General features: G+C 44.3%; 56 protein-coding genes and 2 tRNA genes (2 of these 58 only partly in view). 31 read left to right on the forward strand and 27 right to left on the reverse strand.

Features of this window, described 5'->3' with window-relative positions; genetic code table 11:
- From VNE01S_RS02280 to VNE01S_RS02305, 6 genes are all read left to right on the forward strand, one after another.
- Positions 1-282, forward strand: partial view of a 3-hydroxyacyl-CoA dehydrogenase gene (locus tag VNE01S_RS02280; protein ID WP_053395467.1) — the 3' portion only. The gene continues 1,224 nt to the left of window position 1, outside the view; only the last 282 of its 1,506 coding nucleotides appear in the window; its start codon lies off the left edge, out of view; the stop codon is at positions 280-282.
- Complete coding sequence (gene paaI, locus VNE01S_RS02285) at positions 279-758, forward strand: hydroxyphenylacetyl-CoA thioesterase PaaI (RefSeq protein WP_082331678.1); 480 nt, start codon at positions 279-281, stop codon at positions 756-758. The genes VNE01S_RS02280 and paaI overlap by 4 nt, the downstream gene beginning before the upstream one ends.
- Complete coding sequence (gene pcaF, locus VNE01S_RS02290) at positions 759-1,964, forward strand: 3-oxoadipyl-CoA thiolase (RefSeq protein WP_053395466.1); 1,206 nt, start codon at positions 759-761, stop codon at positions 1,962-1,964.
- 62 nt (positions 1,965-2,026) lie between these two features.
- Positions 2,027-3,328, forward strand: coding sequence for a phenylacetate--CoA ligase PaaK (gene paaK, locus VNE01S_RS02295; RefSeq protein ID WP_053395465.1), 1,302 nt, complete (start codon positions 2,027-2,029; stop codon positions 3,326-3,328).
- A gap of 128 nt (positions 3,329-3,456) precedes the next feature.
- Entirely contained in the window at positions 3,457-4,380 is a 924-nt protein-coding gene (locus VNE01S_RS02300) for a PaaX family transcriptional regulator (RefSeq protein WP_053395464.1), read from the forward strand.
- A gap of 26 nt (positions 4,381-4,406) precedes the next feature.
- A complete protein-coding gene (locus VNE01S_RS02305; protein ID WP_053395463.1) occupies positions 4,407-5,006 on the forward strand; it encodes a DapH/DapD/GlmU-related protein in 600 nt (199 codons plus the stop codon).
- A gap of 48 nt (positions 5,007-5,054) precedes the next feature.
- Here VNE01S_RS02305 and VNE01S_RS02310 read toward each other — a convergent pair whose 3' ends face one another.
- The 3 genes from VNE01S_RS02310 to VNE01S_RS02320 form a co-directional block, all read right to left on the reverse strand.
- The gene (locus tag VNE01S_RS02310) at positions 5,055-5,420 is read right to left on the reverse strand and encodes a hypothetical protein (protein ID WP_053395462.1); all 366 of its coding nucleotides are present in this window, start codon (positions 5,418-5,420) and stop codon (positions 5,055-5,057) included.
- Positions 5,421-5,463: 43 nt separating this feature from the next.
- The gene (locus VNE01S_RS02315; protein ID WP_156309847.1) at positions 5,464-6,084 is read right to left on the reverse strand and encodes a hypothetical protein; all 621 of its coding nucleotides are present in this window, start codon (positions 6,082-6,084) and stop codon (positions 5,464-5,466) included.
- A gap of 162 nt (positions 6,085-6,246) precedes the next feature.
- Positions 6,247-6,996, reverse strand: a complete 750-nt coding sequence (locus tag VNE01S_RS02320) for a hypothetical protein (protein ID WP_053395460.1) — start codon at positions 6,994-6,996, stop codon at positions 6,247-6,249.
- Between the two features lie 403 nt (positions 6,997-7,399).
- On the opposite strand from VNE01S_RS02320, the gene VNE01S_RS02325 reads away from it, so the two are divergent.
- Complete coding sequence (locus tag VNE01S_RS02325; protein ID WP_053395459.1) at positions 7,400-8,845, forward strand: coniferyl aldehyde dehydrogenase; 1,446 nt, start codon at positions 7,400-7,402, stop codon at positions 8,843-8,845.
- Between the two features lie 36 nt (positions 8,846-8,881).
- Here VNE01S_RS02325 and VNE01S_RS02330 read toward each other — a convergent pair whose 3' ends face one another.
- Together VNE01S_RS02330 and VNE01S_RS02335 are read right to left on the reverse strand one after the other, a co-directional pair.
- Positions 8,882-9,319 (reverse strand): MerR family transcriptional regulator, encoded by a 438-nt coding sequence (locus tag VNE01S_RS02330; protein WP_053395458.1) that lies wholly within the window; start codon positions 9,317-9,319, stop codon positions 8,882-8,884.
- 160 nt (positions 9,320-9,479) lie between these two features.
- Positions 9,480-10,481: a hypothetical protein gene (locus VNE01S_RS02335; protein ID WP_211263093.1), complete on the reverse strand. Its 1,002-nt coding sequence runs from the start codon at positions 10,479-10,481 to the stop codon at positions 9,480-9,482.
- Positions 10,482-10,832: 351 nt separating this feature from the next.
- Between VNE01S_RS02335 and VNE01S_RS02340 the strand changes: the two genes are divergently transcribed.
- The gene (locus VNE01S_RS02340) at positions 10,833-11,762 is read left to right on the forward strand and encodes an NAD-dependent epimerase/dehydratase family protein (protein ID WP_053395457.1); all 930 of its coding nucleotides are present in this window, start codon (positions 10,833-10,835) and stop codon (positions 11,760-11,762) included.
- Positions 11,763-11,839: 77 nt separating this feature from the next.
- On the opposite strand, the gene VNE01S_RS02345 is transcribed toward VNE01S_RS02340, so the two are convergent.
- Positions 11,840-11,916 (reverse strand) — tRNA-Val (locus VNE01S_RS02345).
- Positions 11,917-11,942: 26 nt separating this feature from the next.
- Positions 11,943-12,019: transfer RNA gene (locus VNE01S_RS02350), tRNA-Val, on the reverse strand.
- A gap of 334 nt (positions 12,020-12,353) precedes the next feature.
- On the opposite strand from VNE01S_RS02350, the gene VNE01S_RS02355 reads away from it, so the two are divergent.
- A complete protein-coding gene (locus tag VNE01S_RS02355; RefSeq protein ID WP_053395456.1) occupies positions 12,354-13,205 on the forward strand; it encodes a DNA ligase in 852 nt (283 codons plus the stop codon).
- 4 nt (positions 13,206-13,209) lie between these two features.
- Here VNE01S_RS02355 and VNE01S_RS02360 read toward each other — a convergent pair whose 3' ends face one another.
- Both VNE01S_RS02360 and VNE01S_RS02365 read right to left on the reverse strand, forming a co-directional pair.
- Positions 13,210-14,205 (reverse strand): DUF3080 domain-containing protein, encoded by a 996-nt coding sequence (locus tag VNE01S_RS02360; protein ID WP_082331676.1) that lies wholly within the window; start codon positions 14,203-14,205, stop codon positions 13,210-13,212.
- Between the two features lie 94 nt (positions 14,206-14,299).
- Positions 14,300-15,721, reverse strand: coding sequence for an MATE family efflux transporter (locus VNE01S_RS02365; RefSeq protein ID WP_082331675.1), 1,422 nt, complete (start codon positions 15,719-15,721; stop codon positions 14,300-14,302).
- A gap of 113 nt (positions 15,722-15,834) precedes the next feature.
- Between VNE01S_RS02365 and VNE01S_RS02370 the strand changes: the two genes are divergently transcribed.
- Positions 15,835-16,446 (forward strand): riboflavin synthase, encoded by a 612-nt coding sequence (locus VNE01S_RS02370; RefSeq protein ID WP_053395454.1) that lies wholly within the window; start codon positions 15,835-15,837, stop codon positions 16,444-16,446.
- Positions 16,447-16,531: 85 nt separating this feature from the next.
- Here the strand turns inward: VNE01S_RS02370 and VNE01S_RS02375 are convergent, their stop codons facing one another.
- Both VNE01S_RS02375 and VNE01S_RS02380 read right to left on the reverse strand, forming a co-directional pair.
- Positions 16,532-16,735, reverse strand: coding sequence for a CPXCG motif-containing cysteine-rich protein (locus tag VNE01S_RS02375; protein ID WP_053395453.1), 204 nt, complete (start codon positions 16,733-16,735; stop codon positions 16,532-16,534).
- 121 nt (positions 16,736-16,856) lie between these two features.
- Complete coding sequence (locus VNE01S_RS02380; protein ID WP_053395452.1) at positions 16,857-17,723, reverse strand: fructosamine kinase family protein; 867 nt, start codon at positions 17,721-17,723, stop codon at positions 16,857-16,859.
- Between the two features lie 366 nt (positions 17,724-18,089).
- On the opposite strand from VNE01S_RS02380, the gene VNE01S_RS02385 reads away from it, so the two are divergent.
- Positions 18,090-18,434, forward strand: a complete 345-nt coding sequence (locus tag VNE01S_RS02385) for a DUF3802 family protein (protein WP_053395451.1) — start codon at positions 18,090-18,092, stop codon at positions 18,432-18,434.
- Positions 18,435-18,436: 2 nt separating this feature from the next.
- Here the strand turns inward: VNE01S_RS02385 and VNE01S_RS02390 are convergent, their stop codons facing one another.
- Positions 18,437-18,976, reverse strand: a complete 540-nt coding sequence (locus VNE01S_RS02390) for an NlpC/P60 family protein (protein ID WP_053395450.1) — start codon at positions 18,974-18,976, stop codon at positions 18,437-18,439.
- A 67-nt stretch (positions 18,977-19,043) separates the two neighbouring features.
- Between VNE01S_RS02390 and VNE01S_RS02395 the strand changes: the two genes are divergently transcribed.
- Positions 19,044-21,077, forward strand: a complete 2,034-nt coding sequence (locus VNE01S_RS02395) for a methyl-accepting chemotaxis protein (RefSeq protein ID WP_053395449.1) — start codon at positions 19,044-19,046, stop codon at positions 21,075-21,077.
- Between the two features lie 29 nt (positions 21,078-21,106).
- Here VNE01S_RS02395 and VNE01S_RS02400 read toward each other — a convergent pair whose 3' ends face one another.
- Positions 21,107-21,895, reverse strand: a complete 789-nt coding sequence (locus tag VNE01S_RS02400; protein WP_053395448.1) for a sterol desaturase family protein — start codon at positions 21,893-21,895, stop codon at positions 21,107-21,109.
- Positions 21,896-22,041: 146 nt separating this feature from the next.
- Between VNE01S_RS02400 and VNE01S_RS02405 the strand changes: the two genes are divergently transcribed.
- Positions 22,042-22,779 carry a tRNA-uridine aminocarboxypropyltransferase gene (locus VNE01S_RS02405; RefSeq protein ID WP_053395447.1) on the forward strand — a complete coding sequence of 246 codons (738 nt, stop codon included), beginning with the start codon at positions 22,042-22,044 and terminating at the stop codon, positions 22,777-22,779.
- 152 nt (positions 22,780-22,931) lie between these two features.
- On the forward strand, positions 22,932-23,840 hold the full coding sequence (gene nagK, locus VNE01S_RS02410) for an N-acetylglucosamine kinase (protein ID WP_053395446.1): 909 nt from the start codon (positions 22,932-22,934) through the stop codon (positions 23,838-23,840).
- Between the two features lie 74 nt (positions 23,841-23,914).
- On the opposite strand, the gene VNE01S_RS02415 is transcribed toward nagK, so the two are convergent.
- From VNE01S_RS02415 to VNE01S_RS02445, 7 genes are all read right to left on the reverse strand, one after another.
- The gene (locus VNE01S_RS02415) at positions 23,915-26,389 is read right to left on the reverse strand and encodes a bifunctional diguanylate cyclase/phosphodiesterase (protein WP_053395445.1); all 2,475 of its coding nucleotides are present in this window, start codon (positions 26,387-26,389) and stop codon (positions 23,915-23,917) included.
- Between the two features lie 254 nt (positions 26,390-26,643).
- Positions 26,644-26,910, reverse strand: coding sequence for a DUF2960 domain-containing protein (locus tag VNE01S_RS02420; RefSeq protein WP_053395444.1), 267 nt, complete (start codon positions 26,908-26,910; stop codon positions 26,644-26,646).
- Between the two features lie 61 nt (positions 26,911-26,971).
- Positions 26,972-28,750 (reverse strand): bifunctional molybdopterin-guanine dinucleotide biosynthesis adaptor protein MobB/molybdopterin molybdotransferase MoeA, encoded by a 1,779-nt coding sequence (locus VNE01S_RS02425; RefSeq protein WP_053395443.1) that lies wholly within the window; start codon positions 28,748-28,750, stop codon positions 26,972-26,974.
- Positions 28,747-29,334 (reverse strand): molybdenum cofactor guanylyltransferase MobA, encoded by a 588-nt coding sequence (mobA, locus tag VNE01S_RS02430; protein ID WP_053395442.1) that lies wholly within the window; start codon positions 29,332-29,334, stop codon positions 28,747-28,749. The genes VNE01S_RS02425 and mobA overlap by 4 nt, the downstream gene beginning before the upstream one ends.
- On the reverse strand, positions 29,312-30,028 hold the full coding sequence (locus VNE01S_RS02435; RefSeq protein ID WP_053395441.1) for an energy-coupling factor ABC transporter ATP-binding protein: 717 nt from the start codon (positions 30,026-30,028) through the stop codon (positions 29,312-29,314). Before VNE01S_RS02435 ends, mobA begins: the two co-directional genes overlap by 23 nt.
- Before the next feature lie 7 nt (positions 30,029-30,035).
- Positions 30,036-30,734: an ABC transporter permease gene (locus VNE01S_RS02440; RefSeq protein WP_053395440.1), complete on the reverse strand. Its 699-nt coding sequence runs from the start codon at positions 30,732-30,734 to the stop codon at positions 30,036-30,038.
- 6 nt (positions 30,735-30,740) lie between these two features.
- On the reverse strand, positions 30,741-31,559 hold the full coding sequence (locus VNE01S_RS02445; RefSeq protein ID WP_053395439.1) for an ABC transporter substrate-binding protein: 819 nt from the start codon (positions 31,557-31,559) through the stop codon (positions 30,741-30,743).
- Positions 31,560-31,816: 257 nt separating this feature from the next.
- Between VNE01S_RS02445 and VNE01S_RS02450 the strand changes: the two genes are divergently transcribed.
- The 3 genes from VNE01S_RS02450 (at position 31,817) to VNE01S_RS02460 (ending at position 36,988) form a co-directional block, all read left to right on the forward strand.
- Positions 31,817-33,265 carry a sigma-54-dependent transcriptional regulator gene (locus tag VNE01S_RS02450; RefSeq protein ID WP_053395438.1) on the forward strand — a complete coding sequence of 483 codons (1,449 nt, stop codon included), beginning with the start codon at positions 31,817-31,819 and terminating at the stop codon, positions 33,263-33,265.
- Positions 33,255-35,282, forward strand: a complete 2,028-nt coding sequence (locus VNE01S_RS02455; RefSeq protein WP_053395437.1) for a sensor histidine kinase — start codon at positions 33,255-33,257, stop codon at positions 35,280-35,282. Before VNE01S_RS02450 ends, VNE01S_RS02455 begins: the two co-directional genes overlap by 11 nt.
- Before the next feature lie 113 nt (positions 35,283-35,395).
- Positions 35,396-36,988 carry an ABC-F family ATPase gene (locus VNE01S_RS02460; protein ID WP_053395436.1) on the forward strand — a complete coding sequence of 531 codons (1,593 nt, stop codon included), beginning with the start codon at positions 35,396-35,398 and terminating at the stop codon, positions 36,986-36,988.
- A 74-nt stretch (positions 36,989-37,062) separates the two neighbouring features.
- On the opposite strand, the gene VNE01S_RS02465 is transcribed toward VNE01S_RS02460, so the two are convergent.
- Positions 37,063-37,893 (reverse strand): formate dehydrogenase accessory sulfurtransferase FdhD, encoded by an 831-nt coding sequence (locus tag VNE01S_RS02465; RefSeq protein WP_053395435.1) that lies wholly within the window; start codon positions 37,891-37,893, stop codon positions 37,063-37,065.
- A gap of 193 nt (positions 37,894-38,086) precedes the next feature.
- Here VNE01S_RS02465 and VNE01S_RS02470 point away from each other — a divergent pair, with 193 nt between their 5' ends.
- From VNE01S_RS02470 to cobB, 11 genes are all read left to right on the forward strand, one after another.
- Positions 38,087-38,551, forward strand: a complete 465-nt coding sequence (locus VNE01S_RS02470; RefSeq protein WP_053395434.1) for a DUF3305 domain-containing protein — start codon at positions 38,087-38,089, stop codon at positions 38,549-38,551.
- The gene (locus VNE01S_RS02475) at positions 38,541-39,065 is read left to right on the forward strand and encodes a DUF3306 domain-containing protein (protein WP_053395433.1); all 525 of its coding nucleotides are present in this window, start codon (positions 38,541-38,543) and stop codon (positions 39,063-39,065) included. The genes VNE01S_RS02470 and VNE01S_RS02475 overlap by 11 nt, the downstream gene beginning before the upstream one ends.
- A 178-nt stretch (positions 39,066-39,243) precedes the next feature.
- On the forward strand, positions 39,244-40,905 hold the full coding sequence (locus VNE01S_RS02480) for a 4Fe-4S dicluster domain-containing protein (protein WP_053395432.1): 1,662 nt from the start codon (positions 39,244-39,246) through the stop codon (positions 40,903-40,905).
- 8 nt (positions 40,906-40,913) lie between these two features.
- On the forward strand, positions 40,914-41,549 hold the full coding sequence (locus VNE01S_RS02485) for a TorD/DmsD family molecular chaperone (RefSeq protein WP_053395431.1): 636 nt from the start codon (positions 40,914-40,916) through the stop codon (positions 41,547-41,549).
- Positions 41,550-41,609: 60 nt separating this feature from the next.
- Positions 41,610-41,810 carry a transcriptional initiation protein Tat gene (locus VNE01S_RS02490; protein WP_053395430.1) on the forward strand — a complete coding sequence of 67 codons (201 nt, stop codon included), beginning with the start codon at positions 41,610-41,612 and terminating at the stop codon, positions 41,808-41,810.
- Between the two features lie 10 nt (positions 41,811-41,820).
- Positions 41,821-44,676 (forward strand): formate dehydrogenase subunit alpha, encoded by a 2,856-nt coding sequence (locus tag VNE01S_RS02495; RefSeq protein WP_053395429.1) that lies wholly within the window; start codon positions 41,821-41,823, stop codon positions 44,674-44,676.
- Positions 44,677-44,687: 11 nt separating this feature from the next.
- Entirely contained in the window at positions 44,688-45,296 is a 609-nt protein-coding gene (gene fdh3B / locus VNE01S_RS02500; protein WP_053395428.1) for a formate dehydrogenase FDH3 subunit beta, read from the forward strand.
- 14 nt (positions 45,297-45,310) lie between these two features.
- A complete protein-coding gene (locus VNE01S_RS02505) occupies positions 45,311-46,351 on the forward strand; it encodes a formate dehydrogenase subunit gamma (RefSeq protein WP_053395427.1) in 1,041 nt (346 codons plus the stop codon).
- Positions 46,335-46,751, forward strand: a complete 417-nt coding sequence (locus tag VNE01S_RS02510; protein ID WP_053395426.1) for a hypothetical protein — start codon at positions 46,335-46,337, stop codon at positions 46,749-46,751. The genes VNE01S_RS02505 and VNE01S_RS02510 overlap by 17 nt, the downstream gene beginning before the upstream one ends.
- A 291-nt stretch (positions 46,752-47,042) precedes the next feature.
- A complete protein-coding gene (locus tag VNE01S_RS02515) occupies positions 47,043-48,263 on the forward strand; it encodes an ammonium transporter (protein WP_053395425.1) in 1,221 nt (406 codons plus the stop codon).
- A 167-nt stretch (positions 48,264-48,430) separates the two neighbouring features.
- Complete coding sequence (cobB, locus tag VNE01S_RS02520) at positions 48,431-49,168, forward strand: Sir2 family NAD+-dependent deacetylase (protein ID WP_053395424.1); 738 nt, start codon at positions 48,431-48,433, stop codon at positions 49,166-49,168.
- A gap of 75 nt (positions 49,169-49,243) precedes the next feature.
- On the opposite strand, the gene VNE01S_RS02525 is transcribed toward cobB, so the two are convergent.
- The 5 genes from VNE01S_RS02525 to potA all read right to left on the reverse strand — a co-directional run bounded on the left by VNE01S_RS02525 (position 49,244) and on the right by potA (position 54,328).
- Complete coding sequence (locus VNE01S_RS02525; RefSeq protein WP_053395423.1) at positions 49,244-50,281, reverse strand: extracellular solute-binding protein; 1,038 nt, start codon at positions 50,279-50,281, stop codon at positions 49,244-49,246.
- 173 nt (positions 50,282-50,454) lie between these two features.
- Positions 50,455-51,489, reverse strand: coding sequence for an extracellular solute-binding protein (locus VNE01S_RS02530; RefSeq protein ID WP_053395422.1), 1,035 nt, complete (start codon positions 51,487-51,489; stop codon positions 50,455-50,457).
- 94 nt (positions 51,490-51,583) lie between these two features.
- Positions 51,584-52,354 carry a spermidine/putrescine ABC transporter permease PotC gene (gene potC / locus VNE01S_RS02535; RefSeq protein WP_053395421.1) on the reverse strand — a complete coding sequence of 257 codons (771 nt, stop codon included), beginning with the start codon at positions 52,352-52,354 and terminating at the stop codon, positions 51,584-51,586.
- Positions 52,354-53,214: a spermidine/putrescine ABC transporter permease PotB gene (gene potB / locus VNE01S_RS02540; protein WP_053395420.1), complete on the reverse strand. Its 861-nt coding sequence runs from the start codon at positions 53,212-53,214 to the stop codon at positions 52,354-52,356. The genes potC and potB overlap by 1 nt, the downstream gene beginning before the upstream one ends.
- Complete coding sequence (gene potA / locus VNE01S_RS02545) at positions 53,195-54,328, reverse strand: spermidine/putrescine ABC transporter ATP-binding protein PotA (RefSeq protein WP_053395783.1); 1,134 nt, start codon at positions 54,326-54,328, stop codon at positions 53,195-53,197. The genes potB and potA overlap by 20 nt, the downstream gene beginning before the upstream one ends.
- 376 nt (positions 54,329-54,704) lie before the next feature.
- Between potA and VNE01S_RS02550 the strand changes: the two genes are divergently transcribed.
- From VNE01S_RS02550 to VNE01S_RS02560, 3 genes are read left to right on the forward strand one after another with little or no spacing between them, the layout of a single operon-like run.
- Positions 54,705-55,508, forward strand: coding sequence for a DUF2189 domain-containing protein (locus VNE01S_RS02550; RefSeq protein WP_053395419.1), 804 nt, complete (start codon positions 54,705-54,707; stop codon positions 55,506-55,508).
- Positions 55,477-56,331: a glucosaminidase domain-containing protein gene (locus VNE01S_RS02555; RefSeq protein ID WP_245649861.1), complete on the forward strand. Its 855-nt coding sequence runs from the start codon at positions 55,477-55,479 to the stop codon at positions 56,329-56,331. The genes VNE01S_RS02550 and VNE01S_RS02555 overlap by 32 nt, the downstream gene beginning before the upstream one ends.
- Before the next feature lie 13 nt (positions 56,332-56,344).
- A complete protein-coding gene (locus VNE01S_RS02560) occupies positions 56,345-57,004 on the forward strand; it encodes a DUF2987 domain-containing protein (protein WP_053395417.1) in 660 nt (219 codons plus the stop codon).
- A gap of 57 nt (positions 57,005-57,061) precedes the next feature.
- On the opposite strand, the gene ttcA is transcribed toward VNE01S_RS02560, so the two are convergent.
- Positions 57,062-57,671, reverse strand: the 3' portion of a protein-coding gene (gene ttcA, locus VNE01S_RS02565) for a tRNA 2-thiocytidine(32) synthetase TtcA (protein ID WP_053395416.1). Its footprint extends 323 nt past the window's final position; only the last 610 of its 933 coding nucleotides appear in the window; its start codon lies off the right edge, out of view — the gene reads right to left on this strand; its stop codon occupies positions 57,062-57,064.

Consider the following 57,671-nt stretch of genomic DNA (forward strand, 5'->3'; position numbering starts at 1 on the left):
GATGATTACCCAGGGCTGATTGTTTGGCGTACGTGGATGATGCTGATTAATGAAGCACTGGATCTAGTTAATCAAAATGGTGCTTCTATGGCTGATGTCGATGTGGCAATGAAAAGTGGCGTTAACTATCCAATTGGCCCTATTGAACAGGGCGGACGCTTAGGTTGGCAGCACGTACTAAACACTTTAACGAATCTGCAATCGTTCTACTGTGAAGAAAGGTATCGACCTTCACCGCTACTTCGCCGTTTAGTGATTCAAGCGAAAGGAGCGGTTGTATGACCGTATCAAATCCTGCGCATGTTTCAGACAATTGGAGTGAAGCCGAGCGCGAAAAAGCGACAGCAGAGAAGGCGGTCGCAGCCATGTTAGAAAATGACCTCTGCACTAAGTCTATGGGAATGGAAGTCTTGGGTGTGGGCAAAGGCATCGCAAAAGTCTCTATGCCGATCACTCAGTCGATGCTAAACGGCCATAGCACTTGTCACGGAGGCATGTTGTTTACGCTTGCAGATACGGCATTCGCGTTTGCATGCAACAGTGAAAACCTCGCGGCAGTGGCTTCTGGCTGCAGCATTGAATATATCCGCCCAGCCTTTGAACACGATGTGTTAACCGCGATCGCGAGTGTGAAATGTCAAGGAAAATTGACCGGTACTTACGACGTAGAAATCGTCAATCAGAACCAAAAGTTAGTCGCGCTGTTTCGGGGGAAATCTCACCGAATCGGCTCAAAGCTTGTTAAGGAGGACAGTTAAGTGACTAGTGCATATATTTGTGATGGTGTCAGAACCCCAATCGGAAGATTTGGTGGTGCACTTTCAAGCGTTCGAGCAGATGACTTAGGAGCAATTCCTCTTAAAGCACTTATGGAACGTCACCCGGACTTAGACTGGTCGGCAATTGATGACGTGATCTTAGGTTGTGCAAACCAAGCTGGTGAAGACAACCGTGACGTTGCGCGCATGTCGCTACTTTTAGCGGGTATGCCAATTGAGGTTTCAGGCACAACAATAAACCGACTTTGTGGCTCGGGTATGGATGCCATTAGCCATGCAGCGCGAACTATCAAAGCTGGAGAAGCTAAGTTGATGGTCGCAGGAGGCGTGGAATCCATGTCGCGCGCACCTTATGTCGTGAGCAAGCCGACATCCGCGTTCGACAGAAATGGCCAAATGTTTGATACCACCATCGGTTGGAGATTCATTAATCCAGCTATGCAAAGCCAATATGGCTCAGACTCAATGCCAGAAACCGCTGAAAACGTGGCTGAGCGTTTTCAGATCAGCCGCGAAGATCAGGATGCATTTGCCCTGAGAAGCCAACAAAAAACGCAGCGAGCAAAAGAGAACGGTGTGTTGGCGCAGGAGATTGTTCCTGTCACCATTCCTCAACGAAAAGGCGAGCCTGTCATTGTTTCTGAAGACGAGCACCCGCGTCCTCAAACGACCATCGAACAGTTGGCCGCCCTCAAAACGCCGTTTGCAAAAAATGGCTCCGTGACCGCAGGTAACTCTTCTGGTGTTAATGATGGCGCAGCAGCATTGCTTGTCGCGAGCGAGGAAGCCGTTAAACAGTATGGATTAACACCAAAAGCGAAAGTAATCGCTACCGCAACCGTGGGTGTCGAACCTGCCATTATGGGTATTGGACCAGCACCTGCCGCCAAAAAAGTTCTGGAAATGACCGGACTATCAATTAATGATATGGATGTTATCGAGCTCAACGAAGCATTCGCATCACAAGCTTTAGCGGTACTGCGTGATTTGGGTGTTGCTGACGATGCGGAACATGTTAACCCAAATGGCGGCGCTATTGCTTTAGGTCACCCGCTAGGAATGAGTGGCTCAAGGTTAGTCATGGCAGCGAGCAACGAGCTGAAACGTAGAAAAGGGAAATATGCTTTGTGCTGCATGTGTGTCGGCGTAGGGCAAGGGATCGCGATGATTATCGAAAACGTCTGAACATAAAAAAAACACAACAGACGTGAATAACAGCCTAATCAGAAACAAAAGGATTTATCACCATGAATAAGTTTTCAAATACGCTTGAGGCAATTGAAACCGCTTCTGTAGAGGAGCTAAGAGAACTTCAGTTCAGACGAATGAAGTGGACTCTGGAACACGCATACAAAAATTCACCGATGTACACCAAAAAGTTTGATGAAGCGGGAGTGCATCCATCAGATTTTAAATGTCTCGAAGACATTAATAAATTTCCATATACGACGAAACAAGACTTAAGAGATCACTACCCATTTGATTCATTCGCCGTACCGATGGAAGACGTTGCGCGAGTTCATGCGTCGTCAGGTACAACAGGCAAACCAACGGTGGTCGGCTATACGCAAAACGACATCGACACTTGGGCAAACATTGTCGCACGCTCGATTCGTGCAGCAGGCGGTAGTGCCAAAGACATTATTCACATTTCTTACGGGTACGGACTATTTACCGGCGGCTTGGGTGCACACTATGGTGCTGAGCGACTTGGCGCAACGGTAATTCCGATGTCGGGCGGCCAGACAGAGAAGCAAGTTCAACTGATCGAGCATTTCAAGCCATCCATCATTATGGTTACGCCATCATACTGCTTAAATTTGCTAGACAAACTAGAAGAGCACTATGGCGGTGACGCGTCTGGGTGTTCACTCAAAGTCGGTATTTTTGGAGCAGAGCCGTGGTCTAACGAAATGCGCAAAGAGATCGAAGAGCGTCTAGGCATCGTTGCTCTTGATATCTACGGACTATCCGAAGTGATGGGCCCCGGCGTTGCGATGGAATGTGCTGAAACTAAAGATGGCCCAACTATCTGGGAAGACCATTTCTACCCTGAAATCATTGACCCAACAACAGGTGACGTCATGCCTGACGGTGAACACGGTGAGCTGGTCTTTACCTCTTTGACTAAAGAAGCGTTACCTATCATTCGTTACCGCACCCGCGATTTAACCCGCCTGCTACCAGGAACAGCGCGTACTATGCGTCGTATGGATAAGATTACAGGTCGAAGCGATGACATGCTGATCATCCGTGGTGTTAATGTCTTCCCTTCACAAATCGAAGAGCAGATTCTACAAATCGATCAGTTGAGTCCGCATTATCAGCTTGAAGTGATTCGTAAAGGCAACCTTGATCATCTTGTCGTTCTTCTGGAAACCAAAGACAACGTCTATCTGGACCAGAGTGAAGCGATTACCAAGCGTTTGCAGCATCAAATCAAATCGATGATCGGTATCTCAACCACCATCGAACTTTTGCCAGTGAATGGTATTCCTCGCTCGGAAGGTAAAGCCGTGCGTGTTAGGGATTTACGTCCCAAAGCATAGCGAGTAAATATACCACTCTCGAGAAAGGTTGGATCGGGAGTGGTATAACAGTCCCAATTATGAATAATACAAATATAAGTTGGGAAAAGAGTGGCTTTGTTATACACAAAGCCAAACATGGAGCTATTTTGAACCAAGAATTACATTCCTTTTTCGAAGAAATTTCAGGCCATCAGTCTGTCAGTGGTACATCATTAATCGTCTCTTATTTTGGTGATTATTTGTGGACTTGTGGTGGTGGTATTTGGCTAGGAAACTTAATTCAAGCCATGGAAACACTAGGCTTGAACCAACGCGTAGTACGTTCGTCGGTGTTTCGGTTACATAAAGATGAATGGCTGACGATCAATAAAGTAGGGCGTAAGAGTTACTATTACCTAGAGCCGGGTAGATACAATGAAATGCTTAATGCGAACAAGAAGATCTACCACTCTGAAAAGCCAGCTTGGAACCAGCGCTGGAATATCATCCACACGTCACTTGGGCCAACAAATAGCAGTAAAGACAAAGTCAGATACCTGCAACATAAAGGGTTTGGTTTGTTCGACAAAGATTTTTTCGTTCAGCCTGATCTTCAGCAGTTAACGCCAGAACTGAAACAAGAAATCACGAAAGTTATCCCTAGCGCTAAGATTTTCCAGCAAGCAGAGCTGTATTCGGAAAATTCTGAAGCACTGAGAAATATGGTCAGCCAGTCTTGGGATATCGATCGTATCGCGGAAGAGTACCAGCAGTTTGCCGACTTGTTTGCGCCCGCGTGGGAAATTTTACAAACCATGGAAGAAGATGCCATCACGTTGGAAGACGCGTTTAAGATACGACTGATGGTGATTCACTTTTATCGCCGAATCATCGTCAAAGATCCGGATTTACCGACAGAGCTGCTGCCAAAAGATTGGCCAAGAAAAGACGCTGAGCAGCTGACTATCAACATTTACAAAAAAGTACACGCTAAAGCGATGCAATATGTAATGGAAAACAGTGAAACACCAAACGGTAAGCTGCCATTACCGTCACCTAATTACTACATTCGATTTGGTGGCCTAAACTAGCGTGGACTTGTGACAAGGAAAGCACAATGCCCATCTATCAATTTGCGCAGGTTATTCCCGTAATCCACCCATCCGCGTTCATTCACCCAAGCGCGGAAATCATCGGTGATGTGATCATTGAAGAGAATGTCTACATCGGCCCATTAGCGGTTCTGAGAGGTGACTTCGGTCGCCTCATCGTTAAGAAAGGTTCTAACGTTCAAGATAACTGTGTGATGCACGGCTTCCCGGGTAAAGAAACAGTGCTGGAACAAAACGTTCATGTAGGGCATGGTGCGATCATTCATGGCTGCCATATTGGCGAAAACACGCTGATTGGGATGAACGCGGTAGTGATGGACCTGTGTCAGATAGGAAAGGAGTCCATCATCGGTGCCAACAGTTTTGTCAAAGCTAAGAGCGTCTATCAGTCAAGAGGTATGATCTTAGGCAGCTCTGCCAAAAGGGTTAGGGATGTCACGGATGATGAGTTGCGCTGGAAAGAGCACGGAACCGAGATGTACCAACAACTCGCCGCACGCTGCCATACAGAACTCAAACAAGTTGAGCCGTTAACCGAAATAGAACCTAACAGGCCGCAAGTATGTTGGACAAAGAACCATGCTCCGAAAGCGGAAACGGTTTAAGATTGCGATTCTATAGTATGGTTATTCATTCCCCAATTTCATTGTACTTTAGGTTAGCTGATCGATTTCCGATAAAAGGAAGTGAACAGTGTCATACAAGTTTTGGGTAATATCACTGACAAGTTGAGCATTATTCCATTTATTTATCTTGTGTATGTCATTAATACGGCGAATCAAAAGTAAGAATCGACGTTTCAATTGTTCTAACTTAGTTTTATCCGCAGGGGATAGTGGGTTGGTATATATACTGCGAGCCAAATGACTTAGCTTGAGTAAGTCATTTTGAAACCAAAGAATTAGATGTACTTCACTTTCGGAGCTAGATTCCAATATGCCCTGTTCTAATTGCCCGTAGAGTTTGGTTATTGATGCAGATAGTGGAGGTGGAATGTCTGTTAACCAATTGTATTGCATTGGAAGATCCTAAAAAAGCCCCTATAGGTAGGGGCCTAGCGAGTTATAGAATTAAAGGCGCCTTTCTATTTAGCGCTTTTTTGGCCAAGTAATAATCAATGTACTGCCAAAATGTAAAGGTATAGACAGGGAGTTGATCGCCTTCTTGTATACCTAAAATAGATTCATCCTCAGTTTCGTCAAACTCTTCTATAACGTTTTCAGGTGCACTGTGGTAGGCGTTCTCAACTAATTCATCTCGAATATCATCCTCACTGTAGCCGAAGAATTTTGCTACTTCATTTGGCGTTAAATTCAGCTGCCCTGCTAAAGGTAGTGGTTCCGGCTCAGGATTGTCTTGTAATTCTTCAACCAGTGAATGGGGAATAAACGTACCAGCATCGTGCCAATTTTGCAGTCCATCATGAGTAAACACTAACCAGTATTCAGAGTTAATTGCCACGTCCCAACCCAGTAGATTTAACTCTCGAACAATGGCTTTACGTTCACTGTCTGCCAGAGGCATGCCAATGATTTGTTGTACAACCGTTTCGCGTATTTTGAATTTTGGTTGAATTTGCTCTTTGTACCCAGGAGATGTGCCGTTGATCATCAAGATGATTTTCGCAACTTGCTTCATAGTAAGCCTGTCCGGTTTTGGAGCTCTTCTATTTATAGTAGCCATACTATTTCCTTGTTCGGTAAAAATGGTAGAAGGTGAAATATCTCTCCCGGAGAGTTGGGAGGAGGTTAATTAGTAAGGGGTAGATTAGTTGCTAAGCTACAATCGCGGTTATACAGGATTGTGATTTATTTTTCGCACGATTTTTGACGAAAACTCAGGTCATTATGAGGTTTCGTTATCCAGGTAATAGTCAAACCCCTCAAGCAATTCTTCTGTGACATCTGTTGCGTAAGTAGCGCCTTGAGCTCTAACCCAGATACGCAGAGTTTCTCCAAGTTGCTTATGTTGGCCGTTTTCACAGGTTGCAAAATCTTGGTATAAACTGAACGGGACTAAAGCTCTTTTAAGGCACTCCAAAATACTGCTTTTTGAGTTTATCCTACCTTCTGTGCGGTAACTTTCGGTAAACTCTTTGATGATCGCGGTCTCCAAAAGGGCAGATTGAAACCAATCAACTGAATATTTATATGAAATCACCCAATTTGGACCATTGACCCACATCACTGACAAACTGTTGTCATCGAACCCCCACTCAGTTGCGGAAGCCAGATCATCTTTAAGACCTGCCATACAAGAACTTACGATAAGTCCTTTCAGCTTTTTACCTCGACTTCGGATAAATCGAGAAGCATTCTTAATCTTAGCGTCAGCGACATGTTTTCCGTCACCGTGTCCACCAATGTAAAGAATCTGTATCTCTTCTCGGGTATTCACAAGGTGGTCAAGTGCAGACTCGAGTGATTTATCATCATAATAATTGCAGTGATAAATATTGAGCTGAGGCTTGTTGGTACCATCATTTACCAGTTTTTTGACACCTTCAAAAAAAGGAAGGCAACTTGCCTGATCGTGATTGTTCTTGAAAGAGAACCACGGAGCTTCAGCAACTAAGAGTGCTACATGTTTGCTCATTATGTTTACTCATTTATATGGCTGGAAAATCTAACAAAAATAAATTTATGATTTAACTCCGTTTATACTACATATGAAACTTTGAGTATATATTCTAGTAATTGAATTGTTATCTGATTTAATTTTGAATGCAATAAGAAGTATTTGAACGATTCGTAGCGGGCAAGGAGGCGAGTGCTATCAAGACGATTTATAGAAAAGTATATTAAGTGGGCTAAGTTACTGTGAACATCACTCGACCAAAACGCCACTCTTGACATTAAAGTTAACTTTAATCTTAGAGTGTGAATTCGTGTTTAGGTGATAGGCATGAAGCACGTAATTTGCCTTGCGAAGAATGATTGACGCTGCGCCTTTGTTCACCTATTCGAGTATTCACAATGGTATCTACTAATGGTGACATATGTTCAATGCGGCCACTTCAGTATCTGATTCATTACCAGCAAATCACTTAGGCGAAATTTTGATGAGGCAACGTGAAGCCTTTATTAAAAGTCAGCCTTCAAATATTCAGCAGAGAAAAGCTAACCTTAAAAAATTGAAAGCAGCAATTTTGTCGAATAGGGAGCGTTTAAAGTTTGCGGTGAATGAAGATTTTGGTCATCGCTCTCTCCATGAAACGGACATTTTAGAGCTTTTCGGTATTATTCAATCCATCGATTATATGATCAAGAATTTGTCGACATTCATGAAGCGCGAGCGCAGGCATGTTGGGTTGTTCTTCCAAAGTGGCCGAGCTTATGTGGATTATCAACCCAAAGGCGTTATTGGTATTATGGCCCCTTGGAACTATCCATTGTCTTTGACGTTAATTCCTTTGGCGACGGCCTTAGCAGCGGGTAACAGAGCGATGGTTAAACCCTCTGAGCTAACCCCTAGGACAAGCGATGCCATTAAACGGTTAGTTGAACAGTGCTTTGAAGAAAGTGAAGTTGCAGTGACGCTCGGTGGCCCGGAGTTAGGAGCTGCATTTAGCGGCTTGCCATTCGACCACTTATTGTTTACAGGCAGTACGCAAGTTGGCCATAAAGTTATGAGAGCGGCCAGTGAAAATCTCGTCCCCCTGACTCTAGAGTTGGGCGGGAAAAGCCCTGTCATTATGGCTAAAGGGCATGTCAATGATCGGGCTGTATCTAGACTCGTGTTCGGAAAGTTATCTAATGGTGGCCAAACGTGTGTAGCCCCAGATTATGCTTTCATCCATGAACAGGATCTGGAGGTGTTCATATCCCGATATTCAGAATCCGTAAAACGGTTTTACCCTGAAGGTCCAACTAGTGATGACTATACCTCGATAGTGAATAGTAACCACTACAAGCGATTGAATGGAATGCTTGAAGATGCTCGTAATATGGGCGCGAAAACTATTGAAGTCGGAGTTAAACCGAAACGTTCAGAACAACGGGCAAGAACGATCGCACCGACATTGGTAATTAATCCTGGCGAAGATACTTCTATTATGCGAGAAGAAATATTCGGTCCGCTTTTACCAGTGAAAACCTATCGCACTATTCAAGAAGCTATTGACTATATTAATGCCCGCCCACGGCCGTTGGCTCTGTATTATTTTGGCAACAAAGACTCAGACTGCGACAAGCTGTTAAGTAACACGACTTCAGGCAATGTTGGCATCAACAATACATTAATGCATGTTGCTCAAGATGATTTGCCGTTTGGTGGTATTGGACCAAGTGGTATGGGGGCATATCATGGTATTGAAGGTTTTAGGTCAATGAGTCACGCCAAGGGGGTATTCGAACAAAGGCACTGGAATTTCACTGACCTGCTTCGTGCCCCATTTGGCAGGTTTGCTGATATCGCGTTGAGGCTTACGCTAGGTAAAAAGTAGGTTTATATTGTGCGATAATCGTCAGCTCGACATGCATTACTTGGCTGTTTTTGTGTCGGAGCTGACGTTTTTTGCGAGACCTATTTGCGATATCACTCGTCTGGCGTTATCTGCGCAGTCTATATCGTTCGGTTTTGACTCAATCTCATCAAGAATACTTTTCAATTGCTGTTTACTCTCAGCCAGCTTTCTTTCCAGATCTTCAATATCGGCCAGCTTTTTCCGAAGTGCTGCCAACAACTCGTCATGTTGCCAATTGTCTAAACTGGTGGGAAGCAACTGGCGCAATTCATCCAAACTAAAGCCCGCTTTTTGGCCATTTGAGATGAGATTTAGGATGACTTCGGCTTCTGGCGGATAGGTGCGGTAACCATTTGCGCTGCGACTCACCAACTTTAAAAGGCCAACCTCTTCATAAAAGCGAATTTTAGACGTCGCTAAGCCTGTCTTTTTGGAAAGTTCACCAATTTTCATAATTCTAACTTACTGCAATCCGTTTTGTTAACTGTAACTTTAGCTCAAACCCATGCAAAAACACATCGCCGTTTGCGCTGCGGTGATGACCTTAATGCCATTCAGCAATGGGCTAAATGGCGTTAAGCTTATGTATCGAGACTATTTCAAAGAATGGGAATCAATTGGCAGTGTGCTGTAATATTTTAGGAGTGTATAAAGCACTTTGAAAATTAGGTACGTACTCATACTTAACCATCTCGCCCAATTTTAGTGAACGGATGTATTCAGATAAGCTTCCATCCGTTAGTGTGAGTTGGATGGCGTCATCGTCCATGGTTGATGCATGGGCAAGTTGACGGGAAACCGCGTAGCCGGAGATAAGTTCACCTTGCGAGTCAATGTTTGTAAAGCTGTTTGTCACAAACTCTTCGGAGGTTGAAAGATCGGCCAATTTTTCGCCTTTGATGACGAGGTCTGTTTTCCCCGTCTTACTATCCATAATGTCAAACTGGATTGTCTTCTTATTTTGACTGTAGTTAATGTCGGTTAACCACTTAGGCAGATTGTAGCCAACAACACCGCGTACTCTTGCAAGTTCAGTATCTACAGGGAGTTTTAGCACGTAGCCCCAATAGTCTTTTGATAACGATTGTCCCATTAACGTAAAAGGTCCCCAACTCGTGTTTCCGGGTTTGTTCGTAATGATTGAAAGTGCAATTTCGTTATAACTATCATTGTCACAATAGTGATAGGCGTACGCGGTCAAAGCGACTAAGCCTCGATTGGGCCAAACTTGTAATGGCTGCACCTGTTCCTGTACTTTTGCTGGAATCAGTTCTCGTAAGCGCGTTAAATCTGCAGTAAACACGCCAGTGATACGGCTGGTCTTGTAGTAAAAATTGGGGGAGTAGGTAACGAATCCGGAATCGACCTTGGTTTTTTTTAAGCTTTTAAACCAGCTTAAATCTATGTCAGGTGCTTCTTTTTTGATGACGGACAAAGGTGGGTTCGAACGAAAGCGATCATATAATCCATCTTTAACCACGGGTACTTGATGGCCTGCAATATCGACAACAGACATCTCCTGTTTATCGATATCGGACGCGCCTAGAGCGCTCATTGAACTGATGAGTAAACTGGCAGTTACCCCTGCATTTTTTGCAATTTTGCTCATTTCCATGATGTTTACCTTAAGTGAAAGTGTGTCAAATAGGTCATTGAGGCTGAGCCAGAATGATTAAGCTCAATAACTTGTTAAAGCAGGTTCTTACGCGACTCTTACTTTTGATGGTCAAGGTGAAGCAGGTGAACACGGCTTGCGACACAGAGCCTAACTTTAAACTTAGCTTTAAGGTCAATAGGTACATTAACGAGTTTGTGTGGATGTTGTGAAGGCGGGTGATTGTGGGAAGCGAGTTTGAAATAGCTGACTTTTAAAAGATCAAATAATACCGATAACGTTGCTGTTGACATTAAAGTTAGCTTTAACCTTATGATTGGCTCTACACGGTATGAACGAAGGTACATTTTTATGCAGACAGTATTAGGAGCCAATGGCCAAATTGGCAATGAACTTGCTCTCGCCCTACGTCACTACACCGACGATATTCGTCTGGTAAGTCGAAAACCGAAACAAGTAAATGGTACAGATCAATTAGTGAGTGCCAACCTTTTGGATGCGGACGAAACACTCAAAGCCATCGAAGGCTCAAAGATTGTGTATTTTACAGCAGGCCTTCCAATAGATACTGCGATGTGGGTTGAGCAGTGGCCTATCATGATGCGTAATGTCATCAATGCTTGTGCTGTTCATAACGCAAAGCTGGTCTATTTCGATAATACCTACATGTATCCTCAAACGAATGCATTACAGACAGAAGAGTCTCGTTTTGAACCACATGGTGAAAAAGGCAAGGTTCGTGGGCTGATAGCAAAACAGCTATTGGATGCAATATCTGAGGGTAGGGTACAAGCAATGATTTGCCGTGCGCCAGAGTTCTATGGTCCAGGTAAAACCCAAAGCATTACCAATACCACTGTGCTTGATAAATTGCGTGCGGGGGAGTCGGCAAAAGTGTTTATCAGTGATAAAACGTTGCGTACCTTAATTTATACCCCTGACGCCAGTAGAGCGATGGCATTATTGGGCAACACTGCTGACGCCTACAACCAAACGTGGCACTTGCCATGTGACGACAATAGACTTACCTACCAACAGCTGATCGAAACAGCAAGCGACATATTGGGAACAACTCGTGGCTATGCCGTATTAAAGAAATGGCAGTTAAAGCTTTTAAGCTTAGTAAGCAAGCCTGTGAGAGAGACGTTAGAGTTGCTACCTCGCTATGAAGTCGATAACTTATTTGTGTCTGACAAGTTTAAGCAGCGTTTTCCGGAATTTAAGATCACGACATATCGCGAAGGACTGGAAAGTGTTTTTTCTGAAGAGACGAAACGATAACAAATTGTGCTCTAAGCATTTGTGTTCGAGAGACAAAAACAACAAAGCCCGCATTAAGCGGGCTTTATTTTAAAATTTGGTGGGTCCGGGCGAACTCGAATCGCCGACCCCTACCATGTCAAGGTAGTACTCTAACCAACTGAGCTACGGACCCAAATTTTATATTCTCATTTCAATGAATGGTGCGTCTGAGTGGACTCGAACCACCGACCCCCGCCATGTCAAGGCGATACTCTAACCAGCTGAGCTACAGACGCATTCCTTGAGAACGGGGAGGATATTACCGAGAGTTATTTGCTCGTGCAAGAGCAAATTTCATGATTTTTATCCGTTTGGTTTATATCTAGTCGAAATGGTGTGAATTTATGCATGGTAACGCAAAAAATGTGCTTTTAATCACATAGATAAGTGAGTGAGGCGTAGCAATATTCTGCATGTTGAAAGGTGAGTAACCTCGAAAAATGTTATCGCAGACTAACAGGCAATCAACTAAACAACTCGATCTAGCTCGTATAGCTTTATTGGCCTAGTTGTATATGCGATTAGAAAACCATCAGGATGGCTAGGAAACCGATAAAAATTAGGTCACCTATGCGTATTCATCTTTCCAAATTATCTGTATTTGTTCTCTCTACTTTGTTTCCTGTAGCGAATATTGCTCAGGCGGGCACGCAGGCCATGCCCGTGGTACTGGCTAAAAACTATAGTGATACCATTGACATTGCAGACTACTGGGTCAGTGAAAAGCTTGATGGAATTAGAGCCATTTGGGATGGCAGTAAGCTAATGACTCGCAATGGTGTAGAGATTCATGCACCTTCGTGGTTTGTTGAGCCATTGCCTGAGCAACCGTTAGAAGGTGAACTCTGGGCTGGTAGGGGGAACTTTCACATAGTGCAGCAAACGGTGTTAGATCATCTGCCGAAAGATGAAGCGTGGCAAAAGATTGATTTTATGTTGTTTGATATGCCCAAAGCCGGGGGCGATTATAAAAAGCGTTATTTCGATATTAGGGGTTTTGTCAAAGAAGCTCAGGCTAACCATATCAAATACATAGAACATTTCCCCATCGCTACGGAAAGCCATCTATATAAATACCTTGATCAAGTCGACCACAAGAAAGGTGAGGGGTTAATGCTGCGCAAAATCACTAGCCTTTATCAAGCTGGACGCAGTAACGATCTGATGAAGTTGAAAAAGCACCAAGATGCTGAAGCTTTGGTCATTGGCTACAAAGGTGGTAAAGGCAAATACCTAGGCAAGATGGGGGCGCTGCTGGTTCAACTGGAATCTGGTCAGCAGTTTTATATTGGTACCGGATTTAGTGATGAACAAAGGCGTGAGCCTCCGAAGCTCGGCACAACTATTACTTTCCGATACAACGGTTATACGCAAAATGGTGTTCCTAAGTTTGCGCGATTTATTCGAGAGCGAGTTGATTAAACGTTTATAGGTTTGGCAAAGCGCCACAGCGTTGAAATAGCGTTTTCCAATAGCCCACATGATCCTTAATCGCTTGGCGAAATTGCGAATGATGTTGTTGTATCGGATAGGTGAAATCCGGATGTGTGGCTTGAGTAAAACTGAGCATGGGCTCTAAACGCATATAAGCACTATCGATCTTAGCTAAGTAGGGTTGAATGTCATCAATAAACTGCTGCTGAAAAACGTTCCTTAGATATTTAAATTTTGTTGTGTCTCGATATTGGCCGCAGAGAATTGCCCCATCATGCAATTGCAGCTGTTGGCTAATCACATTGAGTTTTATACTTGCGTTCAACATCGAGTAACTTAGCTCACCAATCTTGGGGTCTTTTTCTAAAACTTCTTGGTGCGGCACGACACTATTTAATCTATCCGTGGATGATACTTGCTCTCGAATTTGAAAAGCCGCATCAATTTGGTTGAACGCTTGTAGTAGTTCAGAGCTGATGGAAGCATTGTCATTCGTCACCCATTGATACGCGGTCAGTTGAGAACGCATCGCTTCACTGGTGTAGATTAAGTTACTAAAATGCAGCGGCAATTGGTTTATCTTTGTCTCCAGCAATTGTGTGAGCTGATCTTTTAGAGCTGAGGAAATATTCTTGTTGAGAAGGCAGTTGTCTATTCCGTAAATAAGCTGGACTTGATAATCAAAATTTCGAAATTGATCTTGGACTTTTCCCAATACGGAATTTCTTTCTGCGATAAGATTAAACAAATCACATTTACGCAATTCATAGCTGTCGAGTAAGCCTATTGTGACCGTAGGTATATTGAAGGTTAACTCGCGTTTTGTAGGCAAGGTGATATTGATATTGTCTTTGAATGCCAGTGCATCTGAACCTTGCACATTGGCGATACGGCTTAAGTAAGTAGAGAATTTGTCGTCTACTTCGCTCTTTGACCAGTCACAGCCGAATATAAACAGACTGGATAAAATAATGAAAGTTCTGCGCATCTTAATTATCTTTTTATAGCCAATACAATAATCTTAAACACGGAAAAGAAAAAGGCCAGATAACTGGCCTTTTACGATATGGAATTTGAGAGGTTTACTTAGCAGCGAGCATCAGTTGGATCCCATCATCTTGCTTGTGCATCCAATGAAGGCGCACACCTAACAGTAATGCCGCGGATGACAAGCCAATAATAAAGCCGACCCAGAAACCATGCGCGCCCATCGGTTCTACAATCCAGTCCGTCATACCTAAGATATACCCACTAGGAAGCCCTAAAATCCAGTAGGCAACGAAGGTACGATTGAATATTGCCGACATATCTTTGTAGCCACGCAGAGCACCTGCCGCCACCACTTGAATTGCATCGGTTAACTGGTAGACAGCCGCCAAGAACAACAATTGCAGTGCAATTTCAATCACAGCACGGTTGTCTGTGTATAAGAGTGCCACTTGTTCACGCAGCAGTATGGTAAAGAGCGCCGTAAACACAGCAAGACCAACCGCGACCAATAGCCCTACATGAGAAGCGATTCTGGCACCTTCGACTTTTTCTTCACCCAAACAGTGGCCAACGCGGATACTCACCGCAGCACCGATGCTCATTGGCAACATGAACACGAGTGATGAGAAGTTAATCGCAACCTGGTGGGCAGCAACAATAAGCGGCCCTAGCGGTGCAACCATAAGGGCTACCACAGCAAACAGTGTCACTTCAAAAAACAGCGCCGCTGCTACGGGGAAGCCCAATTTAAACAAGCGAATTAAAGGCTTAATTTGTGGTTTATGGAATTGGCCAAACAGATTGATGTGTGACACACGGTCTGAAGTAAGAATGTAGACCAGCAACATCACGAACATAATCCAGTACACGATCGTTGTTGCCACACCACAGCCGACACCACCTAATTCTGGTGCACCAAATTTACCGTAAACGAAAATCCAGTTAAGCGGAATGTTTAGGATAAGCCCAAAGAAACCGATCACCATCGCTGGTTTGGTCAAAGACATGCCGTCCGTGAAGCTTCTTAGGGCTTGGAACAGCAGAAATGCTGGAACGGCCAGCATCACAGCGTGCATATAGCCATTAGTTTTTTCCGCCATGAGTTCTTCGACGTCCATCAACTCCAATATGTATTGGGTTTGAAAGAGAACAGCGATGATGGGGATAGAAATAAGCAATGCCATGGCAATGCCTTGCTGGATCTCAAATGAGATCTTTTCTTTACGGCCAGAACCATTCAACTGAGCAACTACTGGGACAAGCGCCATCAGTAGACCTATGCCAAACAAAATAGAGGGTAGCCATATGCTTGATGCGATCGATACCGCAGCCATATCAACCGCACTGACACCACCAGCCATAACTGTGTCGACAAATCCCATACCAGTTTGGGCAACAGATGCAATGAGCACTGGTGTCGCTAACTTGATGAGTTTACTAGTTTCTTGTTTATAACGATGCACGCATGAACTCCAAACGACGTGAAGGGCTCTCACAAGCCTAGATCTGAACAGAAAAAGAAATATGTAAGAGAGAGGAATATAACATTCAATGTAAGCGTTTGCTTTTGTGTGGCATGATAAAGAAATCTTGATTTAAGCACCAACAAAAACTGACGGATTTTTCTATGTTTACCGGAATTGTTCAAGGCATGGCCGAGGTCGTTGCTATTGATAAAAAAGACGCGTTTCAGACACATACCATTAAGCTCTTAGGCTCAATGAATGAAAGGTTAGAGATAGGCGCTTCTGTTGCTCACAATGGTTGCTGTTTGACCGTGACAAAGATTGAAGGCGAAAACATCTCATTTGATTTGATGCAAGCGACCCTGAGGCTCACAAACTTAGGCGAACTTGGCGTCGGTGATTTGGTCAATATTGAGCGCGCAGCAAAATTCGGCGACGAGATCGGGGGCCATAGTATGTCTGGTCATGTGAGCTTAGTGGCGACCGTTTCACAAGTGATAGACACCCCAAACAACCGAACGGTTTGGTTTGAATTGCCAACTGAGAGTATGAAATACGTGTTAGCGAAAGGCTATATTGGGTTAGACGGTTGTTCTCTAACGATCGGTGAAGTTGAAGGAAATCGATTCTCGGTCCACTTGATACCCGAAACCTTGCAGCGAACGTTATTTGGTACACGTAAAGCAGGTGACAAAATCAACGTAGAGTTTGATCCACAAACACAAGCGATTGTGGATACCGTTGAAAGGGTGCTTGCAGCAAAAAACGTTTGATCACGCTGGCATTAACCTTATACCGGATACCGCTATTAAGTGGATCCGGTATTATTTTCCATTGCAGGTCCAAAGACTTGGCCTGTCAAAAGATCTGCTCGTCGTCTGCATCCACAACCAACTCTATGGTGTCTAACTGTTCATTAACCATCATATTAAAGTGAATGGCGTTACAACATGCTGGACAATCATCATAAAACTCTTGGTCACCATTCGATGCGTCTAAAGTGACTGATATGGAGTGACCACAGTGAGGGCAGGGGACGAATTTTTCAGTATAGTTTCGCATAACTCTCTTCCTTCCATCCTGATGAACTACTCGTTAGAGCAAATCAAACTAACTTCCGTTACGTTAATCATAAGTCTGAAAGTGCGGATTGAACATAAAGCCTGCTTAAATTCCAACTTTCTTAGTACGAGAGTATTTTATTAATGAGTTTTTGCGATTGCTCTAGGTAATGACCACCAAATTGATTGTAGTGGTTCAGTAAATGGTAAAGATTATAAATATCTTTTCGCTCCGAGTATTTGTAATCCAGCGGCAAGATACTTTCATAACCTTGGTAGAATTCTGGCTGGAAACCACCAAATAGCTCCGTCATGGCAATATCGCACTCTCGGTCTCCCCAGTAACAGGCTGGGTCATAGCAGATGGGGCCAAAAACAGAATTCGCGACATTGCCATGCCATAAATCACCATGCAGCAGAGAGGGTCTAGGCTGGTGTCCGATTAGGTGCTCGTGAACAAGTTCCGTGAACTCATTGATATCGACAAGGTTTACGCCTTTTTCTTTTACCAATTGAAGCTGCCAGCCAATACGTTGCTCGGCGAAGAAACGCGCCCATTTACGTTCCCATTTATTAGGCTGTAGGGTTGATCCGATGTAGTTGTCCTGATCAAAACCAAACTCTTTTTGCTCTCCCCATTGATGCAACTGAGCTAATTGTTGGCCAAATAAATAGCTATTTTTATCGTCATCAAGAGGTTTGGTCGGCAAATAGTTCAAAACGATAAAAGCATTGTTTTTTGAGTTACCGGTAAAAATTAACTCTGGCACAAATACGGAGTTACTCTCTCGCATCATGCGAATGTTTTCAGCTTCAACTTCAAACTTAGGCAGAAACTCTCGGCTGTTGACCTTAACGAAATAACGCTGTTCGCCATCAGATATCATGTAACACTCATTGATGTCACCACCCGATACCTTCGTTTTTTCAACAATTTCGAAAGTAAACATAAGGGTCTCAGAAAGTTGTTGTGAAATGGCTTGCCACATACTTTTCCCCTAAACAATGTGCTTTATAAGTCTATTGTAGAAGAAGCACCGAGACGAAACCGAACCAGAGTGCAAAAAATTCAACGATTTAACCTAACGCAAAGAGATAGTTAGCAAAATGTGAGATAAGTCGCTTCTAAGTTGTTCTAATTACATAAGAATTTCTTTTTGTGAAGCATTTCGGTGTCACACAACACAATTGTTCCGTAGAATGGTTGGGTAGGAGATAGGCCTAACGGTTTATCAATTTATTTATCTATGTTGTGGTTTTTGTCAGCAACTGGCCATACGTGAGTTGTTTAAACCCTCTGATTTGTCATAGTATTGCACTGTACTGTAACGACAAAACAAGAATGGAGAGAAGCTGTGGTAGTTGACACCGATGGGTATTTAGCTTTAATCGAACACTTAGCTTTTAATCTGGATGTTTTTACATCTGACAATAGTGATACTGGGGCAGAAAGTGTCGAAGATGTCGTTACCGATATGGTGGCCAGCAACATCATGGCCATTTTTGAGCAGAACCCAGAGATGCACGCAAGTGTGCGATTCAAACTACTGAAGGAAGCGGATTCGGTCGTAGAAGATTTAGGAGAAGTGCTTGCTGGTGTTTGGAGCAAACCGGCGACCAACAAACAGATCACCTTTCTTGATGAATACATTGCGTTAGTGAAAAACTTGTTTGACACTGCTGTAGCAAAATACGATTAGTTTTACTGGGTAAGCATTCCAGGTGAGGACGTCACTCGCCTGAAATGCCAGAACTTAGATGCCCAATATGGGTTGTCTAGCCTCGAAATAATCACACCTTTCGACGTAGAAGCATGCATAAACTGCTTCTTGCCAATATATACTCCCACATGCCTTACTGTTCTTGCTGTTTTAAAAAACGCTAAATCACCGATTTGTACGTCTTGGTAGTCGATCTCTTCCCCTACCGCTGATTGCATTTTTGTTGTTCTTGGAACATCCAGTTTTACCGCATCGCGATAGGCGATTTGAACAAATGCAGAACAATCAATACCGTTAAAACTGTTTCCGCCTAATCGGTAAGGAACCCCTTTCCAGACCTTATATACATCCATCAGAGAAGCCTTCATTGCCAATTGCGCAGCAGAGGGTGGGGTCGTTACATCTATTTGGCTAATTTGAGACTCAGGAGAAGAGCAACCAATGAGTGTTGCCAATAACAGAGAGGCAGGAATGATGCGTGAGAATGCATTCGCGCGAATTTTCCGTTTAATAACTGACATCTAACTGTAATATTCCCTAAATAGAATCGCCGCTGTATAAACTTTAGTATGAAGTCGGCTGTTTAGAATGAATAATAAAAAGAAAAAATCTTCTCTATCTCTTATCCAAACAATTAGCACCGTTTTTATTACCATCACTCTACTGGTGATTACTTTGTCTGTCACTAGCATTAATGGACTAGAGAGAGTAGATAATCAATTTAGTAGTTTGTCAGATAAAGCGTTACCACTGGCGATGACAAATGCGAAGCTCACCCAAACAATATTAGAACAAGTTAAGCAACTGGGGTATGGAACCCAAGTTGAATCGACAGAAGAGCTGGAATCTATTCGCTCTCAAATAACACAATTGATGGCGCAAACGGATCAATCATTACACCGTGTTTTTGACATTGCCACTGACTTTGATAACTCACTCTCCAAACAACAGCAACAAGAGCTGAAAGACAATATCTCCACACTGTTTTCACTAACCAATAGTATTTTGGATGTGCAATCGCAGCTACTGGCGATGCAAACCGACATTGACAATGATGTGACGAGTTTTCGTTATGGGTTAAGTTCTATTGGACCAGAAATGAGCCGTATCAGTTCATTCCTTTCAATCGATAACCCTGAGTCATCCGACGCTGCAAACCGCTTTATTGCCAGTGCATCTTCGATGGAAAGTACCTTCCTCGTTCTTATGATGGAATCGGATCTCCAGAAAGCACAAAACGAATACAAAGAAATGCGTAATCGAATTGCGGGCATCAATCTGGCATTTGATGACTTTGAAGAGTGGCATCCGGATATCAATGAATTTGCCAGTTTGACGGCTCCATATGACATGGTCAAAGAAGGATTCGAAGATAACGGCGTTCTACAGCAACTACTGCAAAAATTGGAGTTGACTCAAAAGCAGAAAGAGCAGGTTGCGCAGGCAGCGATTGTCGCTAAGCAGACGAATGATTTACTAGGACGAGTTTCATTAACAGCGGAAGGGTTAATTGAAGAGAGTAAAGCGGTTGTCACTGACACCATGAACGGCATCCTTCTCACCACGCTTATCAGTGGTGTGGCACTGGTCGGGGTCATTGTTGCAAGTTGGCTGGCACTGCGTGCTTGGATTAATCGCGGCTTAAGTAATATTTTAACCAATCTAGATTTGCTGACCGAGCATAATTTCACACAGTTTATTGAACTTAGAGGTCCGTTTGAGCTGAAAGAAGTGGCGCGTAAGCTAAACCAAGTTATTGAGTCAACGCGAGACTCTATCTCAACCGTGACGAGAAACTGTGAAACACTGTATCAAACCGCTGAAATTAGCCACGGTGCCGCTGAAAAGTCCCGTTCTAGCTTGACTCAACAGAATGAATCGCTGGCGAGCATGGTGACGACAATCACCCAGCTAGAAGCATCAATCAGAGAAATTGCGACCGTTACCAACGAGTCTTACAGTGAGTCCCAACGAGCTAGCGAGCACTCAAGTAACGGTGTAAAAGCTATTGAGCAGAATCAAACCAGGCTGCAATCGTTAGAAAATACACTGAACATTAATGAAGAGTCCATGCTGGAGCTGGATAGCCGAGTTAAGCAGATTCGTGAAATGGTGGATATGATCGCGGGTATTGCTGACAATACAAACTTGTTGGCACTCAATGCCGCAATTGAAGCAGCACGTGCTGGGGAACAAGGAAGAGGCTTTGCCGTTGTCGCTGATGAAGTGCGTAAATTGGCCAGCGACACATCAGAGCAAACGGGCAATATTCGTGATCGCATGAATGAACTGGTCGCCGCGGCAGAAAAGTCTCGCTCAGCGGTAACCGATACAAGAACAGAAATGACGTTTGCATTGGAGTCTAGCGAGCAGGTGAAACATACCTTTGAAGATATCGCTAACGCCGTGACTCAGATTCGTGAGCGAGTAGAGCAGATTACAGTCGCAACGGAAGAACAAGAGCGAGCAACAGCAGAAGTGAGCCGTTCAATAACGCATGTCTCTGAGCAAGGTGAACAGACCAATCTACAGTTGGAATCGATGGTTGAAAGTTCAGAGCAGGTCGCGGATATTGCCGGGCATCAGCAAGCAATGCTACATAAATATGAATTACATCATTGATAACACAAAGGAGCGGCAACGCTCCTTTTTTAATGATTGCGGAATGGCTGGGTGAGCATTTTATCTAACCTTTGTTCTTGAGCTGTTCGAAACAGAGGAATGCCAATGATCACGTTTTCATGCCCTCTCTGAGGCTGTGCGATGTACGTACCAAACCATCTATCCCAGATGGATAAGAAAAAGCCGAAATTGGAGTGGGTTTCTTTAGCAATAATCGAATGATGCACACGGTGCATGTCGGGCGTCACGATGACTTTTCTTAAGGACGCATCAAGCTTTAATGGTAACTTTGCGTTGCTATGGTTAAACATTGCGCTGGCGTTCAAAATAATCTCGAACACGATGATTGCGATAGGTGAAATACCCAATGCATAAACCAGAGCAATTTTAATCGCCATAGAGAGTAGAATTTCGATAGGGTGAAAGCGAGTGCCAGTGGTGACATCAATATCTTGATCGGCATGATGCATGCGGTGCAAACGCCATAGCCAAGGAACACGATGAAACAGCACATGTTGTAGGTAGATGGCGCAATCCAATAACAAAATCGAAATGACTATTTCTAGCGCAAAGGGAAACTCTACAACGTTAAAGAAACCTAGTGCATTGGCTTGTGCTCGCAGTGCCGCCTCAAATGCCAAGATCGGCATCAAAAGACTTAAGCACAAAGAGTTAAACGCAATTAAGCCAAGATTGTTCAACCAACGGTACGCTTTATTTTGGGTTAAGGTTTTCCTTGGCGTAACCCATTCCCAAATGCCGCATAAGATCAGCACAGACAAAAAGAAACTGAATCGAACCAACTCTGGGTTTTGCATATGTGGCTATCCTGTATTGCTAACAACGTCACCCAATCAAAACTGGGCGTGCTCAAGATCAAATCATTCCGTTAGATGGGTAATCGGCTTGCAACTATTGAGCGGGAGAGTAAACTTTGCCTCCTTTCCATTATCAATGAATCACCATGAGAGTCCACGCTTTTCACCGCCTTTACCAGCAGAGACTGGAAAAGTCGACCAAGCCCTTCAATGCACGTGGCTGTAAGGTTCAGCGCTGCCAATTTTGCCAAGTATCAGAAAAACATTGTATTTGCGAACATCAGCCGAATATCCAAAGTGACATCGCTGTCATGCTGCTAGTGTCAGACAATGAAGTATTCAAGCCAAGCAATACTGGACGATTGATCTTAGATACAGTCCAAGAAGGGTACGTGTTTCAGTGGAGCCGTACGGAGCCTGATCAAGAGATGCTCAAGTTGCTGAGTAATGAAGACTATCAACCCATCGTGATTTTTCCTGATGAGTATGTTGATAACAAAAGCCGTTTGATCGCGGGTAATGCACGCGAATTCTGTTCGGATAAGAAACCGCTATTGATCTTCTTAGATGGCAGCTGGCGTGAAGCAAGACGCATCTTCCGTAAATCGCTGTATTTGGATTCATTGCCCGTATTGTCGATTCAACCCGATACGATTTCTCAATATATGATGCGCCGTTCTGATAACGAGCAGCACCTTGCGACCGCGGAAGTTGCTTCATTAGTGTTTGCTGAGCTCAAAGAGCAGGATGCGGCGGATACGCTAACGCATTGGTTTGAAGCCTTTAAAGAGAGTTACTTGCTTAGTAAAAGCCGCGGTAAAGTGGATGAGCAACGCCCCGCACTCGAAACCTATATTCGTTCACAAAAAGAGAAGCCGCTCTAAACTTCAACAGGTTGATGATGAAGGAGTGTGCAGTTAGATAATTCTCGAGATTAAATATGTCCTTGGTCACGGATTGTAGGCGTAGCTCTATGGATAATGAATCAGTTTTTATTTTTTACTTTTTTGATTTTTAGCTTTATGGGAGAGAGCTGATGTATTACGGCTTTGATGTGGGTGGCACTAAGATTGAATTTGGTGCATTCAATGAAAAATTAGAACGTGTGGCAACAGAGCGTGTGCCAACACCCACTGACGATTATCAATTACTGGTCGATACGATCGCAGGCTTAGTGGCTAAGTATGACAACGAGCTAGCGTGCGAAGGGAAAATTGGCCTTGGTCTACCAGGAATGGAAGACGCAGATGATGGAACTGTACTCACGGTTAACGTTCCGGCTGCAAAAGGTAAGCCTTTACGTAAGGATCTTGAAGCAAAGATTGGCCGTAGCGTTAAAATTGAAAACGATGCGAACTGTTTTGCCTTGTCAGAAGCCTGGGATGAAGAGTTAAAAGATGAGCCATCTGTCATGGGCCTGATCTTAGGTACTGGTTTCGGCGGCGGTTTGGTTTACGAGGGTAAGGTATTCTCAGGCCGTAACCACGTTGCAGGTGAACTTGGCCATATGCGTTTGCCTATCGATGCTTGGTTCCACCTTGGCGACAACGCTCCACTATTAGGTTGTGGTTGTGGTAAAAAAGGTTGCCTAGATAGCTACTTATCTGGTCGTGGTTTCGAATTGATTTACGAGCACTACTACGGTGAGCACAAGAAAGCGATCGATATCATTAACGCGCATGCAGACGGAGAACCGAAAGCGGTTGAGCATGTTGAACGTTTCATGGAATTGCTCGCGATCTGTTTTGCCAACATTTTTACCGCGAATGATCCGCATGTGGTTGCTTTAGGTGGTGGTTTGTCTAACTTCGAACTGATTTACGAAGAAATGCCAAAGCGTGTACCAAAGTACCTGCTGTCGGTCGCTAAGTGTCCGAAGATCATTAAAGCAAAGCACGGTGATTCAGGTGGCGTACGCGGTGCTGCTTTCTTGAATATCAAATAGTGAAAAATTTAAGAGCTTGCCTAGGCAAGCTCTTTTTATATCTGCGTTATCGCATGCATGTGATAAGCAAAGGACTACTGAAGCAGTGTGATTGCCGAGTCAAAAGGGGCAGGTTTATTAATGTAATAGCCCTGAATATAACGGCATCCCATCTCTTTTAGCTGATTCAGTTGTTTCTCTGTCTCAACACCTTCAGCAATTACATCCAACCCCAATTGATTGGCGAGTAGATTGACCGATTCAATCAACACAGCATTATTGCGGTCTGTATCGATATTTCTGATCAAAGAGCGATCGACTTTAAGAATATCAACGGTATTTTTCATTAAGTTAGAGAAAGACGCATAACCCGTCCCAAAGTCATCAAGCGCAAGCTGCAAACCTTGTTGCCTTAGGCATTCCAATAAATGCTGAACGTCCGGTTTATCTTCCAGTGGGATTGACTCTGTTACCTCGACAATAAAATCGTCCGTACTGAGTCCGGCATTTTTAATGGTATTCAATATCGATGAGTTTTGAGGATCTTCATGATTAAGCTCTTCAATAGACCGGTTGATGGAGATCCTAATATCAGTATGACCAAGCTGCTTGAGCTTGTTCATGTCATCGCAGGCGATTTCTAATATTAGTTGGCCGAGGTCGCGTATATACCCAAGTTCCTCTGCAATAGGGATGAACTCGAACGGAGATATCACTTCGCCGTTTTCAGTCCAGCGGGCTAGGGCCTCAAACTTAACCACGCGATTTTGCACAACGTCGTAAATGGGCTGATATTCAACATGCAGTCTTTGCTCGGCAATCGCCATTTTCAGCAGTACACCCAATCGATGCTTGCGGCTAATACTTGCTTCCATCAAAGCAGTGTACTTGACCGTACTTGGAATGGGGCGCGTTTTCGCTTCATCGAGCGCGTAATAGGCTTGCGTCAATGGATGGCATTCATCCGCAAGGTGCTCATGGTTTGAGTGACCGATGTTAACCGACAATTTCATTTTATGGTGGTCTATCTCGAACTCTGCTTCTAAGACTTCCCTGATTTGTTCAGTTAATGCTTCTAGCTGTTTGTAATACGACTCATCAAGAGTAAGCGCAAACTGGTCAGCCCCATAGCGGCATATGTCTGAAGAATATGAAGAAAATTGCTCTTGAAGAATTTGTCCCACATGGCGCAGCACTTTATTGCCAAACGCTTCACCATAAAGTGTATTGATGGAGGAAAAGCGACAAATATCAATCAGAACGACAATTTGCTCTACATTGGCATCAAGATTACGAATGAATTTGGAACGAGTCATTAACCCAGTAAAGTCGCGTTTATTTTTATAACGGTCGAGCTGACTTTCAATCATCTTGTGCGTGGTGATGTCTTCAAAGATGGCGATATAATTGATCACTTCACCGTCAAAGTCTTCCACCACGGATATTTGCAATTTTTCAGGATAAATGGCGCCCGCTTTGGTTTTATTCCATACCTCACCAGACCAACGGCCAGTACTCTGAATGCATTTCCACATATCTTGATAGAACTTTGCATCATGGATATCAGAACTAAAAATGCGAGGGGATTGGCCTTGTAACTCCTCGGCTTTGAAGCCTGTAATCTCTTCAACCCGGGAATTCACTCTCACAATTCTGTTGTTGCGATCGGTTAACATAATGCCGCGCTCTGAAAGCTGGATTATCTGCTCAGCCACCGAGCTGTTACGCTGTAACCTTGACAGGTCTGTGATGTTCTTTAGGTTGCCTTCGATTTTTTCTAGTTCACCAGCATCGTTGAATCGCTTGGAGTAACGGATATCGAGCTGCATGTTAGAGGCGCATTGTTCACGACGAACGACTAAGCGAGAGACTTCCGCTTGAAGTATCGTTTGAGAAATAAATTCTTGGTAATGGTCGTTGTCTTTGAAAATATAGTGATTGAAAAAATCAGAAAAGCTTAGCCTTTCGTCATCACTGACATTGAACATGCGTTTTAGATTGCTTGAGTAGTAAAATTGATCATCTTTAACGTTCCATGTCCATGAACACGTATCGGTAATCTTTTCAGAGTAATCAAATTGGTGCAGCAATTTATTATTCTGTTTGGTTAACCTCTCTTGAACGATAGAGTTTCCGATGAGCAATCCAACCGTGAGCAACCAGTCCGTTTCAAATTGATTCTGATCAAGTGCTGAACTAAACAATAGCGCCAGTACACCTACGATTTGACCATTTTTAGCTTGAAGTGGTATGCCGATGTAGCTTTCTGCCCCAAGTTGCTGCAGTACTAAATCTTTAGGAAAACGTTGTTGGATATCAGAAGGAAAGGCACACAATACATTATTGTTAATGACTTTCTCACATGGGCTACCGACAAGGTCATAGCCGATGTTATCAGCTTGTGCTCCTTGCTGGAGGTATGCACGGGTAATGGCGATGTTATTTTCTAGATCATACTCAGCGACGAAACAATGTTCGGGCGCATATCGTGAATAGATTTCCTTTAAACAACGAAGGCTGAACTCCTCACCATCCTGAGCGTTGATTATTTTCTTTATAAGGGCTTCCATAAAAAGCTTATATTCCGAATGTAATTATTATATTTATTTGATTGTTTTGAGCTGCGCCTAAAATTAACAGTATTTTTTGTATGTGTATATTGTTGCATTTGTATTAAACGCACAAAATTGTCAAAAAAGTGTAACTTTTAGCGGAAGGAATAAAGGGATGTGGAAAAATGCTATGGAAGCAGGAGAGAAGGGGTTTATAAAATGATGCGCTGTTCACGCCCGCATAGATATTATGAGAGCGTGACGACTAGCGATTACTTGTTCTTTTGACCAACACCAAGGTTATCTTTTTGTTTGAGCGTGATTTTGTCAAAACCCAACTTTCTAAAGTGGTTGTCACGGTAGTTACGAACCGCTTTGGTATCTGACACCGCTTCAATCTGTTGTTCCATCTTTAGGTAGTTTGAAATATCGATACCTTCTGCTTCTGCCACTGCTTCATGAATGTTGCGGTGTTGCTGGTAAGAAAAAGTCAGTGTTTTGTCTTCACCTTGGTAGGTGTAAAGGATGGTGCGCGCCATATGTGTTTCTCTACAATTCAAATAAAGAGGCCAGCATTGCTGGCCTCAAAAACATCTATTGTTAGATTCTGCCTTGAAGTGGGATAATTGTCACGCTTTCACCCGCTTTTACGGTATCCACCGCTGGAGAAATTTCAATAAGGCAGTTTGCTTCGCTCATCGAACGTAAAATGCCTGAACCTTGTTTTCCGGTTGTTCGAACCGTCAGTTGACCGCCTGCATCCAGTTCGTAAACCCCACGGCTAAATTCTGTACGGCCTTGGCGTGAACGAAGGTTCTCTTCAGCAACCGCATTCACTTTGAGGGGTTGCCAACCTTGTTCTCCTTGCATCTTACGTAGTGCAGGCTCAACAAAATTAATAAACGACACCATCACAGCAACGGGGTTACCAGGCAAACCGAAAAACGGTTTGTTATTCACTTGGCCAAAAGCCAGCGGGCGACCTGGGCGCATATTGATACGCCAAAAATCAATTTGGCCAAGCTTATCTAATGCAAGTTTGATGTAGTCAGCGTCACCAACGGAAACTCCACCAGATGTCAGCACTACATCGGCTTGCTCAGAAGCATCTTGAAGCGCTTGAATCATTTGCTCTTCATTGTCTTCAAGAATGCCGAAGTCGAGAATGTCGCAGCCAAGCTTTTCTAATAAGCCCATGATCGTAAAGCGGTTAGAGTCGTAAATGGAATTGGCTTGTTGAGGCGTTCCCGGAGCTTGCACTTCATCTCCGGTAGAGAAGATAGCAACTTTCAATTTACGAAATACAGAGCACTCGCCAAACCCGAGAGAAGCCATCATTCCCATTTCAGGCGATGCCAAGCGCTGACCAGTGCAGAACACATCGCTTCCGATTGCCAAATCTTCACCAGCTTGACGTACGTTTTGACCCGCTTTGATATTCGCATTACCAAATGAGACATTGTCATCCTGTGTAGTGGCTTGCTCGCGCATGATAACCGTATCACCATTAATAGGTGTTGGAGCCCCCGTCATGATTTTCACGGCTTCGCCAGCCTGAAGTGGGGAGCTGTATGCGTGACCTGCCATGACTTCAGCCACTACCTTGTATGAGTCGCGTTCAAGATCATCGCCGCGAATAGCGTAGCCATCCATTGCAGAGTTAGTGTATTGAGGCACATTCACCGGAGAGGATATATTATCTGCAAGCACGCGTCCATAAGCGGATTCAATGGCGCAGGTTTCTGTCTCAGCTAACGGATTCACCAAAGACAAGATTTTTTCTTGCCCTTGCTGTACAGAAAGGAAAGCCGGAGAAAGGGTGTCACAGCATGCGGCATCTTTATTTTTACTCACAGGCTGCTGCGCTGATTCTACATAGCTGACTACAAACTGTGCGATTGAGTCTAAGTCGTTGATGTCCATCTGCGGCAAGTCTGTTTCCATGACTTTTGTGTCTGCTGCGATCGCAATGATGTTGGTATCGTTAGGGTGTAGCCAAGGCTTACAAACTACTTCTCGGTGTAACTCAATCTTAGGAAAAGCGATGTTTTTACAGCCTTCTACTAGGATGACGTCTAACTTTGAGGTATCGAAACGGCTAAGTAGGTATTCGAACTCAGACTCTGCATCCGGTGTTTCGGTCATCAATGCATAGCGATTGCGCGACGAGATAAGCATTTGAGATGCCCCAGCTTTTCTAAGGCGGTAGCTGTCTTTGCCTTCTTTATCGACATCAAAGTTATGGTGTGCGTGTTTCAGCATGCCAATACGTAAACCCGCTTTTGTCAGCATAGGGAGTAAAGCTTCCAGAAGGGTGGTTTTGCCTGTGCCTGAATAAGCGGCGAAGCCCAAGATTGGAATAGGTAGTGAATATGTCATGAGGTCAATGTTCCAAATTGTGCGAGTTCTTCTGGAGTATTCAAATTAAGAAAACAGTCTGGCGAGTCACTGAAATCAACGTAACGCATGTTGCATTCTTTATAGAGAAGAATGATCTTTCGGTCACCGCGCTCAAGAAAAGCCGTCAGCTTCGGCAGTACACGCTTATGGTAAAGCGTAAACACGGGTTGTTGGTGAGCGCCATCATGCGCGACCAAGATATCAGTGGCGTCATCCGCTGAATCACAAAAGCGTTTGACTAAGTCTGTGTTAATTTGCGGGCTGTCACATGGTACAAACCCAACCCAATCGGTCGGAGCATGAAGAAGACCTGCATGAATGCCCCCCATAGGGCCTGGGTAGTCCGCAAATGTATCGCTAAACACCTCACCAAATTGTGCGTACGTTTCTAGGTTGCGGTTAGCGTTAATCAAAATATGTGGAGTTTGAGATGAAAGGCGTTCAATAACGTGTTGTACCAGTGGCTTGTCGTTTAGCTCTATCAGGCCTTTGTCTTTACCACCCATACGGCTGGCTTGTCCGCCAGCCAAAATAACCCAACTAGTTTGCGTTGGAAGTAGCATAGTTGTTCTCTTGTTCTTTATCTGTAATTACTTGCAACAGCGGAGACTCTATCAAAGTTGTGTCTTTTATCCACCACTGCTTGCGGCACAAGTCAGTCAGCGCGTTTTTTTGATGGCTAGTAATGACGATGCTTGAGCCTCTTTGCAGTAAGTCTTTGGCCATCACGACCAATCTGTCGATAGATTCTTGGTCGAGAGAAGCACTGGGTTCGTCCATCAATAAAATAGACGGTTTTAGAATCCAAGCTCGCGCCATGGCGACTCTTTGCTTTTCTCCGCCAGACAATACAGAAATGTGTTCATCTGCCAAGGTTTCCAAGCCTACCATGCGCAGTGCGGTAATAACTTGAGCTCGCTTATCTTTCGCTGATTCTTTGGCATAACGAATGCCATACACCACATTTTGATAAACGGTGCCGTCAAAGAGGTAAGGGGACTGATGCAAATAGATAACGCCTTTACGGCCAGTGCGGCTAAACAAGCGACGAAACCAACTTTCATTTGGTGCACCGACGACGCCTGTCGTTGGTTTAGTCAGGCCAGACAGTATTTTGAGTAACGTCGTTTTACCAACGCCATTATCGCCTTTCAGATAAATGGCATCGTTTGGCCCTATGGTCAAATTTGGAATATGGAAAAGCACGCGATCTTTAAAGCGCATCGACAAGTGCTGTGCATTTATCTTAATCGTCATACAGCCCTTAAGTCCTCATATAGCCTTTACCACGCATGCTGGTAAGAAAGAAATTGAGTATCAACGCCAGTGAAAGTAGCACAATTCCTAATGCAACACCTTGCGCAAAGGCACCCTTATGACTTTCCATCGCAATTGCTGTGGGGATATTCCGGGTTAAGCCCATAATGTTACCGCCGACCATCATTGAACAGCCTACTTCCGTCACGATCCGTGAAAAGGCAGCGATGCTTGCCGCCATCAATGGAAATCTTGCTTCCCAAATCATGGTAGTCGCGATTCTAGCGATAGAAGCTCCAAGCGTGATAGAGGTTTCAATCGCACGTCGATCGCTAGACTGCAGAGCGCCATGCATCATGGAAACCAGCACAGGAAAGCCAATCATCATTTGGCCAACCACCATCGCCTTTTGTGTGAATAGCATATCCAAATTGCCCATAGGACCGGCTCTTGAAAGCAGCATGTAAAGCAACAAACCGATGACGACGGTTGGCACAGCCTGAAGCGTATTAATCAGCGACAGAAGGAACCACTTGCCGCGAAAATTGGCATGCGCAAGCAAAAAAGACAGCAGGATAGCAGGCAAAATCACGAATGAAATGGCCGTCAAAGAAACGCTAAAGGAGACCGCAACGATCTCCCATAGTTCTCTGTCAAGGCTCACCAATAAGGTGAGCGCATCGAGTGTAGTTTGCCAAAGGCTCATAAATGACTATTTCTTGTCAGCGTTTGCCACAAAGAGTTGTTTGCCGTTTAGCTTAAAGTCATTGATGAGTTGCTGACCCTTGTCGTCCACCAACCAATCGCTAAAGACCTTCGCACCTTGGTGGTTAATCGCCGGGTAACGTTCTGGATTAACTAAAATTACTTGGTAAGGGTTGAACAAGTTTTTATCGCCTTGGAATAACACTTCAAGGTCTAACTTGTTGTTGTATGCCAGCCATGTACCGCGATCAGTCATGGTGTAGCCTTGCATTTCATTCGCCATGTTCAACGTTGGGCCCATGCCTTGACCAACGCTACGATAGCCACCGAAGTTTGGTTCCATTTTCGTTTGTGCCCAAATGCCTTTTTCTTTTTTATGTGTACCTGAATCATCGCCACGAGAAATGAAGGTCGCGTTCATGTTGGCGATCTTCTTAAATACTTGAGCGATCTCTTTTGAGTCTGCGATCTTAGCTGGATCCGCTTTAGGGCCTACAATCACAAAGTCGTTGTACATCAGCTTGCGTGGCTCCATGCCGTAGCCTTTTTCAACGAAGTTGGCTTCTGCTTTCGGAGCGTGAGTCATCACCAAATCAACATCACCGTTTTCGCCCATCTTAAGTGCTTTACCTGTACCAGTCGCGATAACGTTAACTTTGTAGCCCGTATCTTTTTCAAATTCCGGCAGTAGGTAGTCGAGTAGGCCAGAGTGGTAAGTGCTGGTTGTGGTCGCCAAGCGTACTTGCGAGTTTTCATCGGCAGAAGAGGCTGAGTAACTAACCAAGGCTAAAGACGCTGTTGCAAGAGTAAAAGTGATTGCTTTCATATAATTATCATTCCATTTTGAGATTATTGCTCATGGTGTTGGTTTCAGACACCGCAACATTGAGGCAAGTGTTTATAAACCTGAGAGCATATATAGCAATCTTGATGCCAATATTCTGTGATTTCATTCAAATGATATATCAATAACTTACACAGTAAAAATTTTGAGGAGAGACAAAATGTCGCACATTTATCTCACTTGATTGCATAAACCTTGGTACACTCTGACCCAATTACCACAAACTATACCGAGTCATCATGTCACCTGTATTCGATTCCAACAAAGTATCACAATACCAAGCCTTCTCTGTTCTCGTCGTTGATGACGAGCTAGGCATGCAGACCATATTGAACAAAGCGTTGAGCAAATGGTTCTCTCGCGTGGATACTGCCGGAAGTATTGAAGAAGCAGAAACGTTGCGCGTAACGCATCATTACGACTTGATAATATTGGACATCAATTTACCTGGTCGTACAGGCGTAGAATGGGAAGAAGCGTTTAACGACGATGACCGCAAAGCGGACGTGATCTTTATGACCGGTTATGCCGATCTTGAAACCGCTATTTCTGCGCTCAAACTGGGGGCGTCAGATTTCATCCTCAAACCTTTCAACCTCAATCAGATGCTGCAAGCGGTTGAAAGGTGTATGGACAAGCGCCTAACAGAACGGCATCAGTACGCACTCCGACATGATTTTAAACGCCATATCAAAACGGATATTGTCGGTGGGTCTGAGCGAACCAAGCAATTGAAGCAGCTCATTACTCAATTTGCGCCTTCTAGAGCTTCAGTACTTATTGAAGGTGAATCCGGTACGGGTAAAGAGTTGGTTGCACGAGGCGTACACGAAGCGAGTCGTCGCACTGGCCCGTTTGTTCCAATCAACTGCGGAGCCATTGCGCCAGAGTTGTTAGAAAGCGAACTATTTGGCCATACCTCAGGTGCGTTTACAGGGGCGAAGAGAAATAGAGAAGGGATGTTTCGCGTTGCTAACGGCGGCACTCTATTCCTGGATGAAATTGGAGAAATGCCACTTTCGATGCAATCTGCGCTGTTGCGTGTGTTAGAGCAAAGAACCATTCGTCCCGTTGGCAGCGAGCGCGAGATCAGTATTGATGTTCGTGTTGTTGCGGCAACCAACCGAAACCTCCAGCAAGAAGTCGATAACGGTAATTTCAGGCGCGACCTTTATTACCGTTTAAACGTACTAAAGATCGACGTTGCGCCACTCCGTGAACGTAAAGCCGATCTGATTGAACTGGTTCCGTTTTTTACGCGCATGCTGGCAGCCGAACTGGGTATTCCAGAGCCTAAATGGGCACACGAAGACATTAGTGCGATGAATGACTATGACTGGCCAGGTAACATTCGCGAACTCAAAAACCTGATGGAGCGCTGTATTTTGCTGGGTAAACCACCGGCACATTACTGGCGTGAAATTAATGGGGATGCACCGCAACAAAATATATCTGTGACCGTATCGAGCGGTTGTGAAGTATTGGATCTACCTCAGGGCAATGATCCTCAGCAGGGCTATCCCAATGAATGGTCTTTAAAAGACGTTGAAAGAGCGCATATTTTGCAGCTGGTGGACTTTCATGATGGAAACAAATCCGCCGCTGCGAGAGATCTTGGCGTGGCGCGTAAAACCTTAGAACGTAAATTTAAAGAATGGGACTCAGAGGAGTCCAGCTATGCCGAATAATGGTTCCTTGTGGTTTAAGTGGCGACATCGCTTTAAGACCATGGTGCGCTATCGCTTAATGATACTGACCTCGGCGCCGATCTTTTTAACCTTAATCGCGCTGATTGGTATCACGGTCTACTGGTCTATTCATTACACTTGGCAAAGTACTTTACTTGATGTATCTGAAAGGCTGGGCGTTGCAGAAAATAGCATTGAATTGATCCAAGAAAAGCAAGCCAACCATGTGAGAGCTTTTTCTGACTCTTATGAGTTCGTCTATCGCATTAACCACCTTACAGAGTTTGATGATTTTCAAACTTGGGTCGCTCAACAAAAGGGCAAATACAATTTAGACTTTCTGCGCTTCCATCGCGTAGATAGCATTGCCGATAAGTTTCGTTACTTAGACCTCACCCGTAAAGAATCTTTCTTTGATGTGTTGAGTCATGAAGAACTCAAAGAGTTTGGTGACGATTTAGCTAAAAGGGCGCAAATACCAATACGCAACACCCAGCGTACCGAAAGCCGAGGATTAGTCAGTCGCACTGTGATTACCATTTACAATCAGCAGGACGACATTATAGGTTTCCTCGATGGAGGGTTGCTGCTTAATAACAGCACTGTTTTGGTCGATCAGATCCGCGATTTAATTTACCCATCTAAGCATGATGATTTACGCCCAGTCGGGACTCTGACGGTCTTTTTAGATGACTTGCGCGTAAGTACCAATGTTCCGCTTGATAGTGATGACCATATTGGCCGCGCCATAGGTACACGGGTATCTTCTGAAGTGAACCGTAGTGTATTGATTGATGATAAAGAGTGGGTCAATCGAGCCTATGTCTATGACGCGTGGTATATCACCGCCTATCAACCAATACATGACCAATATGACAATGTGATTGGTATGCTCTACACCGGTTATTTACTCTGGCCCTTCGTAAAAGCCTATATGACCAACATTATTGAAATCTTTGTGACTACACTGGCTCTATTACTCGTTTCAGGTTTTCTCGTTTATCGCGGTTCTCGAGATCTGTTTAACCCCATTGAGCACATTCACCGAGTCGTCAAAATGATTCAGTTGGGCAAAGAGACGCGGATTGGCCCGCTAAGTTTGGATGATGACCATGAGCTGGCACAACTGGCTAAACAGTTTGACAATATGTTGGACTTGCTCAGACAACAGAAGAATGAGCTGGAACAGGCGGCCGTCGCACTGGAAGGGAAAGTGGAGCAACGCACGGCGAGCCTGAAAGAAAAAACCGAAGAGCTAGAGCTTCACATTCAGCTACTTAACCAAACCCGCGACAAACTGGTGATTAATGAAAAACTTGCCGCTCTTGGGGAACTGACTGCGGGCATCGCTCATGAGATTAACAACCCAACCGCTGTGATTTTAGGCAATGTTGAGTTGATACAGTTTGAGCTTGCTGAAGATTCAGAACGTGTGCAAGACGAAATTGAAGCCATCCATGCTCAGATCGATCGCATCAGAAACATTACCCGCAGCTTGTTGCAATACAGTCGCCAAGGTGGCGTACAAGACGAAGTCACCTGGCAACACGTGAATCCGATTGTTGAAGAAAGCATTACGCTGGTGAAAACCGGAACCAAAAAGCGCACAGTTGAGTTCGTTACAAACTTATGTGCCAAAAGCTCGGTGGAAGTCAACAGACATCACCTTCTGCAAATATTGGTGAACCTGCAAATGAATGGTATTCACTCCATGCAAGGGCAAGGTAAGCTGACGATTAGTAGCGAAGACTGGATGGAAAAAGGGATGAATGTCGGCGCTATTATACGGGTACAAGATGAAGGTTGTGGCATCAAACCAGAAAACCTGAAACGTATTTTCTCTCCGTTTTATACCACTAAACGCGAAGGTACCGGGCTTGGGCTGTCGGTTTCACAAAGTATCCTTAGCCAAACGGGTGGCGAGATTAAAGTGGAATCTGAGTTAGGTAAAGGGAGCATATTCAGCGTGTATCTTCCGCAGCGAACGGAAAACGAATTGAAAATTACCAACCTGTAACCTCTACGCAGCCTTTAACTCAAAATAAAGCCTCAAAACAAAGCTTGCAGTTAAAGGCTGTTATCAGTAGTGTGGCGCCGTTTTTCATTATTAATAGGTCATAGGTAAAGATTTTGATTTCCACTAACAATATCACGCAGCAATTTGGTGCTAAGCCACTGTTTGAAAATATCTCGGTAAAATTTGGTGAAGGTAACCGCTACGGTCTGATTGGTGCGAACGGTTGTGGTAAATCGACCTTTATGAAGATCCTAAGCGGCGAGCTTGATCCAACCGGTGGTAACGTTAGTTACGATCCAAACGAGCGCGTTGCGAAACTGAACCAGGACCAATTCGCGTATGAAGAGTTCACGGTAATCGATACGGTTATCATGGGCTACAAAGAGCTTTGGGAAGTAAAACAAGAACGTGATCGTATCTACTCTCTAGCAGAAATGAGCGAAGAAGACGGCATGAAAGTGGCTGACTTGGAAGTTCAGTTTGCTGAGATGGATGGCTACATGGCAGATGCCAAAGCGGGTGAACTTCTTCTCGCGGTAGGTATCCCTGAAGAGCAACACTACGGCCCAATGAGTGAAATTGCCCCTGGTTGGAAGCTTCGTGTTCTGCTTGCTCAAGTACTCTTTGCTGACCCGCACATCATGCTACTAGACGAACCAACCAACAACTTGGATATGGACACTATCCGTTGGTTGGAAGAGACGCTAAACCAGCGCAACTGTACTATGATCATCATTTCGCACGACCGTCACTTCCTAAACTCAGTATGTACCCACATGGCTGACTTAGATTATGGTGAGCTTCGCCTGTACCCAGGTAACTACGATGAGTACATGACAGCTGCAAGCCAAGCGCGTGAACGTCTACTTTCAGACAACGCGAAGAAAAAAGCACAAATCGCTGAGTTACAAACATTCGTCGCGCGTTTCTCTGCAAACGCATCTAAGGCAAAACAAGCAACGTCACGTGCAAAACAGATCGATAAGATCCAACTAGATGAAGTAAAAGCGTCTAGCCGTCAAAACCCATTCATTCGTTTTGAGCAATCTAAAGAGCTATTCCGTAACGCTCTAGAAGTTGAAAACTTGACTCAAGGCTTTGAAGAAGATCTGTTTACTGACTTCAATGCCATTTTTGAAGTGGGTGAGCGCGTTGCCATTATCGGTGAGAACGGTGTCGGTAAGACCACACTGCTTAACACACTGGCTGGTGTTATTGAGCCACGCTCAGGTTCATACAAGTGGTCAGAAAACTCAAACATCGGTTACTACGCGCAAGATCATGCTCATGACTTTGAAGAAGATTTGAAACTGATGGATTGGATGGGTCAATGGCGTCAAGAAGGCGATGATGAGCAAGTACTACGTAGCTTCCTTGGTCGTATGCTATTTGGTCAAGACGACATTAAGAAGTCAGTAAAAGTTCTGTCTGGTGGTGAGCAAGGTCGTATGCTGCTTGGTAAGCTAATGATGCAAAAACCAAACATGCTGCTAATGGACGAACCGACTAACCACATGGATATGGAATCTATCGAGTCGCTAAACACGGCACTAGAGCAGTACAAAGGTACACTTTTCTTCGTATCTCATGACCGTGTATTCGTAGACTCACTAGCAACACGTATTCTTGAGATTCGCGATGGTAAAATCCATGACTTCCGTGGTACATACGCAGAATACCTTAAAACTCGTGGTATTGACGGTTAACCTCAAGACCGACAAACAAAAAAGAGCCTCAAACGAGGCTCTTTTTTTATTTACAGCGATACTAAAAGGCGATCTTAGCCTTTCATGTCACCTTTCACATCGAACTCAATCTTGTCTGCGCCAGTGAACACTTGGAATCGTAACCCTTTAGCTCGCGCGATAGTGGTAATGCCAAACAGCTTGGCTAAATCTAAGCCCATTTGTGTGACACCTGAGCGTGAGAGTAAAACTGGAATCCCCATCTGCGCGACTTTAATTACCATCTCTGAGGTAAGGCGTCCTGTGGTGTAGAAGATTTTGTCTTCGCCTGTTTCACCTTTGATCCACATTTCGCCTGCCAACGTGTCAACGGCATTGTGTCTACCCACATCTTCCACAAAAGACAGTACTTCATCACCGCGGCACACCGCACACCCATGCACAGCACCTGCTTTTTTATAGGTGTCGTTATAGTGGGTTAACGCTTCAAGCGATGAATAAATTGCCGATTGTTTCAGCTGGATTTGTGGTACTTGATAATTTTCTAGTTGCTTCATGACATTTCCGTACATGGTGCCTTGCCCACATCCGGAAGTAACCGTCTTTTTCTTCAACGCGCTTTCAACTTGTTCGGTATTTTCTTTGGTGATAACCGCCGCTGTGTGTGTTTCCCAGTCGATAATCACAGATTCAAGTTGTTCAGGATCGGTTAGGAAGCTTTGATTCTTCAAATAGCCAAGTACCAAAGATTCTGGACGAGAGCCGATGGTCATTAATGTGACCACTTCTTTCCAGTTCAGCATAACGGTCAGAGGGCGTTCACAGGCAATTTGCTTTACGAGCTTCTCACCATACTCATCACAGACTTCAACTTCGATGGTTTGCTGAGGGTTTTCGCTGGTTTTGATTATATTTGGTTTGACCACAAAGACGTCCTATAAAATGTCGCGTTTATTATTTCTGGTACATAGTAACAGCAAATATTATTCCTAAACTTAAGTGTGTCATAATTTTTTAAACGAGCACTGATGCCCGACACAAACTTTAGCTAGATTAGCCTCTGAATAGGTACAAATATTGCTTTGTACGAGAAAGAGTATAGAACAAGGCAGGAAAAGCATGTCAAAACAACTATCTGCTGACAACAAATTGGTGAAAAATGAGGAATTCTGGTCAATGGAATGTGGCCTTGTTTCGCATGAAATCACCGCTGGAATTTGGTTAACCACACAGTGGCAATTAACTGGATTCAATTTGAAGCCTGAAACGTTTAATGAGCGTGTTGCAACATTGCAACTTCATCGCGACGAACGTACGGACTATCGTTTTAACTTAAGCTCAAAACAACCCAAACTGTTTTTGGTCTTAGACACGATAGAAAATGACCAACAGCCTAATATTGTAACGCTCACTGCTTCTCAAGGTGTTGCAGGACAGTATATGGATGGGGATTATCTTGTGCTATCCAATGATATGCCATTACCCGTTCAAGCATGGATGGAAGCGTTTATTGGTCGTCATGGTGAATTGTTAGAAACAAGACGAAAGAAACGCAAAGGAGCAGGGCGCTCAAGTGGACAATAGCTTTTTAAGTCGTTGGTCAAAAAGAAAATTGGCCAACGAGAGTGATGAAGATCAGCAAGTAGAAGCGTCAGAACAGCCAGAGCAAGAAGAGCAAAGCTCGCTAGAAAATGCGTTGAATGCTGAAGACGAGCTCTCTTCAGAAGTATTACCCGCTGAGAGTTCAGAGCCAAAGGGTAGTGATGAAACCTCTGTCGCGGCTTTAATTGCTTCAGAAGCTGAGTCAGCTATTAAGAAAGCGGCACTGCGTAAGCTGTTTTTGTCAGGAGAGTTCAGCGAAATCGATAGGCTCAACGACTATGATCACGATTATAAATCCGTGCAAAGCCTATCGAGTGAAGCCGCAGCCAAGCTAAGGGACTGGATAAATCAGCCAGCAGAAGAGGAAGCAGAACAAGAGAGGCCTCCAGAACCCGCGGAAGTAGAGGCAACCGAAAGTGACGCTCAAACCGAAGAGTGTCAGGATGAAGCCGAAGTATCAGACGAGATGGGACAAAATATACCACAGAAAAAGTAGGTACATTTTGACTAAATCATCAATTAAGAGGGTGCGACAATTTGTCTCATCCTCTTTTTGTTTGCGACTATATTGCTCTTTATGTCATTAAGTAACTGATATTTAGTGATAAAAAAGTTGGTATAGCAATTGCTTTGTTCATATAAGTGAATATTGGTGTTCTACATGGAACAGAGCAATGCTTAAACAACTATTACAAGAATCAAAGTCATCCAATGGTAAAGCGCGTTTGTATGCGTTTGAAAACACGATTGAGCTGACGAACTTAATCCCGCCAACGGTAAGTTACGAAAGTGGGGGCAACACTTTAATTGTTGGTCCAACTGCGATCATTGAGAGTGCGGCAGAACAGCTGTCTCAAATGAATAGTTTGACCCTACTTTCGACAGACGGTGAGAACGGGAAACACAAAAACCTTTATTTTGCCAATAGCATTCAACTTTCAGGTTTCCTTGGAACGTTTGAAGTCGTTATCGAAAATAATGGTTTATCAACAAATTTAGCCAAGGTTGCACTCAATCACGATTGTTTTGATATCGTGCTGGATCTTTGTCTAAACAGCTGTATGGCAGAAGAAGTTCCTGTCCCGGGCTATTACCCTGTAGGGCGTGGTTACCCTAAACTGGCAGACGCGCTTGAAGAAATCCCAACCCTGATGGGAACATTCGATAAGCCTAAATTCTTTCGCCTAGATACGGATCTTTGCGCGCACAGTTCGCGTGGTGTTAAGGGCTGCGAACGCTGTGTGGATGCTTGTCCGGCAGGCGCATTATCAAGTGAAGGTAATGAGAAAATAGGGCATCGAATCGAGATCAATCCATACCTTTGTCAAGGGGTGGGTACTTGTGCGACGTCTTGTCCTACGGAAGCCATTCACTATGCGCTGCCAAATCCACAAGATACGCAAAAATTCATTGAACGCACGTTAGCCAATTACGAAAAAGCGGGAGGGGTTAACCCAATCGTTTTGTTCTGTAGCTCGCGTCATGAATCCTACAATGTTATGGCTCTTAAAGCCTTACCTGACAATGTGGTTCCGATCGTTGTTGAAGAGCTTCCATCTGTGGGTATGGACTCTTGGTTAGCGGCGCTCGTTAATGGGGCGACACAAGTTCTGTTTGCAGCAAGTCGTTATATGCCAGCCACTATTCTACGTGTTCTAAATAGTGAAATATCGACTGCGCGAGAGTTACTCGACCAACTCGGTATTGTAAAAGAAACCATTGATATTCTTTACCTAGAAGCGCTACGAGAAGGCCCTCCATCACTTTGTACTCAGTCATTAGGTTTATCTGTTGGTGAGTTGGGCGGTAACAAGCGTAAGCGCCTGTTTACTGCGTTAGATGCCATCGCAACGACACGAATTCCTGTTGAGACGATTGCGCCACTTCCAGCAAATGCACCATTTGGTAGCGTCTCGTGCAGCAGTAAAGATTGTACCTTGTGTATGAGCTGCGTTTCTGTTTGTCCAACACGCGCCCTGTATACAGACGGTAACTCTCCATCACTTAAGTTTATCGAACAAGATTGTGTTCAGTGTGGCCTTTGTGCGAAAGCGTGTCCTGAAGATGCATTGAGCTTAACACCTCGCATGAACTGGAATGCTCAAGCTCGCCAAAATGCTGTTGTACTGCATGAAGAGAAAGCGGCTGAGTGTATTCGTTGTCATAAGCCTTTTGCACCGCAGTCCATGATTGACATGTTACAGAATAAGTTACGCGGTCACTCTCATTTCCAAGATGATTCAGCGCTCAACCGTATTGCAATGTGTGAAGACTGCCGTGTTGTCGACATGTTTGAGTCAATGGCGCAAGACCCAATGCAACAGCTGAAATACTAGGAGCCAACATGGACAATCAAGAACAAACATTACGAGCAGAAATCTACTACTTACTTTCTACTTTGTATCGCCAATGTCCTGATAAAGAGCTACTAGAATTTTTATCAGGGCTTGAGACAGAAAGTGCGCCAAGTGATATGCAAAAAGCTTGGTTAGATTTGATAGAAGCCGCAAAAAAAGCGGATTTAGAAGCGCTCGAAGATGAATATCAAGATCTGTTTATTGGTATTGGCCGTGGTGAGGTGATTCCTTTTGCATCTTGGCATCGCACTGGATCCCTAATGGAAAAGCCGCTTGCAGCGATCCGTCATGATCTTGAATTACTGGGTTTAACTCGAGAAGACGAAGTCAAAGAACCAGAAGATCACATTGCCGCACTTTGTGAAGTAATGGCACTGATCTCTAGTGAAGACGATGAGCTACAACAAGTGTTCTTTAACGAGCACATCGCGACTTGGTTTACTGCGTTTGTTGAACAAATTAAGCAAGCAGAGCATGCCAAGTTCTATTTGGCAGTCGCTAATTTTGCACACGCGTTTTTGACGCTAGAGCAGGTACGCTTTAGTGAAAATATTCATAGCAGTAAAAGCAAAATAAAAATTGATGTGAAAAACATCACTGAGTACGACCAGTCTCAGCAATAACAACGTCGCGTCGAAAAATGGAGCTTTATTCTCCACATACCGTAAAGGTAAGGAAGCAATATGAAAGATAAAAATAATATAGACCCTAAGCGTAGGGAGCTACTGAAAGGTTTGACGACCGCTGCGATTGCCGGCGCTGTTGTCGCGGGGACCACAAAAGTAGCCAATGCTACAGAAACCAACGAAGAAGCGGTGAAAGAGCCGAAGCAAACGGGTTACAGAGAAACCCAGCATATCCGCGATTATTACGACACACTATAGGAGCTAACCAATGAAACTAATCAAACGCTCGGATAGTGTGAGCAAAGAGCAGAACCAACTTGGCATCTCGCGCCGATCATTTATGAAAAACACCTCGCTTGCTGCTGGTGGTGCTGTTGCAAGTGCAAGTTTGTTTGCTCCTGGCATGATCAAAAAAGCGGAAGCGAAATCGGTTGATCCTAATGCAAAGACAGAGATCAAACGTACGATTTGTTCTCACTGTTCGGTTGGCTGTGGCATTTACGCAGAAGTTCAAAACGGGGTTTGGACAGGACAAGAGCCAGCATTTGATCACCCATTTAATGCTGGTGGACACTGTGCGAAAGGCGCGGCTTTACGCGAGCATGGCCATGGTGAGCGCCGTTTGAAGTACCCAATGAAATTGGAAAACGGTAAATGGAAGAAGTTGTCTTGGGAACAAGCGATCGAAGAGATCGGCAATAAGACGTTAGAAATCCGTAAAGAGTCTGGTCCAGATTCGGTTTACTGGCTAGGTAGTGCTAAGCACAGTAATGAGCAAGCGTACCTATTCCGTAAAATGGCGTCGCTTTGGGGTACAAACAACGTTGACCACCAGGCGCGTATTTGTCACTCAACAACCGTTGCAGGTGTAGCAAACACTTGGGGCTACGGCGCGATGACCAACTCTTTCAACGATATGCACAACTGTAAATCGATGCTTTTCATTGGCTCAAATCCAGCAGAAGCTCACCCGGTTGCAATGCAGCATATCTTGATCGCGAAAGAGAAAAACAGCTGTAAGATCGTTGTTGCTGACCCTCGTCGCACTCGTACCGCTGCGAAATCTGACTTCTACGTATCACTACGTCCAGGTTCTGACGTTGCTTTCATTTGGGGCATTCTATGGCACGTTTTCAAAAACAACTGGGAAGATAAAGAGTTTATCAACCAGCGTGTTTTTGGCATGGATGAAATCCGTGCAGAAGTGGCTAAATGGACGCCATCAGAAGTCGAGCGCGTAACAGGTATCACTGAAGAAGAAGTGTACAAAACGGCGAAAATCCTTTCTGAAAACCGTCCGGGCTGTGTTGTTTGGTGTATGGGTGGTACTCAACACACCACAGGTAACAACAACACACGTGCCTACTGCGTACTTGAACTTGCTTTGGGTAACATGGGTAAATCTGGTGGCGGTGCTAACATTTTCCGTGGTCACGATAACGTTCAGGGTGCGACTGACCTTGGCGTCTTGTCACATACTCTTCCTGGATACTACGGCCTTTCTAATGGCGCTTGGAAACACTGGGCTGGCGTTTGGGATGTGGACTTTGAGTGGATTCAAAACCGCTTCGATCAGAACGAATACCGCGGTAAAAAACCGATGAATAACATGGGTATCCCGGTTTCACGTTGGATCGACGGTGTTTTAGAAAACAAAGACAACATCGAGCAGAACGATAACATCCGTGCCATGTTCTACTGGGGGCATGCGGTTAACTCGCAGACTCGTGGCGTAGAGATGAAAAAGGCGATGCAACAACTGGATATGATGGTGATTGTCGATCCATACCCAACAGTTGCAGCGGTCATGAACGATCGTACGGATGGCGTTTATCTTCTGCCAGCGACGACGCAATTTGAAACTTACGGCAGTGTAACGGCATCTAACCGTTCTATTCAGTGGCGTGATCAAGTGGTTCAGCCTCTGTTTGACTCTAAGCCAGACCACGAAATCATCTATCTGCTCTCGAAAAAACTGGGTTTCTCAGATCAATTGTTCAAAAACATCAAGGTTGAGAACAATCAGCCAGTTATTGAAGACTTAACTCGTGAGTTTAACCGCGGCATGTGGACTATTGGTTACACCGGTCAAAGCCCTGAGCGTTTGAAAGAGCACCAGCAAAACTGGCATACCTTCCACAAAACCACGCTTGAAGCGGAAGGTGGCCCAGCACACGGCGATACGTACGGTATGCCTTGGCCTTGTTGGGGTACGCCTGAGATGAAACACCCGGGGACTCACATTCTTTACGATACATCGAAACCTGTCGCTCAAGGTGGCGGTACGTTCCGTGCGCGCTTCGGTGTTGAGTTTGAAGGTAAGAGCCTACTGGCAGAAGACAGTTACTCACTGGGCAGTGAAATTGAAGATGGTTACCCAGAATTCAGCGACAAGCTGCTGAAACACCTAGGTTGGTGGGATGACCTGACTGAAGCAGAAAAAGCCGCGGCAGAGGGTAAAAACTGGAAGACAGATCTCTCTGGTGGTATTCAACGTGTGGCGATTAAGCACGGCTGTAACCCATTTGGTAACGCAAAAGCGCGTGCCATTGTTTGGACCTTCCCAGACAGAGTACCGCTTCACCGTGAACCGCTTTACACGCCTCGTCGTGACTTGGTTGCCGATTACCCAACTTGGGACGATAGCGAGTCTATCTATCGTCTACCGACTATGTACAAGTCCATTCAAGATCAAGATAAGTCAGGTGAATACCCAATTATCCTAACTTCTGGCCGTCTGGTTGAGTACGAAGGTGGTGGTGAAGAAACGCGTTCGAACCCTTGGCTGGCTGAGCTTCAACAAGAGATGTTTGTGGAAGTGAACCCGAAAGACGCCAACGATCTTGGTTTCAAAGATGGTGAAATGGTGTGGGTTGAAGGCGCAGAAAAAGGCCGAATTCACGTGAAAGCCATGGTGACGCGCCGTGTTAAACCGGGTATGGCGTTTATCCCGTTCCACTTTGGCGGCAAATTCCAAGGTGAAGAGCTGCGTGATAAATACCCAGAAGGCACGGACCCATATGTGATTGGTGAATCAGCCAACATTGCTACGACTTACGGTTATGACCCTGTAACGCAAATGCAGGAAACCAAAGTCACCCTATGTAACATTCGCAAAGCGTAAGGAGTCTACTAATGGCTAGAATGAAATTCCTTTGTGACACCAAACGCTGCATTGAATGTAACGGCTGTGTCACTGCATGTAAGAACGAAAACGACGATGCACTCGAGTGGGGCATTCAGCGCCGCCGTGTTGTCACACTTAACGACGGTGAACCGGGTGAGAACTCGATTTCTGTGGCTTGTATGCACTGTACGGATGCGCCGTGTATGGCGGTTTGTCCAGCAGACTGTTTTGAGCATACCGAAGACGGCATTGTGCTTCACAATAAAGACCTGTGTATCGGTTGTGGTTACTGCTTGTTTGCATGTCCGTTTGGGGCGCCGCAGTTCCCTAAACAAACAGCGTTTGGTGAGCGCGGCAAAATGGACAAATGTACGTTCTGTGCAGGCGGCCCAGAAACCGAAGCGGGCAGCGTAGAAGAGCGCCAAAAATACGGTGCTAACCGTATTGCTGAGGGCAAATTGCCGATGTGTGCTTCACTATGTTCAACAAAAGCGTTGCTGGCAGGTGATGCCGAGAAAGTTTCTGACATCTTCCGTCAACGTGTTGTTGAGCGCGGTGCTGAAGGTGCGGGTTGGACAGACGGTAACGATTTGTCTTATGACGTAACGAAAAGCTAATAATGGAGAGATTCATGTTTTCAATGTTTAAACGTGCATCTCTTACAATGCTGTCATTCTTGGCAGCATTGCTTTTTGCTTTTTCGTTGCCTGCGCATGCCGAGCAAAAAGAGTCTGATGTTGCACAACGTGAAATTACACAATTGGCGGGAGCCGACTATTGGCGTCAAGTTCGTCAGGGTGAGGAAGGGTATACAACCTCTCAGTTCCCTGAACATGGGGTTCTGATTCGTCAACCTGGCCAAGCGTGGTACATCCTAAAAGAAAAGTGGATGTCTCCGGCTGGCGCAATTGCCATTTTCGGTAGCATTGCATTTGTCACTATGGTCTACATTTTTATGGGGCCAATCATGCTAAGTGCACCGAGAACAGGCAAGCGAATTAAGCGCTGGTCTCGTTTAGACAGAGCCATGCACTGGAGTATGGCCTTTACCTTCCTGACTTTAGGCTTCAGTGGTCTGATGTTGGTTTATGGCAAACACTTCCTAAAACCATATATCCCTTCGGAATTATGGGGCTTTATCATCCTGCTCGCTAAGCAGTACCACAACTACATTGGTCCGATTTTCGGCGTGCTGTTGGTGTGTATTCTGTTTAAATGGTGGAGAAAGTCTCTCTTCACAAAAGTGGATTTCGTTTGGTTTATGAAACTTGGCGGTATGGTGGGTAAGCATAAAGGTACGCATCCTTCGGCAGGCTTTTCGAACGCCGGTGAAAAAGCACTGTATTGGATGCTTATTGTCGTCGGTAGTGTCGTCGCAGTGAGTGGCTTAATTTTGGATTTCCCTATCTTTGGCCAAACGCGTGGCGATATGGAGCTGTCTAACCTAGTTCATATGCTTGCTGCGCTTATTCTTATCTGTGGTTTTATTTTCCATATCTACATTGGTTTGTTTGGTATGGAAGGCGCGCTAGAAGGGATGGTGACGGGTGAAGTCGATGAAACTTGGGCTAAAGAGCACCACGATATTTGGTACGAAGAAGTGATGGCGAAAGAGAGTGAGGAATCACCGCAAGAAGTAAAAGGAGCACAAAAGAATGAACAAACCTCATAAGGGGCTTTGGGTTGCTTACATACTGAGTTGTTTGACTCCTTTTACCTGCCTAATATCGGGCGTCATTGCCATAATTTACGCAGGATACCGATTGGATAAAGGCGAAGATGGTGAATTAGTTGATTCGCATTACTATGGATTGATCCGAACCTTCTTCCTGAACCTGACATATTTTGTTGTTTTGATCATCACTGTCGCCACGTCTAACGGCGTTTTAGTCGGTGTTAATGACTACTGGTATAAGAACAGCATTTTAGACAAAGTGGCGTACTACATTCCGTATATTGGTATGTTACTAGGCTTATTAGCAATCTTTGTTTGGTTCATTCGAATGTATGAAGGGATGACAAAGCTCAAAAACAATCAGCCTTTCAATTTTTCTAAAGGTCCAAACCTATAACTTCATGAGCCCTGATCTGTTCAGGGCTCTTTTTTGTGCTCAATGATGTCGCGATATATTGGTGCATGCTCCCCATTCTTGTGCAGTCTTATCTCAATATTAAAGACCATCCTGACTGACTTAATATTTTTATTTATTAAATTCAAATATTTATAGTTATTCCAATTCAACTTATTACTTGGCACACACGTTGCTCTAGTTCGTTTTTGATATTCATATCACCAATCTGGTGAATTGGATGTGCTACTGCACAGGATAAGTGCACGCAACATACAACGGAGAGCAACAACGATGAGTGTAACCGCAAGTCAGGTCCATGGAGCCGTTCAAACCCTGACTCAAAGTTCCGATACTTTATTCCTTCTACTAGGTGCGATTATGGTGTTCTTAATGCACGCTGGTTTCGCATTCCTAGAAGTAGGGACAGTCCGACATAAAAACCAAGTTAATGCGTTGGTTAAAATCCTAGCTGACTTTGGTATCTCGTCCATCGCATACTTTTTTATTGGCTACTGGATTGCTTATGGAGCAAACTTTTTTGCCGATGCTCAAACCCTTTCACAAGGCAATGGCTACGAGCTAGTTAAGTTCTTTTTCTTATTAACCTTCGCGGCAGCGATTCCAGCCATTGTGTCGGGAGGTATTGCGGAGCGTGCCAGGTTTTACCCGGTGCTGATCGCGACATTCTTTACCGTTGGGATTGTTTACCCACTGTTTGAGGGCATGATCTGGAATGGTAATTTTGGTGTGCAGGCATGGTTCGAGAGCCAGTTTGGCTATGGTTTCCATGACTTTGCTGGATCTGTCGTTGTGCACGGAGTTGGTGGCTGGATCGCCTTAGTTGCTGTGTCATTCTTAGGGATGCGTAAAGGCCGTATTCGCGCTGGGAAGCACACCAACTTTGCACCCTCAAACATTCCGTTTTTAGCATTGGGTGCGTGGATACTGTGCGTCGGTTGGTTTGGCTTTAATGTCATGTCGGCTCAAACATTAAATGGGCTCAGTGGCTTAGTGGCCATGAACTCACTAATGGCGATGGTGGGCGGGATTGTTGCTTCACTTTTAGCTGGCAAAAATGACCCTGGTTTTATTCATAACGGCCCTCTAGCTGGCTTAGTTGCTGTTTGCGCAGGTTCAGATCTCATGCACCCAATTGGTGCTTTGGTGACAGGATCTATTGCAGGCGCGTTGTTCGTGTACTTATTCACGTACATGCAAAACAAAACCAAGATTGATGATGTGCTAGGTGTGTGGCCGTTACATGGCGTGTGTGGCGCTTGGGGCGGCATTGCAGCGGGTATCTTCGGCCAAAGCGCTTTGGGTGGCCTTGGCGGTGTCAGTCTACTCGTGCAAGTTGTCGGTACGCTAATGGGAATTGCGATTGCGGTATCTGGTGCTTTGATTGTGTATGGCGTGATCAACAGTATGACGGGGCTTCGCCTGTCAGAAGAAGATGAATTTAATGGCGCCGACTTAGCCATTCACAAAATCTCTGCCACCAACGAAGATTAAAGTGAAGCAGGTCAGTAAAAGAGCGGCCAAGTGTTATTCCTTATTGTATGAGTTCACATTACCTTAGGATTAATGCCACAATTTAGACTATGGTCTAACCCGTATAACTTCTGATGTTATTGGCCCAATGCTAAGCTAAGGCTAAAGGATTTAAATAAGGACGTGGTATGAAGTTTCCGTATCGTAATGTAGTTGTATTGACGGGTGCCGGTATCTCAGCAGAGTCAGGAATTCAAACATTTAGAGCTCAAGATGGTTTGTGGGAAAACCACCGAATTGAAGATGTTGCAACACCAGAAGGCTTCGATCGAGACCCTGACTTGGTGCAAGACTTTTATAACCAGCGTCGCTTGAAACTTCAGGATCCTCAAATCGAGCCGAATCCAGCCCATTTGGCACTAGGTAAACTAGAACAAGAGCTCGAAGGTTCGGTCACCATCATCACGCAAAACATCGACAACCTCCACGAAAGAGGAGGCAGTCACAATGTGATTCACATGCATGGTGAATTACTCAAAGCGCGATGCAGTGAATCCAATCAAGTAGTAGAAGAGAAAGGGGAGATCAAAACAGGCGATCTCTGTCATTGTTGTCAGATGCCTTCTCAGCTGCGCCCACATGTGGTTTGGTTTGGTGAAATGCCACTGCGCATGGGGGATATTTACGAAGCATTAGAAAAGGCGGACTTGTTTGTCTCAATCGGTACGTCGGGCGTCGTCTATCCAGCTGCCGGGTTTGTGCATGATGCTCGTGCACATGGCGCGCACACGATTGAGATTAATCTAGAGCCTAGTGCAATAGAAAGTGAGTTTGAAGAGAAACGCTATGGCAGAGCGAGCGAACAGGTACCAAAGCTTGTCGAAGAAATTTTGGCGTTGCAGCACCCAAATTCACAAACAGCATAGTGACATCAGATAAATACAAATAAAGCGGCATTCAGCCGCTTTATTATTTTTAAACTATAAACCCAAAAGAGGAGATTAGTTATCTACTTTTAGCTTTTGGAAGTATTCATCGTAGAGAACGCTTGCTTCACCCACTTCGTCTTGCCATGTGCCACTTTCCATCACTGCTTGTGGTGGGAAAATGCTTGGGTCATTAGCAAACTCTTCTGGCAACAGTTTGATTGCTGAGGCAACCGGAGTCGGGTAGCCAATCTCTAGTGCAATCTTCGCTGCGTTTTCAGGGCGCAGTAGGAAGTCGATCATTTTATGCGCGGCTTCTACGTTTTTCGCTTCAGCAGGAATGGAAATGCTGTCCATCCAGAAGATAGCGCCTTTCTCTGGCCAGATAATGTCGATTGATGCACCTTCTTGGCGAGCCATATACGCTGAACCATTCCACAGCATACCTAGCGATACTTCACCAGCAAGGTATGGGTTTGCAGGGAAGTCAGAGTTAAATACCAACACGTTTGGCATTAGCTTTTTCAGCTCTTCGTATGCGGCTTTGATTTCATCAGGATTAGTGGTGTTTGGCGAGTAACCCAGCTTAGTCAGTGCGATATGGAAGACTTCACGCGAGTCGTCCATCATCATTAGCTGGCCTTCCCACTTGCTGTCCCAGAAATCGTCCCATTTGGTTACAGATGACGTGTCTAGCATATCTGAATTGATACCAATACCAGTCGCGCCCCAAATGTATGGGATAGAGTAGTTATTATCTGGATCGAAAGGTTTGTTTAAAAAGTTGCTATCAAGATCCGCAAAGTGAGAAAGCTTGCTCTTATCAATTTGTTGAAGCATACCTTCTTTGCGCATTTTTGATACAAAGTAAGTAGACGGTACTACTAAGTCATAGCCAGAACCCTGAGTCTTAAGCTTTGCGTACATGCTTTCATTAGACTCGTAAGTTGAGTAGATAACTTTGATTCCAGTTTCTTTTGTAAAGTCTTCAAGAACTTCATTTGGAATGTATTCAGACCAGTTGTAGAAGTAGAGTTCTTGATCAGCAGCCATTGCAGGTGAAGCGATCAACGTCGCTGCGCACAGTGCGCTTGCATAGAATTTACTTTTCATTACTTTTCCGTTTTGTCTTTGCCTAGCCAGCAGACCGCCAATCCAGACGAGATTTTCTGATTAAGCAGTGAGTTGAGATGCTTATCGACACGATAAACCATACAAAGTGAAATTATATCAGCCAATTACAAAAATAGGCAGCGAATGCTGCCTATTTTTATCTTGAAAACGGTTTACTGGCCAGCTTTTAGCTTTAAGAAGTAATCTTCGTATTTTACCGTTAAATCACCAACAGCATCTTGCCATTCGACGCGATCTAGATCTTCTTGAGAAGGGAACAACGGAGCGACATCTTTAAACTTAGCATTTGATTCTGCAACTGCCGTCAGATAGCCCGTATCGGTAGAAATCTGCTCGGCGATTTCTGGGCGTAATAGGAAGTTGATCATCTTATGCGCCGCATCGACGTTTTTAGCACCAGAAGAAATTGCAAAGTTATCAACCCAGCCGATGCCGCCTTCTTTAGGGAAAATCAGTTTTAGGTTAAGGCCTTCTTTCTGAGCAGCCGCTGCGCTGCCGTTCCACAGCATGCCAACACCCACTTCACCAGACATGTAAGGTGCGCCAGGGTTGTCAGAGTTAAACACTAATACGTTTGGCATCAGTTTTTGTAGCTCTGCGTACGCTTCATCAATCTGTTTTGGATCGGTGGAGTTACCAGAATAGCCAAGTTTACGTAGCGCAATATGGAACACTTCGCGTGTGTCGTCCATCAGCATCAATTGGCCTTCAAGATCTGGGTTCCATAGGTCAGCCCAGCTTTGGAAGTCATTTGGATCGTACATATCCGTATTAACTGCCAGACCGGTAATCGCGACAACATGTGGAATAGAGTAGTCGTTGTTTGGATCGAACGGCTTATCTAAGTAGTTCTTATCAAGGTTATTGAAATTCGATAGCTTAGATTTGTCGATCTTTTGTAGCATGCCTTCATCACGCATCTTGGCAACAAAATACGTCGATGGTACCACTAGGTCATAACCTTCATTATGTGTCTTTAGCTTTGCATATAGCGTTTCGTTCGACTCGTAAGTCGAGTAGATCACTTTAATGCCTGTCTCTTCAGTAAATTGCTCTAGGATATTACTGTTGATGTAAGGACCCCAGTTCATAAATACTAATTCTTTGTTTTCGTCCGCTGTTACTGAACCAGAGAACAGAGAAAGCGCACATGCACTACCAGCTAATAAAGTAGCCCATTTTTTCATTGACGTTAGCTCCAAACCAAACGTTGCTCATCTTGAGCGTAGATAGTAAAACAGAATGACATGAGCCATTCTGTTTCGTGTATTCATGCCGATGTTACTTCACTTTTTCTTTGGCGAGTAATTGAGAAATTACGACCAGAATCAATGATACAACCAGCATGACAGTCGCGAGTGCATTCACCTCAGGTGAGATGCCGACTTTCACCATCGAGTATATTTTCAATGGCAATATTTCATAAGTTGGCCCTGTCACGAATGAGCTGATGATCACATCATCCAATGAAAGGGTAAAGCTCAATAGCCAACCTGCCGCAACCGCAGGTTTTGCGAGTGGAAGAATAATCTGTTTTAAGATCACCCATTCACTTGCACCTAAATCTTTCGCTGCTTCCAGCATCTTCACGTCAAAGCCATTCAAGCGACTGTAAACCGTGACAACCACAAAAGGTAAACAGAAGGTGATATGCGCAATCAACAATGTAAAGAAACCAAGCTGCGCGCCGATGACTAGAAACAGTGCAAGTAACGATATCGCCATTACAATGTCGGGTGACATCATCACCACGAAAAGCATGCCGTTTACAGCGCCTTTTCCTTTAAATGTATAGCGAAATAGGGCAACAGCAGTAAAGCTACCAATAATTGTCGCAGCTGTTGCTGAAAATACGGCCACATTTAACGAGTGCCACGCTGCTTGCATTAGGCTGTCGTTGTTTATTAACGTTTCGTACCACTTAGTGGTAAATCCACCCCATTTCATTCCAAATTTATTGGCGTTGAATGAGTTTACGATCAATACGACGATAGGAAGGTACAAAAATGCGTACACCAACGCCATAAAGCTAAATCTAACTGTACGTCCCATTAGTCTAGCTCCACTTTCTTATTCAACAATTTTCCTGCTCTATAGTAGGCGTAGAGCATGATGGCCATCGCGATAGTTAGGGCAATACTGGTCGCCGCGCCAAATGGCCAATCACGCGCATTCAGCACTTGGCTCTTAATCACGTTACCAATCAGTAGGTTTTTCGCACCACCAAGCAAGTCGGCAATGTAGAACATTCCCAAAGCAGGCAGTAGAACAAGCAGACAACCACCGATAATGCCTGGCATGGTCAAGGGCAACGTCACTTTGGTAAAGATTTGTAGCTTGTTCGCGCCCAGATCTTTCGCTGCTTCTACATAGGTATCATCAAGTTTTTCAATTGCCGAATACAAAGGAAGAATCATAAAAGGCAATAGAATGTAGACAAGCCCGATCATTACCGCTGTTTCGGAGTACATTAAGCGAATCGGCTTATCGATGATTTCCATCGCCATCAGCGATTTGTTGAGAATGCCTTGTGTACCTAACACGATTTTTAGCCCGTATGTGCGAATCAGAGAGTTAGTCCAAAAGGGGACTATCACCAAAAACAGCATAATTGGTCGCCATTTCTCAGGCATTTTCGCAACGATGTATGCAAACGGGTAACCAATAATCAAACACAAAATGGTCGCGACGATCGCCATATAGAAAGAGTGCAGCATCACCTTTGCATACAATGGGTCGATCAAGCGTAAATAGTTATCAAATGTGAAAGTCAGCTCAATCAGGTTAGCTTCATCACGAGTAAGAAAACTGGTGCCAATGATCATCAGGTTCGGCACAAGCACAAACAGCGTTAGCCAACCTACAACCAGCGTGATGATCGCGTTCTGGAGGTTAAACTTCTTGCTGATCATTGAGTACTACCTCCCAGCTTTCCACCCAAGTAACTGCAACCTTCTGGCCAAGAGAGTGGTCAACATCAGGATCATCTTCGTTAAAAAACTCACTTACCATTACGCGCATGCCTGACTCAAGTTCAATAACCGAATCTAACGTCATGCCTTTATAAGTACGTTCTGTAACGTGGCCGACGATGCCTTTTTTCTCGGACTCTTTGATTTCTTCGATACGGAGATCTTCTGGGCGAAGCAACACTTGTAACTTGTCACCCTGTTGAGCATCTTTATCGTAATAAACCGCGCACTCAACACCTTCAATCTCGGCACGGATGCGTTTTTCATCCACACGTTCGATCATCGTTGCATTGAAAACATTAATCTCACCGATAAAGCGAGCCACGAAGAGGTTTTTGGGATCTTCGTAAATTTCACGAGGAGAGCCGTCTTGTTCAATAACGCCATCACGCATAACAATGATGCGGTCAGACATAGACAACGCTTCTTCCTGGTCATGTGTAACGAAAATAAACGTAATACCAAGCTGACGTTGCAACTGCTTCAGTTCAATCTGCATTTGTTTACGTAATTTGTAATCCAGAGCAGAGAGAGACTCATCAAGCAGCAATACTTTGGGTTTGTTCACTACAGCACGCGCAATAGCAATACGCTGCTGTTGGCCACCAGACAGTTGATGCGGTTTGCGTTGTGCCATATTTTCTAAGCGCACCATGCGTAATGCTTCCAAAACACGCGGTTCAATTTCGCTAGACGGAACCTTTTGCATACGTAGACCAAACGCCACATTGTCAAATACTGTCATATGAGGGAATAACGCGTAACTTTGGAAAACAGTGTTAACATGCCTTTGCTCAGCAGGAGTTTGCGTTACATCTTGGCCATCAAGAATAATGTCACCCTTGTCGGCAGATTCAAAACCAGCAATCATTCTTAAAACGGTCGTTTTACCACAGCCTGAAGGACCAAGAATTGTCAGAAACTCACCGTGGTTCACATCAAGGTTTAGATTAGAGATGATTTCCTTACCATCAAAACTTTTGCTGATCCCAGTTAGACGAATAACTGGTTGTCCTGCGTGTTGTTTAGCGTTCAACGTCTGTTTTTCTCCCACATCGGCCAATGACTGGTAAATTGACCTGTAGTTATACAAAATAGAGGCGCGCATCATAATCACCAATATAGTGAATTCAAAGTATTTTCTTATCTTGAAACAGAAAAAATTTTGCAGGTAAAAGTAAACATTTCTTACCATACTCAGACTACGAATGTTGTAAGGTAGAACGCTGCGTAAATTTTACATTTTAATCAAGAATCTAGGCTTTGTTTTGCGTGTTTTTTGTTCGGTTGTCAATCATCTAAGTTAGAAAGCGAGCGATTGATTGAGATCCGATTTTAGACTGGGAAACGTTTAAGTATAATGTCACGTAGTTACAACATACTGTTAATTAATAAACTCGCTTAGTGCTATCACTGAGCACGGATTTAAAATGAATAATGACATAGAGAAAGACTTTAATTTGGGCGGAAGCATTGAACGTGCACTGTCTGGCGATTATGAGCTAAAAGTAGGAGAGGTGCTGAAGGAGGCGTGGAATCACACCATCAAGAACTTTCTTTCGTTTTCCCCTGCGATAGTCGCTCTGATCGCGATTCAATTTGCGATTTTCTACATTGCGCTTAAATTACAGATTGGTGACCCACTCGCCATCATTGAAGCCTTTGCCAGCCCTGATGATTTTGATCCTAATATTATTAGCGCGATTATGATTGCAAACTTCAGTTATGAGGTGGTAAGCGCGCCGATTTACGCAGGGATTAGTTTAATGGCGATGAGCCATGCTGCGGGGTTAGCCACAAAATCTCGTCATATCACAAAAGGGCTACAGTTTACGATTCCTGTAATTCTTGCCACGCTATTCAGCTTGTTACTGCAAGGCATCGCGGGGATGATTTTGCCTTTCCTATCACTTTACTTATCGCTTGCGTTCAGCAACTCAATTCTGTTGATTTGTGAGAAGAAAGTGCCACCTATGCAGTCTTTACTTCTGTCACTTAGGGCTGTGAACAAAAAGATATTCGCAATTGCAGGTATTTATGCGCTGGTTTCTTTAATGTTCGTCGTGGGTATGATGTTCTATGGTTTAGGGCTTATTTTTGTTTTGCCATTTTTCTTCCATGTAAAAGGCGTTATCTACCGAAATATGTTTGGAATCAAGCTAAGAATTATCGCATCTGACCGACCTAAAGGTGGAGACGACAATGACAACGATTCACAAGTGTTCAATGCTTAAAAGTGAATTTGTCACGCTCGTTATAGCTGGCGTTATCGCCAGCTTTGCTTTTTATGAATATGAACAAAAGCAAACAGAGCAAAGTACGACAAGCCAGCATCAGTCTGATCATACTATCCAAGCAGAAAGAGTCGGGAAAGCACCTGACTTTGCCAACATTCAAAATACCAAACAAAAGAAACAAGCGTTCTTTGAGTTCTTAAAGCCAGGTATTGCACTAGAAAACCAACGTATTGAGAAAGAACGTAAGCGTTTAGAAAAAATTGCGTCGGCATTTAAAGAAGGTTCGGTGACCAGCGAGCAGCTTAGCTATGCGCAACGTCTTAGCAAATTGTACAACGTAGAAATGTCCCTCAATGGGATTGATCAAGAGTGGTTAAATACCATGTTGCATCGTGTGGATGTATTGCCTGCAGCTTTGGTGCTGGTTCAGGCTGCCAACGAATCGGCATGGGGAACATCGCGATTTGCAACCCAAGCGAACAACTACTTTGGCCAGTGGTGTTATTCCAAAGGGTGTGGTTTGGTCCCACTAAAACGTAAAGATGGAATGTCACACGAGGTGGCCAAGTTTAACTCGGTTCAGCAATCAATTTATGGCTACTTTATGAATGTGAATCGAAACAATGCATATCAAGCGCTGCGAGAGATTCGCTACCAGAGACACTTGAGCGGAAAAAGCCTGACTGATACCGATGCCGCCATCGCGCTCACGGAAGGTTTAACCAAATACTCTGAGCGCGGTGAGGCGTATGTCAACGATTTAAAAGCCATGATCCGCCATAATCGAGCCTTCTGGGAACAGCCATCAACTCAACAATAAGATTATAAATTCAATGAAGAAATTACCGTTAGCCCTATTAACAGCCACATTAGCGACAACGGCAGCGATGCCTTCTTTCGCTCAAGAATACATGTTCACCTACAGCAAGCTTTTTACCCATATGAAGCAAAACTCGAAAGAAGGGCATGATGATGTAAAAATCGGGTTCTTTTTTGTCGATGCTGCCACTAAGCAACTGTGCCCAATTGATAAAGCGTGGATGGAAAAAGAAGAGCATTATGAAGAGTTAAACTCTTCGGATTACAACGAGCTTATTGTTCCTCTTGATAATAATTTGCGTCAGGCAAACCCATTGGTATTTGTGCAGACACCACAAGATCGCCGTTGTGACTTTTCTATGGTTGTGATGACTAAAGAACCTTTCAAAGGAGAGGTGAGCTACCAGGATGTTGAAAAGTTGATGCCGCAAATGCAGGCGATGCTTGAAGATCTAGGTGGTATGTTTGCAAGCTGGTTTACCCCGGATGTAGAGGGCGTCACTATGGAGTTTGCTGACAATCTCAATTCGACTATCCATTTCTCTAACGGCGATGTTAAAAAGATCGTGGATGGTAAAGTCCAGGTATCTCTTGCTGAAATTGGCCAAGGTGGTTACATGAGATTGCCACAAGAAACCGCTCGAGTTTTACCTTACTTACCTAAAGCCAACTAAACCACGAACAAAAGAAAGGGTCGCAATGGCGACCCTTTTAGCTATTAGTCAGCTTATTTAGATATTGGTGACATTCAGCTGAAGGCTTGGGTCAAATTCTTGCACCAATTCTTCATCTTGCACATCCTGCTTCGGCATCTCTTCTTTATCAAAGCCGATATCACCGCCATTAATCACGCCTGAATCTTTGTTAATTGACTTAAAGTCAAACAGTTCGAAGTCAGCAAGGTGGCTAGGTACGACATTTTGCATTGCACGGAACATTGTCTCAATACGACCAGGGAAGCGCTTATCCCAATCGTTTAGCATTTGCTTAATATTTTGACGTTGCAAGTTAGGTTGTGAACCACATAGGTTACAAGGGATGATAGGGTACTCACGCATTTCAGAGTACTTGATGATGTCTTTCTCACGGCAGTATGCCAGTGGGCGAATCACCACGTGCTCACCATTGTCAGAGACAAGTTTAGGTGGCATGCCTTTCATTTTTCCTCCGTGGAACATGTTCAGGAATAGTGTTTCCAGAATGTCGTCACGGTGGTGGCCTAACGCGATCTTAGTTGCGCCTAGTTCTTTCGCTGTACGGTACAAAATACCACGACGTAAGCGAGAACATAGCGAACATGTTGTTTTACCCTCAGGAACCTTATCTAGAACGATAGAGTAG

It is taken from the genome of Vibrio nereis NBRC 15637 (genome assembly GCF_001591105.1).
GTDB classification, from domain to species: Bacteria; Pseudomonadota; Gammaproteobacteria; order Enterobacterales; family Vibrionaceae; genus Vibrio; species Vibrio nereis.

Excerpts from the sequence above, each read along its gene's own strand:
- VNE01S_RS02315 (WP_156309847.1), bottom strand. The coding sequence starts at position 6,084 with ATGGCTACTATAAATAGAAGAGCTCCAAAACCGGACAGGCTTACTATG.
- VNE01S_RS02390 (WP_053395450.1), bottom strand. The coding sequence starts at position 18,976 with ATGTCAGTTATTAAACGGAAAATTCGCGCGAATGCATTCTCACGCATC.
- cobB (WP_053395424.1), top strand. The coding sequence starts at position 48,431 with ATGAAGTTTCCGTATCGTAATGTAGTTGTATTGACGGGTGCCGGTATC.
- VNE01S_RS02335 (WP_211263093.1), bottom strand. The coding sequence starts at position 10,481 with ATGGAAATGAGCAAAATTGCAAAAAATGCAGGGGTAACTGCCAGTTTA.
- VNE01S_RS02525 (WP_053395423.1), bottom strand. The coding sequence starts at position 50,281 with ATGAAAAGTAAATTCTATGCAAGCGCACTGTGCGCAGCGACGTTGATC.
- nagK (WP_053395446.1), top strand. The coding sequence starts at position 22,932 with ATGTATTACGGCTTTGATGTGGGTGGCACTAAGATTGAATTTGGTGCA.
- VNE01S_RS02355 (WP_053395456.1), top strand. The coding sequence starts at position 12,354 with ATGCGTATTCATCTTTCCAAATTATCTGTATTTGTTCTCTCTACTTTG.
- VNE01S_RS02425 (WP_053395443.1), bottom strand. The coding sequence starts at position 28,750 with ATGACATATTCACTACCTATTCCAATCTTGGGCTTCGCCGCTTATTCA.
- VNE01S_RS02370 (WP_053395454.1), top strand. The coding sequence starts at position 15,835 with ATGTTTACCGGAATTGTTCAAGGCATGGCCGAGGTCGTTGCTATTGAT.
- VNE01S_RS02420 (WP_053395444.1), bottom strand. The coding sequence starts at position 26,910 with ATGGCGCGCACCATCCTTTACACCTACCAAGGTGAAGACAAAACACTG.
- paaK (WP_053395465.1), top strand. The coding sequence starts at position 2,027 with ATGAATAAGTTTTCAAATACGCTTGAGGCAATTGAAACCGCTTCTGTA.
- VNE01S_RS02455 (WP_053395437.1), top strand. The coding sequence starts at position 33,255 with ATGCCGAATAATGGTTCCTTGTGGTTTAAGTGGCGACATCGCTTTAAG.
- potC (WP_053395421.1), bottom strand. The coding sequence starts at position 52,354 with ATGGGACGTACAGTTAGATTTAGCTTTATGGCGTTGGTGTACGCATTT.
- VNE01S_RS02445 (WP_053395439.1), bottom strand. The coding sequence starts at position 31,559 with ATGAAAGCAATCACTTTTACTCTTGCAACAGCGTCTTTAGCCTTGGTT.
- VNE01S_RS02360 (WP_082331676.1), bottom strand. The coding sequence starts at position 14,205 with ATGCGCAGAACTTTCATTATTTTATCCAGTCTGTTTATATTCGGCTGT.
- VNE01S_RS02560 (WP_053395417.1), top strand. The coding sequence starts at position 56,345 with ATGAAGAAATTACCGTTAGCCCTATTAACAGCCACATTAGCGACAACG.
- VNE01S_RS02395 (WP_053395449.1), top strand. The coding sequence starts at position 19,044 with ATGAATAATAAAAAGAAAAAATCTTCTCTATCTCTTATCCAAACAATT.
- VNE01S_RS02400 (WP_053395448.1), bottom strand. The coding sequence starts at position 21,895 with ATGCAAAACCCAGAGTTGGTTCGATTCAGTTTCTTTTTGTCTGTGCTG.
- VNE01S_RS02415 (WP_053395445.1), bottom strand. The coding sequence starts at position 26,389 with ATGGAAGCCCTTATAAAGAAAATAATCAACGCTCAGGATGGTGAGGAG.
- VNE01S_RS02405 (WP_053395447.1), top strand. The coding sequence starts at position 22,042 with ATGAGAGTCCACGCTTTTCACCGCCTTTACCAGCAGAGACTGGAAAAG.
- fdh3B (WP_053395428.1), top strand. The coding sequence starts at position 44,688 with ATGGCTAGAATGAAATTCCTTTGTGACACCAAACGCTGCATTGAATGT.
- paaI (WP_082331678.1), top strand. The coding sequence starts at position 279 with ATGACCGTATCAAATCCTGCGCATGTTTCAGACAATTGGAGTGAAGCC.
- VNE01S_RS02340 (WP_053395457.1), top strand. The coding sequence starts at position 10,833 with ATGCAGACAGTATTAGGAGCCAATGGCCAAATTGGCAATGAACTTGCT.
- VNE01S_RS02320 (WP_053395460.1), bottom strand. The coding sequence starts at position 6,996 with ATGAGCAAACATGTAGCACTCTTAGTTGCTGAAGCTCCGTGGTTCTCT.
- VNE01S_RS02375 (WP_053395453.1), bottom strand. The coding sequence starts at position 16,735 with ATGCGAAACTATACTGAAAAATTCGTCCCCTGCCCTCACTGTGGTCAC.
- VNE01S_RS02550 (WP_053395419.1), top strand. The coding sequence starts at position 54,705 with ATGAATAATGACATAGAGAAAGACTTTAATTTGGGCGGAAGCATTGAA.
- VNE01S_RS02505 (WP_053395427.1), top strand. The coding sequence starts at position 45,311 with ATGTTTTCAATGTTTAAACGTGCATCTCTTACAATGCTGTCATTCTTG.
- VNE01S_RS02330 (WP_053395458.1), bottom strand. The coding sequence starts at position 9,319 with ATGAAAATTGGTGAACTTTCCAAAAAGACAGGCTTAGCGACGTCTAAA.
- VNE01S_RS02380 (WP_053395452.1), bottom strand. The coding sequence starts at position 17,723 with ATGTGGCAAGCCATTTCACAACAACTTTCTGAGACCCTTATGTTTACT.
- VNE01S_RS02480 (WP_053395432.1), top strand. The coding sequence starts at position 39,244 with ATGCTTAAACAACTATTACAAGAATCAAAGTCATCCAATGGTAAAGCG.
- potB (WP_053395420.1), bottom strand. The coding sequence starts at position 53,214 with ATGATCAGCAAGAAGTTTAACCTCCAGAACGCGATCATCACGCTGGTT.
- VNE01S_RS02470 (WP_053395434.1), top strand. The coding sequence starts at position 38,087 with ATGTCAAAACAACTATCTGCTGACAACAAATTGGTGAAAAATGAGGAA.
- VNE01S_RS02495 (WP_053395429.1), top strand. The coding sequence starts at position 41,821 with ATGAAACTAATCAAACGCTCGGATAGTGTGAGCAAAGAGCAGAACCAA.
- VNE01S_RS02440 (WP_053395440.1), bottom strand. The coding sequence starts at position 30,734 with ATGAGCCTTTGGCAAACTACACTCGATGCGCTCACCTTATTGGTGAGC.
- VNE01S_RS02305 (WP_053395463.1), top strand. The coding sequence starts at position 4,407 with ATGCCCATCTATCAATTTGCGCAGGTTATTCCCGTAATCCACCCATCC.
- VNE01S_RS02530 (WP_053395422.1), bottom strand. The coding sequence starts at position 51,489 with ATGAAAAAATGGGCTACTTTATTAGCTGGTAGTGCATGTGCGCTTTCT.
- VNE01S_RS02435 (WP_053395441.1), bottom strand. The coding sequence starts at position 30,028 with ATGACGATTAAGATAAATGCACAGCACTTGTCGATGCGCTTTAAAGAT.
- mobA (WP_053395442.1), bottom strand. The coding sequence starts at position 29,334 with ATGCTACTTCCAACGCAAACTAGTTGGGTTATTTTGGCTGGCGGACAA.
- VNE01S_RS02555 (WP_245649861.1), top strand. The coding sequence starts at position 55,477 with ATGACAACGATTCACAAGTGTTCAATGCTTAAAAGTGAATTTGTCACG.
- VNE01S_RS02485 (WP_053395431.1), top strand. The coding sequence starts at position 40,914 with ATGGACAATCAAGAACAAACATTACGAGCAGAAATCTACTACTTACTT.
- VNE01S_RS02490 (WP_053395430.1), top strand. The coding sequence starts at position 41,610 with ATGAAAGATAAAAATAATATAGACCCTAAGCGTAGGGAGCTACTGAAA.
- VNE01S_RS02515 (WP_053395425.1), top strand. The coding sequence starts at position 47,043 with ATGAGTGTAACCGCAAGTCAGGTCCATGGAGCCGTTCAAACCCTGACT.
- VNE01S_RS02325 (WP_053395459.1), top strand. The coding sequence starts at position 7,400 with ATGTTCAATGCGGCCACTTCAGTATCTGATTCATTACCAGCAAATCAC.
- VNE01S_RS02510 (WP_053395426.1), top strand. The coding sequence starts at position 46,335 with ATGAACAAACCTCATAAGGGGCTTTGGGTTGCTTACATACTGAGTTGT.
- VNE01S_RS02450 (WP_053395438.1), top strand. The coding sequence starts at position 31,817 with ATGTCACCTGTATTCGATTCCAACAAAGTATCACAATACCAAGCCTTC.
- VNE01S_RS02310 (WP_053395462.1), bottom strand. The coding sequence starts at position 5,420 with ATGCAATACAATTGGTTAACAGACATTCCACCTCCACTATCTGCATCA.